Source organism: Acidovorax sp., from assembly GCF_027492855.1.
GTDB lineage: Bacteria > Pseudomonadota > Gammaproteobacteria > Burkholderiales > Burkholderiaceae_C > Acidovorax.
In genome coordinates, this window is sequence record NZ_JAPUDY010000093.1 from 1 (window position 1) to 43,603 (window position 43,603).

40 protein-coding genes are annotated in these 43,603 nt (G+C 64.3%); 20 read left to right on the plus strand and 20 right to left on the minus strand.

The window, feature by feature from the left end; translation table 11 throughout:
* From Q0105_RS17820 to Q0105_RS17880, 13 genes are all read left to right on the plus strand, one after another.
* A partial coding sequence (locus tag Q0105_RS17820; RefSeq protein ID WP_298213541.1) for a helicase HerA-like domain-containing protein occupies nucleotides 1-1,115 on the plus strand: 1,115 nt, incomplete at its 5' end.
* A gap of 136 nt (nucleotides 1,116-1,251) precedes the next feature.
* The gene (locus tag Q0105_RS17825; protein ID WP_298213543.1) at nucleotides 1,252-2,055 is read left to right on the plus strand and encodes a hypothetical protein; all 804 of its coding nucleotides are present in this window, start codon (nucleotides 1,252-1,254) and stop codon (nucleotides 2,053-2,055) included.
* Between the two features lie 122 nt (nucleotides 2,056-2,177).
* On the plus strand, nucleotides 2,178-3,023 hold the full coding sequence (locus Q0105_RS17830) for an enoyl-CoA hydratase-related protein (RefSeq protein WP_298213545.1): 846 nt from the start codon (nucleotides 2,178-2,180) through the stop codon (nucleotides 3,021-3,023).
* A 165-nt stretch (nucleotides 3,024-3,188) separates the two neighbouring features.
* Complete coding sequence (locus Q0105_RS17835; RefSeq protein WP_298213547.1) at nucleotides 3,189-4,163, plus strand: threo-3-hydroxy-L-aspartate ammonia-lyase; 975 nt, start codon at nucleotides 3,189-3,191, stop codon at nucleotides 4,161-4,163.
* Between the two features lie 40 nt (nucleotides 4,164-4,203).
* Nucleotides 4,204-4,836, plus strand: a complete 633-nt coding sequence (gene upp / locus Q0105_RS17840) for a uracil phosphoribosyltransferase (protein WP_298213549.1) — start codon at nucleotides 4,204-4,206, stop codon at nucleotides 4,834-4,836.
* 243 nt (nucleotides 4,837-5,079) lie between these two features.
* Nucleotides 5,080-6,090, plus strand: a complete 1,011-nt coding sequence (locus tag Q0105_RS17845; RefSeq protein WP_298213552.1) for a BMP family protein — start codon at nucleotides 5,080-5,082, stop codon at nucleotides 6,088-6,090.
* A gap of 105 nt (nucleotides 6,091-6,195) precedes the next feature.
* On the plus strand, nucleotides 6,196-7,161 hold the full coding sequence (locus Q0105_RS17850; protein ID WP_298213554.1) for a 5'-methylthioadenosine/S-adenosylhomocysteine nucleosidase: 966 nt from the start codon (nucleotides 6,196-6,198) through the stop codon (nucleotides 7,159-7,161).
* Nucleotides 7,162-8,715: an ABC transporter ATP-binding protein gene (locus Q0105_RS17855; RefSeq protein WP_298213556.1), complete on the plus strand. Its 1,554-nt coding sequence runs from the start codon at nucleotides 7,162-7,164 to the stop codon at nucleotides 8,713-8,715.
* A 28-nt stretch (nucleotides 8,716-8,743) separates the two neighbouring features.
* The gene (locus Q0105_RS17860) at nucleotides 8,744-9,805 is read left to right on the plus strand and encodes an ABC transporter permease (RefSeq protein ID WP_298213558.1); all 1,062 of its coding nucleotides are present in this window, start codon (nucleotides 8,744-8,746) and stop codon (nucleotides 9,803-9,805) included.
* Nucleotides 9,806-9,809: 4 nt separating this feature from the next.
* Entirely contained in the window at nucleotides 9,810-10,697 is an 888-nt protein-coding gene (locus tag Q0105_RS17865) for a GIY-YIG nuclease family protein (RefSeq protein ID WP_298213559.1), read from the plus strand.
* Between the two features lie 94 nt (nucleotides 10,698-10,791).
* Nucleotides 10,792-11,715, plus strand: a complete 924-nt coding sequence (locus tag Q0105_RS17870; protein ID WP_298213561.1) for an ABC transporter permease — start codon at nucleotides 10,792-10,794, stop codon at nucleotides 11,713-11,715.
* Entirely contained in the window at nucleotides 11,716-12,342 is a 627-nt protein-coding gene (locus Q0105_RS17875) for a DUF4230 domain-containing protein (protein WP_298213563.1), read from the plus strand. It abuts the gene before it with no gap.
* Nucleotides 12,343-12,364: 22 nt separating this feature from the next.
* Nucleotides 12,365-13,633: an amidohydrolase family protein gene (locus Q0105_RS17880; protein WP_298213565.1), complete on the plus strand. Its 1,269-nt coding sequence runs from the start codon at nucleotides 12,365-12,367 to the stop codon at nucleotides 13,631-13,633.
* A gap of 116 nt (nucleotides 13,634-13,749) precedes the next feature.
* Here the strand turns inward: Q0105_RS17880 and Q0105_RS17885 are convergent, their stop codons facing one another.
* The 5 genes from Q0105_RS17885 to Q0105_RS17905 form a co-directional block, all read right to left on the minus strand.
* On the minus strand, nucleotides 13,750-15,009 hold the full coding sequence (locus tag Q0105_RS17885) for a hypothetical protein (RefSeq protein WP_298213567.1): 1,260 nt from the start codon (nucleotides 15,007-15,009) through the stop codon (nucleotides 13,750-13,752).
* Nucleotides 15,009-15,770 (minus strand): hypothetical protein, encoded by a 762-nt coding sequence (locus Q0105_RS17890; RefSeq protein ID WP_298213569.1) that lies wholly within the window; start codon nucleotides 15,768-15,770, stop codon nucleotides 15,009-15,011. Before Q0105_RS17890 ends, Q0105_RS17885 begins: the two co-directional genes overlap by 1 nt.
* Nucleotides 15,771-15,772: 2 nt before the next feature.
* Nucleotides 15,773-16,348, minus strand: a complete 576-nt coding sequence (locus tag Q0105_RS17895) for a hypothetical protein (protein ID WP_298213571.1) — start codon at nucleotides 16,346-16,348, stop codon at nucleotides 15,773-15,775.
* Nucleotides 16,345-16,644, minus strand: coding sequence for a DnaJ domain-containing protein (locus Q0105_RS17900; protein ID WP_298213573.1), 300 nt, complete (start codon nucleotides 16,642-16,644; stop codon nucleotides 16,345-16,347). Before Q0105_RS17900 ends, Q0105_RS17895 begins: the two co-directional genes overlap by 4 nt.
* A 70-nt stretch (nucleotides 16,645-16,714) precedes the next feature.
* Entirely contained in the window at nucleotides 16,715-17,428 is a 714-nt protein-coding gene (locus Q0105_RS17905; RefSeq protein ID WP_298213575.1) for a YebC/PmpR family DNA-binding transcriptional regulator, read from the minus strand.
* A 259-nt stretch (nucleotides 17,429-17,687) separates the two neighbouring features.
* Here Q0105_RS17905 and Q0105_RS17910 point away from each other — a divergent pair, with 259 nt between their 5' ends.
* On the plus strand, nucleotides 17,688-18,917 hold the full coding sequence (locus Q0105_RS17910; RefSeq protein ID WP_298213577.1) for a spore maturation protein: 1,230 nt from the start codon (nucleotides 17,688-17,690) through the stop codon (nucleotides 18,915-18,917).
* A 79-nt stretch (nucleotides 18,918-18,996) separates the two neighbouring features.
* On the opposite strand, the gene Q0105_RS17915 is transcribed toward Q0105_RS17910, so the two are convergent.
* The 3 genes from Q0105_RS17915 to Q0105_RS17925 all read right to left on the minus strand — a co-directional run bounded on the left by Q0105_RS17915 (nucleotide 18,997) and on the right by Q0105_RS17925 (nucleotide 21,237).
* On the minus strand, nucleotides 18,997-19,869 hold the full coding sequence (locus Q0105_RS17915; RefSeq protein ID WP_298213619.1) for a ZIP family metal transporter: 873 nt from the start codon (nucleotides 19,867-19,869) through the stop codon (nucleotides 18,997-18,999).
* A 163-nt stretch (nucleotides 19,870-20,032) separates the two neighbouring features.
* Complete coding sequence (locus Q0105_RS17920; protein WP_298213580.1) at nucleotides 20,033-20,656, minus strand: superoxide dismutase; 624 nt, start codon at nucleotides 20,654-20,656, stop codon at nucleotides 20,033-20,035.
* A 77-nt stretch (nucleotides 20,657-20,733) separates the two neighbouring features.
* Nucleotides 20,734-21,237 carry a hypothetical protein gene (locus tag Q0105_RS17925; protein ID WP_298213582.1) on the minus strand — a complete coding sequence of 168 codons (504 nt, stop codon included), beginning with the start codon at nucleotides 21,235-21,237 and terminating at the stop codon, nucleotides 20,734-20,736.
* 428 nt (nucleotides 21,238-21,665) lie between these two features.
* On the opposite strand from Q0105_RS17925, the gene Q0105_RS17930 reads away from it, so the two are divergent.
* The 3 genes from Q0105_RS17930 to Q0105_RS17940 all read left to right on the plus strand — a co-directional run bounded on the left by Q0105_RS17930 (nucleotide 21,666) and on the right by Q0105_RS17940 (nucleotide 23,163).
* The gene (locus Q0105_RS17930) at nucleotides 21,666-22,223 is read left to right on the plus strand and encodes an NADPH-dependent FMN reductase (protein ID WP_298213584.1); all 558 of its coding nucleotides are present in this window, start codon (nucleotides 21,666-21,668) and stop codon (nucleotides 22,221-22,223) included.
* Between the two features lie 88 nt (nucleotides 22,224-22,311).
* Nucleotides 22,312-22,743, plus strand: a complete 432-nt coding sequence (locus tag Q0105_RS17935; protein WP_298213585.1) for a GNAT family N-acetyltransferase — start codon at nucleotides 22,312-22,314, stop codon at nucleotides 22,741-22,743.
* Nucleotides 22,744-22,833: 90 nt separating this feature from the next.
* Entirely contained in the window at nucleotides 22,834-23,163 is a 330-nt protein-coding gene (locus tag Q0105_RS17940; RefSeq protein ID WP_298213587.1) for a hypothetical protein, read from the plus strand.
* Between the two features lie 120 nt (nucleotides 23,164-23,283).
* On the opposite strand, the gene Q0105_RS17945 is transcribed toward Q0105_RS17940, so the two are convergent.
* Genes Q0105_RS17945 through sbcB form a run of 3 tightly spaced genes read right to left on the minus strand, consistent with a single transcriptional unit; the run spans nucleotide 23,284 to nucleotide 27,377 of the window.
* Entirely contained in the window at nucleotides 23,284-24,627 is a 1,344-nt protein-coding gene (locus Q0105_RS17945) for a protein kinase (protein WP_298213589.1), read from the minus strand.
* A 28-nt stretch (nucleotides 24,628-24,655) separates the two neighbouring features.
* Nucleotides 24,656-25,903 (minus strand): cystathionine gamma-synthase family protein, encoded by a 1,248-nt coding sequence (locus Q0105_RS17950; protein ID WP_298213591.1) that lies wholly within the window; start codon nucleotides 25,901-25,903, stop codon nucleotides 24,656-24,658.
* Between the two features lie 31 nt (nucleotides 25,904-25,934).
* Entirely contained in the window at nucleotides 25,935-27,377 is a 1,443-nt protein-coding gene (gene sbcB / locus Q0105_RS17955) for an exodeoxyribonuclease I (RefSeq protein ID WP_298213593.1), read from the minus strand.
* Between the two features lie 191 nt (nucleotides 27,378-27,568).
* On the opposite strand from sbcB, the gene Q0105_RS17960 reads away from it, so the two are divergent.
* Nucleotides 27,569-28,906: a lytic murein transglycosylase gene (locus tag Q0105_RS17960; protein ID WP_298213595.1), complete on the plus strand. Its 1,338-nt coding sequence runs from the start codon at nucleotides 27,569-27,571 to the stop codon at nucleotides 28,904-28,906.
* A gap of 72 nt (nucleotides 28,907-28,978) precedes the next feature.
* On the opposite strand, the gene clpA is transcribed toward Q0105_RS17960, so the two are convergent.
* The 3 genes from clpA to dnaE all read right to left on the minus strand — a co-directional run bounded on the left by clpA (nucleotide 28,979) and on the right by dnaE (nucleotide 35,389).
* On the minus strand, nucleotides 28,979-31,327 hold the full coding sequence (clpA, locus tag Q0105_RS17965) for an ATP-dependent Clp protease ATP-binding subunit ClpA (protein WP_298213597.1): 2,349 nt from the start codon (nucleotides 31,325-31,327) through the stop codon (nucleotides 28,979-28,981).
* 57 nt (nucleotides 31,328-31,384) lie between these two features.
* Complete coding sequence (clpS, locus tag Q0105_RS17970) at nucleotides 31,385-31,753, minus strand: ATP-dependent Clp protease adapter ClpS (protein ID WP_298213598.1); 369 nt, start codon at nucleotides 31,751-31,753, stop codon at nucleotides 31,385-31,387.
* 96 nt (nucleotides 31,754-31,849) lie between these two features.
* The gene (gene dnaE / locus Q0105_RS17975; RefSeq protein ID WP_298213599.1) at nucleotides 31,850-35,389 is read right to left on the minus strand and encodes a DNA polymerase III subunit alpha; all 3,540 of its coding nucleotides are present in this window, start codon (nucleotides 35,387-35,389) and stop codon (nucleotides 31,850-31,852) included.
* Nucleotides 35,390-35,559: 170 nt separating this feature from the next.
* Here dnaE and Q0105_RS17980 point away from each other — a divergent pair, with 170 nt between their 5' ends.
* Nucleotides 35,560-36,357, plus strand: a complete 798-nt coding sequence (locus Q0105_RS17980) for an outer membrane protein assembly factor BamD (RefSeq protein ID WP_298213602.1) — start codon at nucleotides 35,560-35,562, stop codon at nucleotides 36,355-36,357.
* On the opposite strand, the gene Q0105_RS17985 is transcribed toward Q0105_RS17980, so the two are convergent.
* Nucleotides 36,320-38,386, minus strand: coding sequence for an ATP-dependent DNA helicase (locus Q0105_RS17985; RefSeq protein WP_298213604.1), 2,067 nt, complete (start codon nucleotides 38,384-38,386; stop codon nucleotides 36,320-36,322). The two genes, Q0105_RS17980 and Q0105_RS17985, sit on opposite strands and share 38 nt — an antisense overlap.
* The gene (locus tag Q0105_RS17990; RefSeq protein WP_298213606.1) at nucleotides 38,386-38,589 is read right to left on the minus strand and encodes a YdcH family protein; all 204 of its coding nucleotides are present in this window, start codon (nucleotides 38,587-38,589) and stop codon (nucleotides 38,386-38,388) included. The genes Q0105_RS17985 and Q0105_RS17990 overlap by 1 nt, the downstream gene beginning before the upstream one ends.
* 108 nt (nucleotides 38,590-38,697) lie before the next feature.
* Between Q0105_RS17990 and Q0105_RS17995 the strand changes: the two genes are divergently transcribed.
* Entirely contained in the window at nucleotides 38,698-39,504 is an 807-nt protein-coding gene (locus Q0105_RS17995) for a protein phosphatase 2C domain-containing protein (RefSeq protein ID WP_298213608.1), read from the plus strand.
* Nucleotides 39,505-39,609: 105 nt separating this feature from the next.
* On the opposite strand, the gene Q0105_RS18000 is transcribed toward Q0105_RS17995, so the two are convergent.
* The 4 genes from Q0105_RS18000 to Q0105_RS18015 all read right to left on the minus strand — a co-directional run.
* Nucleotides 39,610-40,266, minus strand: a complete 657-nt coding sequence (locus tag Q0105_RS18000) for a hypothetical protein (RefSeq protein ID WP_298213610.1) — start codon at nucleotides 40,264-40,266, stop codon at nucleotides 39,610-39,612.
* Entirely contained in the window at nucleotides 40,263-41,360 is a 1,098-nt protein-coding gene (gene zapE, locus Q0105_RS18005; RefSeq protein ID WP_298213612.1) for a cell division protein ZapE, read from the minus strand. Before zapE ends, Q0105_RS18000 begins: the two co-directional genes overlap by 4 nt.
* Nucleotides 41,361-41,444: 84 nt before the next feature.
* On the minus strand, nucleotides 41,445-42,872 hold the full coding sequence (gene lpdA / locus Q0105_RS18010) for a dihydrolipoyl dehydrogenase (protein WP_298213614.1): 1,428 nt from the start codon (nucleotides 42,870-42,872) through the stop codon (nucleotides 41,445-41,447).
* A gap of 90 nt (nucleotides 42,873-42,962) precedes the next feature.
* On the minus strand, nucleotides 42,963-43,603 hold a 641-nt coding region (locus tag Q0105_RS18015), incomplete at its 5' end, for a 2-oxo acid dehydrogenase subunit E2 (protein WP_298213617.1).

The window sequence follows — 43,603 nt, forward strand, 5'->3', positions numbered from 1 at the left end:
CCGACGACAACGGCATGCTGCTGCTGGACCTGAAGGACCTGCGCGCCATGCTGCAGTACGTGGGCGACAACGCCAAGGAGTTCACCACCGAATACGGCAACGTGAGCGCCGCCAGCGTGGGCGCCATCCAGCGCGGGCTGCTGCAGATCGAGCAACAGGGCGGCAACGAGTTCTTTGGCGAGCCGATGCTCAACATCCAGGACTTCATGCAGACGGTGGACGGCCAGGGTGTGGTCAACATCCTGGCGGCCGACAAGCTCATGAATTCGCCGCGCCTGTATGCCACCTTTTTGCTGTGGATGCTGTCCGAGCTGTTCGAGCAACTCCCCGAAATCGGCGATCCCGAGCAACCCAAGCTGGTCTTCTTTTTCGACGAGGCCCACCTCTTGTTCAACGAGGCGCCCAAGGTGCTCATCGAGCGCATCGAGCTGGTGGTGCGCCTGGTGCGCTCCAAGGGCGTGGGTGTGTATTTCGTCACGCAGAACCCGCTCGACATCCCCGACAGCGTGCTGGCCCAGTTGGGCAACCGCGTGCAGCACGCGCTGCGCGCCTTCACCCCGCGCGACCAGAAGGCCGTGAAGGCCACGGCCACCACCATGCGGCAAAAGCCGGGCCTCGATATCGAGACCGCCATCACCGAACTGGCCGTGGGCGAGGCGCTGGTGAGCTTTCTGGACGCCAAGGGCCGCCCCAGCGTGACCGAGCGCGTGTTCGTGCTGCCACCGGGCAGCCAGCTCGGCCCCATCACGCCGCAGCAGCGCCAGGCGCTGATGGCCAACTCGCTGGTGGCAGGCGTGTACGAAAAAACCGTGGACCGCGAATCCGCCTACGAAAAACTCAAGGGCCGTGCCGCCGAGGCCAGCGAACAGGCCAGCGCCACACCTGCGGGCAATGGAAAGGCCGCCAATGGCGCGGCGGCTGAAGAAGGCGGCGGCCTGCTGGGCGGGCTCAACGACGTGTTGTTCGGCACCACCGGCCCGCGCGGCGGCAAACGCGACGGCCTGGCCCAGACCATGGCCAAGTCCGCCGTGCGCACCATGGGCACCTCGCTGGGCAAGGAGATCCTGCGCGGCGTGCTGGGCGGCATCTTTGGGGGCAGCGGCAAGCGGCGCTGACCGCGGCCCAGCGCCGCTGCATGTCACTCTTTTTGACTGTTGTTGTACCGGCGCCAATGTCACGCGGATGTCACGCATTCGTCACATTGGCGCCGTGCAATGGCAAAACACCACAACAACAATAAAAGGAGGGACGATGCAACGAATCGAACACGCCCTGGTGCGCTGGGGCAACAAGGTGACCCCAACGGCCATTTTTCTTTGGGTGCTGGCTTTCGTCGGGGCGTTTGCTGGCGCATGGCGGCTGAACTGGACCTGGGGGGTCTACGTGTTCATCACCATGGTGATGGTGGCACTGCTCGCCCGCTGGACCACCGCCTTGCGCGAGCGCACCATCCGCGAAGCCCCCCTGCCCCGCTTTCTGCAGCGCAAACTGCGCGAAACCTACCCACACCTGAGCGCCCGCGACTGCGAACTGGTAGAGCGCGGTCTGCGCCAGTTTTTCATGGCCTGCCTGCGCAGCAACACACGGTTCGTGGCCATGCCCTCCAAGGCGGTCGATGCGCTGTGGCATGAGTTCATCCTGCACACCCAGGCCTACAAAACCTGGTGCCACAACGCCCTGGGTTTCTTTCTGCACCACACCCCGGCCGAGGCCCTGGGCAAAAAGGCCCGCCACAACGACGGCCTGCGCCGCTGCTGGTACTGGGCCTGCAAGGAGGAATCCATCGACCCCAAGGCCCCCAGTCGCCTGCCCCTGCTGTTTGCGCTGGACGCCAAATTCGCCATCGCGGGTGGCTTCACCTACGTGCCCGACTGCTCGGACATCGCCCGCAAGAGCGACGCGGGCGGCAGCGGCGGCGACAGCTACTGCGGCACCAGCTTTTCGGACGGCGGCCACAGCGGCAGCTCGGGCGACTTCGGCGGCGCCGAAAGCTCGGATGGAGGCAGCGACGGTGGTGGGGACGGCGGCGGTTGTGGCGGTGGTGGTGGGGATTGAGCCGCAATCGCTCCTGTTTTCATAGCTGCTAGCGCTTGATATATAGGCGCTAGAGGCCAAAAACACCCAAAGTCACCCAGGCGACGATCCGCCGCGCGCCAACAGGGCTACAGTGACAGCCCATGAACACCACCCTCAACTGCTTTTCGCTCAGCATCACCCACCACGTGGCCCACCTGGTGCTGAACCGCCCCGAGGCGATGAACACCATGCACCCCACCTTCTGGCGCGAGCTGGACGAGGTGCTGGCAGTGTTGAACAAGAGCGGCGAGGCGCGCGCCCTGGTCGTCAGCAGCACCGGCAAACATTTCAGCGCGGGCATGGCGCTTGAAACCTTTGGCGGCGCCATCGCCATGGACGACCAAAGCCCCGAGGGCCGCGCCGCCATCTTCGACCTGCTCACCGACATGCAGGCCACTTTCACCCGCATCGAAAGCCTGCGCATCCCGGTCATCATGGCCATCCAGGGCGGCTGCATCGGCGGCGCGGTAGACATGGTCACCGCCGCCTGCGTGCGCTACGCCACGGCTGATGCGTTCTTCTGCATCCAGGAAATCAACATCGGCATGGTGGCCGACGTGGGCACCCTGCAGCGCCTGCCCAAGCTCATTCCGCTGGGCGTGGTGAAAGAGCTGGCCTACACCGGCCGCCGCCTGAGCGCGCAAAAAGCCCTGGGCTACGGCCTGGTCAACGAGGTGTTCGACACACCCGAAGCCATGGTGGCCGCCGCCCTGCAGTGCGCACAAGAGATCGCCAGCAAGCCGCCCGTGGCCATTTGGGGCACCAAACAGGCCGTGAACTACGCCCGCGACCACAGCGTAGAAGACAGCCTGCGCCAGATGGGCTGGCTGCAAGGCACCATCTGGAGCAACCGGCATGTGATGGAGTCGGTCACGGCGATGAAACAAAAGCGCGCGAGCGAGTTCCCGGCGCTCACGCCGCTGCAACGGTTCAGCGAACTGGGCTGAGCAGCCTCGGCCCCACCTGGCAGCACATCAAAATCCATAGCTACTCAGGCACACAGGACAAGCGCTGGCAGGTACTTTTGCTTGAAATGACAAGGCGAAGGGCTATCATCTAGCCAACAAGGGGACGGGCCATCGCCCAGCCCCAGCCACAAGGACACCACCGCCATGACCTTGCCCAGCCTGACGCCCCCCACCTACGACGATGTGGCCGCCGCCGCGCACCGGCTCAAGGGCATAGCGCACCGCACGCCCGTGCTGCGCTCCAGCACCGCCGACACACTGCTAGGCGCGCAACTGTTCTTCAAGTGCGAGAACCTGCAGCGCACCGGTGCTTTCAAATTCCGGGGCGCGTTCAACACCCTGGCCCAGTTCTCCGACGAGCAGCGCGAGCGCGGCGTGCTCGCGTTTTCGGCGGGCAACCATGCACAGGCCATCGCGCTGTCGGCCCGGCTGCTGGACATGCCCGCCGTCATCGTGATGCCCGAGGATGCCCCCGCCTCCAAAATGGCCGCCACCCGCGACTACGGCGCCCAGGTCGTCACCTACAACCGCTACACCGAAGACCGCGAAGCCATCAGCCACCACCTGGCGCTAGAGCGCGGCATGACCCTGGTGCCACCCTACGACCACCCGCAGGTCATCGCCGGGCAAGGCACGGCTGCCCGTGAGCTTTTTGAAGACGTACCCGACCTGGACTACCTCTTCGTCTGCGTGGGCGGCGGCGGCTTGCTGGCGGGCAGCCTGCTCGCCGCCGAAGCCCTGGCGCCGCACTGCCGCGTAGTGGGCGTGGAACCCGCAGAGGGCAACGACGGCCAGCAATCGGTGCGCGCCGGGCACGTGGTGCAGATCCCCACGCCCCACACCATTGCCGACGGCGCCCAGACCCAGGCACTGGGCCAGCTCACCTTCCCCATCATCCAGCGCCTGGCCGACGACATGGTCACCGCCACCGACGAACAACTGGTCGAAGCCCTGCGCTTTTTTGCCGGGCGCATGAAGCTGGTGGTGGAGCCCACCGGCGCGCTGGCCTTTGCGGGTGCGCAGCACGGCAGCGTGGACGTGCACGGCAAGCGCGTGGGCATCCTCATCAGCGGCGGCAATGTGGATTTGGCGCGCTATGCGCGGTTTCTGGCAGATTAGACTCAGCGCGCCTTTCAAAAAGAAATCACAAGACACAGCCATGAACAACAACGTCACCGTCATCACCCACCCCCTCGTCCAGCACAAGCTCACGCTGATGCGCAAGAAGGACGCCAGCACCAACAGCTTTCGCCGCCTGCTGGGCGAGCTCTCGACGCTGATGGCCTATGAAGTAACGCGCGACATGCCGCTGCAAGACGTAGAGATCGAGACCCCGCTGGAGACCATGACCGGCAAGATGATCGACGGCAAAAAACTGGTGCTCGCATCCATCCTGCGCGCAGGCAATGGATTCCTTGAAGGCATGCTCAACGTGGTGCCCGGCGCCCGCGTGGGCCACATCGGCCTGTACCGCGACCCGGCCACGCTGCAGCCCGTGGAGTACTACTTCAAGATGCCCGCCGAAATGCAAGAGCGCGACATCATCGTGGTAGACCCCATGCTCGCCACCGGCAACTCGGCCGCCGCATGCGTGGACCGCCTGAAAAAGCTCAACCCCCGCTCCATCAAGTTCGTGTGCCTGCTGGCCGCACCCGAAGGCATTGCCACCATGCAAAAGGCCCATCCCGACGTGCCCATCTTCACCGCAGCCATCGACCGCGAACTGAGCGACCACGGCTACATCCTGCCCGGCCTGGGCGATGCGGGCGACCGCATTTTTGGCACCAAATAAGTGCCCTGACCGCCGGGCAAACACTGGCCGCCCAAGAGCGGCTGGAGCCAGCCCGCCGGGCCCTTCGCCCCAGGGCAGCCAGCGACCTATTCAGGGTAAATCTTTTACCACTTGGTCTAATTTTCTGGCAGACTGCAAAAAAATAAGCGCCTCTTCTTCTGGCGCGGTACTTGCTTATCCCCCACGCCGACATACCGGCTCCATTCCCTCGTACCCGACTGAACCGACTGAAGGAACCACCCCATGAGCTCTCGCCGCGTCTTCACTGGCCGTCTGCTGTCCACCTCCCTGGCCCTGTCCGCCCTCATCGGCCTGGCCCCCAGCGCCGCCTTCGCGCAGACCAAGCTCAAGGTCGCAGCGATCTACACCGTGCCCTTCGAGCAGCAGTGGGTCAGCCGCATCCACAAGGCCCTGAAAGCCGCTGAGGCACGTGGCGAGATCGAATACAAAGCCAGTGAAAACGTGAGCAACGCCGACTATGAGCGCGTGATGCGCGAGTACGCCACCGGTGGCAACCAGCTCATCGTGGGCGAGGCCTTTGCGGTAGAAGCCGCCGCCCGCAAGGTGGCCAAGGATTTCCCCAAGACCTCTTTCCTGCTCGGCTCTTCGGGCAAGCCGCAGGCGCCCAACTTCAGCGTGTTCGACAACTACATCCAGGAGCCCGCGTACCTGTCCGGCATGATCGCGGGGGGTATGACCAAATCCAACAAGATCGGCATGGTGGGCGGCTTCCCCATCCCCGAGGTCAACCGCCTGATGCATGCCTTCATGGCGGGCGCCAAAGAAACCAACCCCAAGGTCGAGTTCACCATCACCTTCATCAACAGCTGGTTTGACCCACCCAAGGCCAAGGAAGCCACTTTTGCCATGATCGACAAGGGTGCCGACGTGCTCTACGCCGAGCGTTTTGGCGTGAGCGACGCCGCCAAGGAAAAAGGCAAGCTCGCCATCGGCAACGTGATCAACACGCAGGCCCAGTACCCCGACACCGTGGTCGCATCGGCCCTGTGGCACATGGAGCCCAGCATCGACCGCGCGCTCAAGCTGGTGAAAGATGGCAAGTTCACGCCCGAGGACTACGGCCCGTACTCGATGATGAAACACAAGGGCTCCGAGCTCGCTCCGCTGGGCACGTTCGAGAAAAAGGTGCCTGCCGACATCATGGCCAAGGTCAAGGCCAAGGAAGCCGATATCTTGGCGGGCAAGTTCACCGTGAAGGTGGACGACAGCCAGCCCAAGTCCACGGCCAAGTAAACACCCGATGCGGCGGGCGCCCTGCCCGCCCTCTCTTTACTTTCTTGTGTAAACAGGCCACCCCTGCAATGCGGTGGCCTGTTTCCCCATTTTTCCGAGGCTCCCATGCACGCCACCCGCAAGCCCCGCTCCTTCCTGCTCACCCGGTGCACGCGCCTGCTGGGCGCCGTGACCCTGGCCGCCGTGGTGGCGGGCTGTGCCGCCACCGCCCCCGGCAAGACAGCCGTGCGGCTGGATGAGACGCCCCGCATCGCCGTCATCTCCGCTTTTGCGCCTGAACTGACGGTGCTGCTGCCCCAAGTGCAGCATCCGGTGAAGCACCGCATCAACGGCGTGGAGTTCACCACCGGCACGCTTGAAGGCAAGCCCGTGGTCGTTTTCCTCTCGGGCATCAGCATGACCAACGCGGCCATGAACACCCAGCTGGTGCTGGACCGCTTCAACGTGAGCCATGTCGTCTTCAGCGGCATTGCTGGCGGCGTGAACCCCGGCTTGCACGTCGGCGACGTGACGGTGCCCGCACAGTGGGGCCAGTACATGGAATGGCTGATGGCCCGCGAAGACAAGCCCGGCCAGTACAGCGCCCCCGCCTGGATGAAAAGCGAGCTGACGATGCCCGCCTTTGGCATGATGCACCCGCGCCCGGTGGAGGTGCGCTCGGCCGCCCAGACCGGCACCACCAAAAAATTCTGGTTCGCGGCTGACCCCCAAATGCTGGCCGTGGCCCGCAGCCTGAAAAACGTGGGCCTTGCGCATTGCCACACCAACACCTGCCTCCAGCACCGCCCGCAACTTGTGGTGGGCGGCAACGGCGTGTCGGGCCAGGCGTTCGTGGACAACAAGGCCTTCCGCGAATACGCGTTCAAAACCTTCGAGGCCAACGTGCTCGACATGGAAACCGCCGCTACCGCCATGGTGGCGCACAGCAACGGTGTGCCCTACATCGCCTTTCGCTCGCTGAGCGACCTGGCCGGGGGCGGCGACGGCGAAAACGAGATGGGCACCTTCATGGGCCTGGCGGCAGCCAACTCGGCCAAGGTGCTGCAGGCCTTCTTGGTGGCCTGGAAGTAGATGACACAAGACACCGCCCCCGTCCTGCGCCTGTCGGGCATCACCAAGCGCTTCGGCAAGCTGCTCGCCAACGACGCCATCAGCCTGACCCTGGCGCGCGGCGAGGTGCTGGCCCTGCTGGGCGAAAACGGCGCGGGCAAGTCCACGCTGATGTCCATTCTGTTCGGGCACTACGTGGCCGACGAAGGAAACATCGAGGTCTTCGGCCAGCCCCTGCCGCCCGGCCAGCCACGCGCAGCGCTGGCGGCGGGTATTGGCATGGTGCACCAGCATTTCACGCTGGCCGACAACCTCACGGTGCTGGACAACGTGCTCTTGGGCAGCGAGCCGTTGTGGCAACCGTTCTCGCGCCGGGGCGATGCGCGCACCAAGCTGCTGGCCGTGTCGCAGCAGTTTGGCCTGCCCGTGAGCCCGGATGCGCGCGTGGGCAGCCTGTCGGTGGGCGAGCGCCAGCGGGTCGAGATATTGAAGGCCCTGTACCGGGGCGCACGTATCCTCATCCTGGACGAGCCCACCGCCGTACTCACCCCGCAGGAGAGCGAGGCCCTGTTCGACACCCTGGCGCAGATGGTGGAGCAGGGCCTGTCCATCATCTTCATCAGCCACAAACTCGCTGAAGTGCTGCGCGTATCGCACCGCGTGGCCGTGCTGCGCCAGGGCAAGCTGGTGGCCGAGGCGCCCGCACAAGGCACTACACAAGGACAACTGGCGCAGTGGATGGTGGGCCACGCCATCGAGCCCCCCGCGCGGCGCCCTGCCCGGCTGGTGGGCTCACCCGTCTGCACGCTGCACCAGGTCAGCACCGCCCCCACCCACCGCGACCGGCTGCACAACGTCTCGCTCACCCTCCACGCGGGCGAGATCGTGGCCATTGCGGGCGTGAGCGGCAACGGCCAGGTGGCGCTGGCCGATGTGTTGTGTGGCGTGCGCGCCGCTGCCGCAGGCCAGGTCACGCTGCGCGGCGCGCCCCTGAAGGCCTGCCCCGCGTGGCTGGTCAACCAGGGCGTGGCCCGCATCCCCGAAGACCGCCACGCCGTGGGCGTGGTGGGCGACCTGCCGGTGTGGGAAAACGCCGTGTCCGAACGCCTGCGCAGCCACTGGTTTGCGCACCCGTGGTGGCGCGCCTTCTGGGTCAAACGCGGCGCAGCCCGCCAGCATGCCCAGCACGTGGCCGCCACTTTTGACGTGCGCGGCGGCGGGCCCGACGCCCCTGCGCGGTCGCTGTCGGGCGGCAACATGCAAAAACTCATCCTGGGCCGGGCGCTGCTGCCGCCGCAGGATGAATCAGGCAGTGCGCCCGCGCCCGTCCTGATCGTGGCCCACCAACCCACCTGGGGGCTGGACATCGGCGCCGTGATGTTTGTGCAGCAGCAGCTCATCAACGCCCGCGACGGCGGCGCGGCGGTGCTGCTGATCTCGGACGACCTCGACGAAGTGCTGGCGCTGGGCGACCGCGTGGCGGTGATGCACGAGGGGCATTTGAGTGAGGCGCGGCCAGCGGAGGGCTGGACGCGCGAGGCGATTGGCCTCGCCATGGCGGGCGCAGCACATTGAGCGACCACGACACCAAGAACAAACCACCATGCGCCTCGAAAAACGCAACCACACCTCCCCCGCCGCCTATCTGCTGGCGCCCGTGGGCGCCGTGGTGTTCACGCTGCTGATCAGCGGCCTTTTGGTGCTGTGGGCCGGGGCGCCGGTGGGGCAGACCTATACGTTGCTGCTGCAAGGCGCGTTCGGCTCGGTGTTTGCGCTGACCGAAACCCTCACCCGCGCCACACCGCTGATCCTGACCGGGCTGGCGGCGGCCGTGGCCTTTCGGGCGCGGCTGTTCAACATTGGGGCCGAGGGGCAGCTTTACGCCGGAGCGCTGGCCGCCGTGGCCGTGGGCGGCATGCATGGCGGAGCGGGGCTGGAATGGTCGCCGTACCTGCTCTTCCCGCTCATGATGCTGGCCGCAGCCCTGGCCGGGGCCGCGCTGCTGCTGGGCCCGGCGCTGATGAAGGCACGGCTGGGGGTGGACGAGGTGGTCACCACGCTGCTGCTCAACTTCATCATGCTGCTCTTGGTGTCGGCCCTGCTCGACGGACCGATGAAAGACCCGCTCTCCATGGGCTGGCCGCAGAGCGTGGCGCTGCAAGGCGACATGGAGCTGTCCAAGCTGGTGCCGCAGACGCGCCTGCACACGGGCCTGCTGTGGGCCGTGTCGCTGGCGGTCATCCTGTGGGCGCTGCTGGCGCGCACGGTGCCGGGGTTCGACATCCGCGCGGCGGGCGCCAATGCGCGCGCCGCGGCGTTTGCTGGTGTGCCCATCACCCGCACCGTGGTGCTGGTGGCGCTGCTGTCGGGCGGGCTGGCAGGGTTGGCCGGAGCCATTGAAGTGGCGGGCCGCACCAGCTATGTCACGCTCGACATGTCGCCCGGCTACGGCTACAGCGGCATCGTGATCGCCATGCTGGCGGGGTTACACCCGCTGGGCGTGATTGCGGCGGCCACCTTTGTGGCAGGCGTGCTGGTGGGTGCCGACAGCATGAGCCGAGCGGTGGGCGTGCCCACCTACATTGCCGACGTGATCGTGGCGACCTCGCTGATTGCGGTGCTGGTGGCGGGGCTGCTGACGCAGTACCGGGTGCGGTGGAGGTGAGGCAGTGAGCCAATCCACCAGCTCGGATGGTCACATTTACATATTGACCTCACCTCACTGCCCATATATCAAAATTGGAGGCACTCAACATGCGCCACTCAAACGTATTCGGGAAGTGAATGCGAGCGAACCTTACAAGAGCCTCGGACCATGGACATTGCATGATTTCCGGCAAGTAACTAATTGGCGCCGCATCGAATATCAGATTCACTACACATTTCGCGATCGACTTATTTCATCGATAGCAGGGCAAAAGGAGTTATTCAGCGTTTCTGCGCCAGATGCCTCTCAATTTCTGGAACAACTGGACGCATCCGTTCTTATCAAAAAGCCTGTCATGGACCGCATGTTCCAGGACAAGGAGTTTGCCAACTACCTGGCACTTCTCTTCCAAACGACGGCCATCTTGAATTGGCTGGACTTTCAAGGCGCATGGACGTTCACCCTGTTTCCTTCCACGGGAAACGGGAGGTACTACACACTGAACATAGGTCGGCATGAGGTTGCTTTTGCTACGCTGCCACGCGGAACTGAACCCTCATTTCACATGATCTACATGGACGAACTGGTGAAAGACTTCAAAGAAGTGTCTTCATGGATCAAGGATAGAAGCGGCTTCTTTAAACACCGAAGCTATGCATCCAGCTTGCACCACTCCACTGCCGTTTTCTTCAGCGGTAACTTTGACGATGCCAAAGAATTTCTGAGCCTTACCGGTGTACGACGCGCCATTCTTGCGTACTGGAACGAGGCTCTGATCCAACTTCAAGAGAGAAACAGTTCCAGTCTGTTTGCCAGATTTCACCACTGGAATGCCATAGCGGAGCTAAATCACAGGCTTCGCAGCAGTCGCGCGGCCACCACGCCAAATGATGTGAAAGCACTTCTCTGATGAAAATTGGCATTCATTCAAATTACCCTCTAGCGCTTATCCATCAATCGCAAACAGCTATAAAAATAGAAGCACCTAACACCGAGACAGCCCCATGACCGAACTGCTCGACATCCTCGCCAACCCTGCGTTCTGGATTGCCACCCTGCGCGTGGCCACGCCGCTCATTCTGGGCACGCTGGGGGTGCTGCTGTGCGAGCGCGCGGGCGTGCTCAACCTGGGTATCGAAGGGATCATGGTGGCGGGTGCCTTTACCGGCTGGCTGGCGGTGTATGCGGGCTACGGGCTGTGGACGGGGGTGCTGGTGGCGGCGCTCACCGGGGCGGTGTTTGGGCTGCTGCATGCGTGGCTCACGGTGGGGCTGGCGCTGTCGCAGCATGTGTCGGGCCTGGGCATCACCCTCCTGGCCACGGCGCTCAGCTACTACGGCTACCGGGTGGGCTTCCCCAAGGTGAACACGCCGCCCACCATCGAGCCGTTTGCGCCGATGGAGTGGCTGCCCATCCCCATCCTCTCGGAGCAAACCCCGCTCACGCTGCTGGCCCTGCTGCTGGTGCCGCTTTTGGCCTGGGTGCTGCTGCGCACACCGCTGGGCTTGGCGGTGCGCATGGTGGGTGAGAACCCCCAGGCGGCCGAGGGCCAGGGCATCTCGGTGGCGGCCACACGCACGGGCGCCATCGTGGCAGGCTCGGCGCTGATGGGGGTGGCGGGCTCGTTCCTTACGCTGTCGGCGTTCAACGCCTTCTTCTTCAACATGGTGAACGGACGTGGCTGGATCTGCGTGGCGTTGGTGGTTTTTGCCTCGTGGCGACCCGGCAAGGCACTGCTGGGCGCACTGCTGTTTGCGTTTTTCGACGCGCTGCAGTTGCGGCTGCAGCAGGCGGGCGATGCCTGGCTGCCGTACCAGGTGTATTTGATGCTGCCGTACCTGCTGTCCATCCTGGCGCTGGTGCTGGTGGCACGCAAGGCGGCGTATCCTCAGGCACTGATGAAGCCCTATCGCAAGGGAGAACGCTGAATGCCATCGCTCAAGCCCCTGGTTGCCGCAGCCCTCGTGGGCGCAACCTTGGGCGCAGCGGGCCTGTGGGTCGCTTTGCACCAGCCTGCCCCATCACCGCCACCGCCCGCGCTATTGGCGCTGGAGGGCATGGGGCACCTGGTGTCGGTCAAAGTGCGCTATGCCAATGTGATCGAGTTCACGCAGCAGCTCACACAAGGCATTCCATGGACACAGTGGGAGTTGCGGCTCGGTGGCACGCAGGTGCTGCTGGTGGCCAAGGGCGACTGCCTGGTGGGCAGCGACATGCGCCAGGCCCGCTACGAAGCGGTGGACCCCGCCGCCCGCACCGCCACGCTGCTGCTCCCCCCGCCCGCCGTGGTGTCCGCCCGCGTGCACCACGGCCCGCGCGACCAGGGCGGCTCCTACTTCTATGCCGTGCAGGGCACGGGCATCGAGCCGCTGATCCCCGGTTCCGCCAACCGCACGCAGGCCATCGACACGGCCCTGCAGCGGGCGCAGCAAGACATGGAGCGCGCCTGCCAATCCGCCAGCACCCTCGCCACGGCCAAAGAAAACGCCGAAGCCGTGCTCAAGCCGCTGTTCGCGGCCACCGGCTGGGCGGTGCAGGTTCGCTGGCAGCCCTGAATACCATCACACAGCCCCCCACATGCTTGACCTGCTCATCCACAACGCCACCTTGCCCGACGGGCGCACCAACGTCTCGATTGCCGTGCAGGACGGCCGCATCACCGAGGTGACCGAAGGCCTGCAAGCCCCCGCGCATGAGACCGTGGACGCAGGCGGCCTGCTGGTCAGTCCGCCGTTTGTCGATGCGCATTTCCACATGGACTCGACCCTGAGCTACGGCCAGCCGCGCGTGAACGAAAGCGGCACGCTGCTTGAAGGCATTGCGCTGTGGGGCGAGCTCAAGCCCCACCTCACGCACGAAGCCATCGTAGAGCGCGCCCTGCAGTACTGTGACTGGGCCGTGGCGCGCGGCCTGCTGGCCATCCGCAGCCATGTGGATACCAGCCACCCCAGCCTGCTGCCGGTGCAGGCCTTGCTCGATGTGAAAAAACGTGTGGCGCCCTATCTGGATTTACAACTGGTGGCGTTTCCGCAAGACGGCGTTTTGCGCGCCCCCGGCGGGCTCGACAACCTGAAACGCGCACTGGCCCTGGGCGTGGACGTGATCGGCGGCATCCCCCACTTCGAGCGCACCATGGCCCAGGGGGCCGAGAGCGTGAAGATCCTGTGCGAGCTGGCGGCAAACCAAGGCAAGCGCGTGGACATGCACTGCGACGAATCCGACGACCCGCACTCGCGCCATGTCGAAACCCTGGCGTTTGAAACCCAGCGCCTGGGCCTGCATGGTCGCGTGACGGGCTCGCACCTCACCTCCATGCACAGCATGGACAACTACTACGTGAGCAAACTCATCGCGCTGATGGCCGAGGCCGACCTGGGCGTGGTGGCCAACCCGCTCATCAACATCACGCTGCAGGGCCGCCACGACACCTACCCCAAACGCCGGGGCATGACCCGCGTGCCCGAGCTGATGGCTGCGGGCCTCACGGTGGCGTTTGGCCACGACTGCGTGCTCGACCCCTGGTACAGCGGCGGCAGCGCCGACATGCTGGAGGCCGCGCACATGGGCCTGCATGTGGGCCAGATGACCAGCCAGGCCGCCATGCGCCAGTGTTTTGATGCGGTGACGATCAACCCCGCACGCCTGCTGGGGCTGGAAGACTACGGACTGGCGCCCGGCGCCCATGCCGACTTCGTGCTGCTGCACGCGCGCAACCCGGTCGATGCAATTCGCCTGCGCGCAGCGCGCCTGGGCGTATGGCGGCGCGGCAAGCTGCTGGCACGCCAGCCTGCACCCGAGGCGCAACTGCACCTGCCGGGGCGGCCAGAGCAGGTCAGTTTTTTATAGAAAAAAGGCTCTAGCGCTAATTTAGCAAGCGCTACAAGCTATCAATTGGATAGCAAATCAATTCGCAATGCGCCAGAGTGAGCCGCAAATACTTGCGCGGCGTTTGCAGTCGGGGCTCACTCCACGACGTTGCATTCCCTGCGCAGCAGGGCCAGCGCGTCATGCATCTGGTAGTCCATGTCGCTGGTCAGCGTCTTTTCGGCGTCCTGCACGAACCCGGCCCACAGCGCAAGGTAGTCCTGCTGGTAGGCGCCGGGGGCATGAGCCTGAATGAAATCACTGGCTAGCGCGGGCTGCAGGCCGGTCTTGCGGATCTTGCGCACCAAGCTGGCGGCGGTCTTCTCGGTCAACAGCGTTTTCTTGGGTGCACCCGCGGCCAGGCACAAAAACAGCGTGAGCAGCGAGTGCTCGTCGTCGTTGCCTGCAGTGGTCTTGGTCCAGGTCTTGCTGGCGGGCTGCGGGGGCTCGCCTTCGTCCTGCTCCAGCCCATCCAGGCTGCGGTGGTAGCTGTCCACCTCGGCCAAGGGGTCGTCCAGCAGAAAATAACGCGCACGAAAAACGCCCGTGGGGCGCAACAGCGTGCGCAGGGACACCGTGGCATCGAGCAGCTTGGGCAGATCGGCCAGCACGGTGGTGCACTGGGCGAGCATGGCGGCGCGCAGGTCCGTGGGCACACCGGCAGGCAGCCGCAGTTGTGCGGGCACAGCCAGCTTTTTCTTGCGCAAGGTGGTGAGCAGTTTCTCGAACGCGGCGGCATGGGGCCATTCGCCCAGCGCCATGGCCTTGGGGGCCAGGGCCTGCATGAGCAGGCCGGTGCGGATCACGGCCTCGGCGTCGGCGCCTGCGGCCTCCAGTTCATCGGCATCCAGGTCGTACTGCTCGGCCAGCCACTGGGCGGCGTTCAGGGCCTGGGCCACATGGGTGCGGCGCGCCAGTTCGGCCCGGTAGTCGGCATGGCTACGCAGCGACCACACCGCCAGCAGCGGGGTCTCGGCGTCGGCATAACCTGCCATACCGAAATTGCTGCTCTCAGGCATGGCGATCAAGCGCTTGAGCATGTCGGAGCCGCCCTTGGAACGCGACAGAAAGGAGTTGTCGCGCAGCGAAATGGCCGCTTTCGTCAGATCGCCCTCGGTAGAGTCCAACAGGTACAGGCTGATGAGGTTGACCATGCGGTCACGGGCTTTTTCCAGCTCGGGCCGCAGGAATTCGCTACCGAAGTAGCGCGCAATCTGCACCATGCCCTTGGGCGCATCGGCGTTGATGGCCGCGAGCCGCTCCGCATCGATGATGCCGTGCTGCACGCCGTGCACCAGCGCCTTTTCAAAGAAAGGACGGGCGTCATGCAGCTGCAGTGCCGAGCTTTGGGATGTCATCAGATCGCAGATTCTTCGTCGGAGGCGCGCGCGGCCGGCGTGGCCTTGCCACGGTCGGTCTCGCTGGTTTCGAACTTGCCGTCGTCTTCTTCCGCAGGCTCATCGCCCTCTTCCAGCCCCAGGTCAAAAGCGCGGGCCTTGGCGCGCAGCACCAGCAGCATTTCGATGAACAAGTCGCGGCATTCATAACGCAGCAGCCAGGCCATCTGCATCCAGTCGCGGTCGGCCACTTCGTCCTGGTCCACGCGGGGCTGCACGTAGCCGGAGGCCAGCAGCTCGTCGTCGGTGAGCGTGGGGCCGTAGTCTTCCACCGCGTCGAAGGTGCCGGTGCGGGCAAAGGCTTCGATGCGGCTCCACTTCTCGGCGAAGTAATTGGCCAGCGCCTCGCTGCCGCCCTCCAGGTCGCCGATGGCGGTGAGGAACTCCACCGGGTCGGCATCGTCGCGGAAGACGACGGCGTTGACCATGTTGCGCAGGTGGGTGTGGGTGAGGTCCTTGTACTGCTTTTCCAGCACCATGGCGCGGGCGAACTGCTCGGGCGTGACCAGCAGATTGACCACCGATGCCTTGGAGTCGTCGTACTCGCGCATCACGGCCAGGATGTCTTTGGGTGCAAGCTGGTCCAACACCACCATCAGGGCGTTGTCGCCGTCGGTGTCGGCCAGTTCGGCCAGCGCCGATTCGGCGCCCACGATGTCGCCCGCAGCGATGAGGCTGGTGGTTTTGGTGATGAGGGCGAGGTGGGTGTTGCTGCTGCTCATGGTCATTCCTTGCGGTCGAAACCGGCGTCGGCCAGCCAGTTGGAGCTGGCTTCTTCGCGGGTGCGGCTGTTGTGCGGATCGACGGCATCGTCAGCGCTCATTGCGTTGTAGTCGTCGTCATGCTCGGCGGCGTCTTCGCCGTCGTGCTCCGCGTCGCCATCCGCATGCGTGGCCGATGCGGGCGCCATGCGCGCGTGCTGCTGCAGGTATTCGAGCCCCGCCGCCACGGCCATGAAGCGCGCGCCCTGGGGCTCGCTCAGCACGGTCTGCGCCAGGCTCTGCGCCCAGGGCTCCAGCGCGATGGCGTGGGTCAGGCTGTGCCAGTCGGGCAGGTCGTCCGCAGAAAGGCCCAGCAGGTGCTCGACCGCTGCGGGCTTGGTGAAGCGAAAGCCCCGATGAAAGACCACCGCCACCATCTCGGGGGCCAGCTCCATCATCTGCACCAGAAAGGCGATCTCGTTGCGCTTTTCCGCCAGGCGCTTGCGCAAGACGTCGTTGCCTTCAGAGTCGGAGACCAGATCGTCCAGCTCGGCCTGGTAGGCGGAGCGCAGGTCATGAAAGTAGGGAGAAAGTTTCACAGAGGCGATGAGGAAGAAGAAAAAATGCGCGCGGAATAAGCCTGCCAGATCTCTTGCGCGGTCTGCAGCGGGTCGTCCAGCAGGTTGCGGCGGCGGTTGTCGTCGTAGGCCTGGCGGGCCACATCGTCGGACAGCACCTCGTAGGCCTTTTGCACGGCCTGGAAGTGCCGCGCCGCGTCAGGGGCGTCGTTGCGGTCCGGGTGGTAGAAGGAGGCCTTCTGGCGAAAAGCCTTCTTGATGTCGGCCAGCGACGCATTGGCCGCCAGCCCGAGGGCGGCGTAGTGGTCTGCAGTCATGAAAAAGTGGGTCGTGTAAAAGCCGGGAGACGGTGGCACCGGCAGCGGAGCCCGTGCCAGCGAAAGCGCATCAGCCCCCCAGGCTCACAAACACGTTCTGCACGTCGTCGTTGCCGTCGATGGCGGCCAGGAAGCTCTCGACCTCTTCGAGCTGCTCGGCCGTGAGGTTGGCGGGGTTAACGGGGTTCTTGGGCTTGTAGCCGAGCTTGACCGACAACACGTTGAAGCCATGGGCGGGCAGCGCGCGGCTGACCAGGTCGAGGTCGGTGGGGTCGGTCCAGAAGGTGGTGGTGCCTTCTTCGTCGCCCGCTTCAAAGTCCTGCGCACCGGCTTCGATCGCGGCCAGCTCGGGGTCGGCATCGGCCTGGGCGGGTTCGGCTTCGATCATGCCGACATGGTTGAAATCCCATGCCACCGAGCCCGAGGTGCCCAACTGGCCCTTGCGGAACAACACGCGCATTTCGGGCGCCGTGCGATTGACGTTGTCGGTCAGGCATTCGACCATCACGGCCACCTGGTGCGGCGCAAAGCCTTCGTAGATCACGCGCTCGTAGTTGATGGCATCGGCCCCGGTGCCCGAGCCCTTCTTGATGGCGCGCTCCAGCGTGTCCTTGGGCATGGAGGCCTTGCGGGCCTGCTCGACGACCAGGCGCAGGCGCGAGTTGCTGGCCGGGTCGGCGCCGCCGCGTGCGGCCACGGTGATTTCCTTGACCAGCTTGCCAAACAACTTGCCCTTGGCATCGGCAACCAGTGCCTTGCCCTTTGCTTTCCACTGCGCGCCCATGTTGGATCTCTTTTCTTTGGTGGTGTTGCGGCGCGCCAGGGCGCCTGGTGGTGGGAACCGGTTCGCGGCCTTGCAGGGGCCGCCAACCGGTTCAATGGCCTGTCAAGGTGCTCAAAAAGCCCCCGTGAAGGCGAACCCTATAGGATACCACTGGCCGTTTCGTTGCCTGCCCGCCACGGCGAAAGCCGTGCGAAGGCGGCGGGGAGGGTAACCTCGGCGGCATGGCAACCCGATCACCCTTTCGCCCGCAGGCCCACTGATGCTCAACACCCTGTGGCTGGGTTTCTTCCTCACGGCGGCGGTGGCTGCGCTGGCCCAATGGCTGCTGGGTGGCAACGCCCAGATTTTTGCCGCCATGGTCGAAGCGCTGTTTGCCATGGCCAAACTGTCGGTCGAGGTGATGGTGCTGCTGTTTGGAACGCTCACGCTGTGGCTGGGCTTTTTGCGCATTGCCGAAAAAGCGGGCATCGTGGATGCGCTGGCCCGCTGGCTGGCACCGCTGTTCAAGCGCCTCATGCCCGAAGTGCCCGGCGGCCACCCTGCCCTGGGCCTGATGACGCTGAACTTTGCCGCCAACGCGCTGGGGCTGGACAACGCGGCCACGCCCATGGGGCTGAAGGCCATGAAGGCGCTGCAGGAGCTGAACCCGCACCCCGACACCGCCACCAACGCGCAAATCCTGTTTTTGGTGCTCAACGCCTCGTCGCTCACGCTGCTGCCCGTGACGATTTTCATGTACCGCATGCAGCAAGGTGCGCCCGACCCAACCTTGGTCTTCCTGCCCATCCTGCTGGCTACGTCGGCATCGACCCTGGTGGGCCTGCTCAGCGTGGCCGTGGTGCAGCGCCTGCCGCTTTGGAGCCCCGTGGTGCTGGCCTACCTGCTGCCGGTGGCGCTGGTGCTGGGCGGTTTCATGGCGCTGCTGACCACACTCAGCGCTGCTGCGCTGGCGCAGTTGTCGTCCCTGCTGGGCAACCTTACGCTGTTTGCGCTGGTGGTGTTGTTCGTGTCCGTCGGCGCCTGGCGCAAGGTGCCGGTGTATGAAGCCTTCATCGAGGGCGCCCGCGAAGGCTTTGACGTGGCCAAGGGCCTGCTGCCCTACCTGGTGGCCATGTTGTGCGCCGTGGGTGTGTTCCGCGCGTCGGGGGCCCTGGGCTACGTGCTGGACGGCGTTCGCTGGTGTGTGGAGCTGCTGGGGGCCGACACCCGGTTTGTCGATGCGCTGCCTACCGCGCTGGTCAAACCGTTTTCAGGCAGCGCTGCGCGCGCCATGCTGATCGAGACCATGCAAGCCCAGGGCGTGGACAGCTTTGCGGCCCTGGCCGCCGCCACCATCCAGGGCAGCACCGAAACCACCTTCTACGTGCTGGCCGTGTACTTCGGCGCGGTGGGCATCCAGCGCGCGCGCCATGCGGTGGGCTGCGCGCTGCTGGCGGAACTGGCGGGGGTGGTGGCTGCGATTGCGGTGTGCTACCAGTTCTTTGGATAGCGGCAAAAATTTTTAGCTAAAACGACCTCTAGCGCTTTATCAATAAGCGAAAGCAGCTATTAAATTTATAGCAACCAACTCACCCCAACGCCGTATCCAGCAGCATCATGATCACGAACCCCACCATCAACCCGCCGGTGGCCCAGGCTTCGTGGCCCTTGCGGTGCGACTCGGGGATGATCTCGTGGCTGATCACGAACAGCATGGCACCGGCCGCAAACCCCAGGCCCCAGGGCAGCAGGCTGGCCGAATAACTGACCACCGCCGCCCCCAGCACAGCCCCCACGGGCTCGACCAGGCCCGAGGCCATGCCCAGGCCCACCGCCAGCGAGCGCCGGTAGCCCGCAGCCAGTAGCGCCATGGCAACCACCAGGCCCTCGGGCACATCCTGGATCGCGATCCCCGTGGTCAGCGCACTCGCGCGCAGGGCATCGCCACCCGCATACGCCACACCGATGGCCAGCCCCTCGGGCAGGTTGTGCAAGGCAATCGCAAACACGAACAGCCAGGTACGCCGCAGGGTGCGCGATGATTGGCCGCCCTCCACGCCCTTGATGAAATGCTCATGCGGCAACCACCGCTCCATCAAAAGCAACACGAGCGCACCCAGCAAAATAGCCCCGCCCACCGCACCACCCGCCGCCCAGGCATTCGCCCCCGCCTGCCGTGCCGCATGAAGACCGGGGATGATCAGCGAGAACGAACAGGCGGCCAGCATCACACCCGCGCCAAAGCCGAACAAGGTGTCTTGCGTGCGCTCGGACAAGCGCTGGGAGAAAAGCACAGGCACCGTGCCCAGCGCCGTCGCCAACGCGGCCACCGCACCGCCCCACAGGGCGTCGAGCACCACGGGTTGACCGGATATCCATTGCCAAGCCTGAACCACTGCGGCCAGAAAACCCCACAGCACAATACAAAGCCCACCCCACTGGCGCCAGCGCAGGGCGCGGATGGCGGCGCCAGCAGGACGCGCGGTGGGGGGCGATGAGGCCTCGCCATCTGATGAAGAACCAGAAAGCGACGCGGGCGGCGTGATCGGTGTTTGCATGGTGGCTACAGCAGAGCAGATCAGGAAAGGGGTTCAACAAGAGTGGCAGTTGCCGCACGCAGGCGCATCACCCCCGCGCCAGGGCGTAGCGGCGGGCCACCTCGGCCCAGTCGATAACGTTGTAGAACGCTGCGATGTATTCAGGGCGGCGGTTCTGGTATTGCAGGTAATAGGCGTGCTCCCACACATCCAGCCCCAGGATGGGCGTGTGGCCCGACATCACACCCGCCATCAGGGGGCTGTCCTGGTTGCCGGTGCTCTCCACCACCAGGCGCCCCGCAGGGTTGACGCACAGCCAGGCCCAGCCGCTGCCAAAACGGGTGAGCGCGGCTTTGGTGAAGGCCTCCTTGAACGCGGCAAAACCGCCCAGGTCGGTATCAACGGCCCGTGCCAGGTCACCCTGCGGTTGACCACCGCCCTGGGGCGACATCACGCTCCAGAACAGGCTGTGGTTGGCATGGCCGCCACCGTTGTTGCGCACGGGGCCCTGCAAGTGCTCGGGCAGCAGCACCAGCCGCGCCACCAGTTCGTCGACGGGCAGACCGGCATGGGGCGTGCCCTCCAACGCGGCGTTCAGGTTGTTGATGTAGGCCTGGTGGTGTTTGGCGTGGTGGATCTCCATCGTGCGTGCGTCGATGTGCGGCTCCAGCGCGTCGTAGGCATAGGGCAAGGCGGGCAACGTGTAAGGCATGGCTTATTGATTTGGCAAGGATTGAGATGAGAAAAAATAGGCTCACGACGCGCCTTGGACACGTCAGCGAAGGGCAATCAGTGGCGCAGTTGGGTAGGTTGCAGGGACTGCGAAAAGGGCAAGGCCAGGGCCTCGGCGATGGCAGGGTGCGGACCATGGCTGCGCAGATGGTCCTGCAGTGCCGACAGGATTTCTCGCCGGTGCCGCCAGGCCGCCTGGCGCAACGCGATGCCACGGCGACCGTCGGTCAACAGGCCTTGCAGCAACGCATGGGCCTGGCACAGCAGGCGCGCACAGGCATCGATTTCAGCCGCTTGCGCCTGCAAATCGGCCACGTTCAGGTGGGAGACAACAACCGCCGCAATGCAATCGTCCTCCCGCCCCGGCGGCGGGGACTGCTCCAGCACGCGCAAGGACAACGCCAAGGCCTGCTGCTGATAAGCCAACGCCATCGCCGCCTGCCCCATCCGCTCCGCAGCCTGGGCGCGCCGCATCGTGCGCTCCCACAGCGGCAAGGTGGCGGGAACGGGGGCGGAACTATCGAAAGGGGTATGGGGGCTCGTGTGTGTGCCCAGGTCCATGGCAAAACTCCTTGAGGAGCCTTTTGCGGTGGACTGGATGTGGCGTACTCAGGCAATCAAATGATAACCATTTGCATTTATGTTGTCCAACGGGTTGAGGTGGCTTGCGACCGAGGCTTGGTGGATCGACGTGGAGGCGCTGAAACTGCAGGGGCCTACAATGATCTTGTGCGCGACCTGGAACGTGTCCCTGGGGAGCCAAGGCCCCGCCCGACCGCAAGCGATAGCATGCGGTCGCAATGGGAACGGGTGAACTCAATCGAAACAAGGAGCAGTGCTGCGTAGCAGCTCTTCAAGCTGGGGTCAGAGCTCTCCATCCAACTCTCAAGAAATGATCTCGGAATGAACTCGCACAACAGCACGGTGTGCTCTAACATTTCGCGCCAGCGGACGGCTTCGCCACCCGCCGAACTTATCTGTTGGGCATCATGAGAGTCTTGGGTATATCCGGCAGCCTGCGTGTGGCGTCAATCAATTCCGCGCTGCTGCGCGCGGCGGTGCGTTTGGCCCCGCCTGAGGTCGCTCTAACCATTTTTCCGGGTGTGGGCGAGTTACCCCTTTTCAATCCCGATCTTGAAGCGCGGCTGCCACCGGAGGTGCTAGCCTTGCACGCAGCGGTCGCAACATCGGACGCACTGCTGTTTGCGAGCCCCGAATACGCCCACGGCGTCACCGGTTCAATCAAGAACACACTCGATTGGCTGGTAAGTTTCGAACCATTTGTGCACAAGCCCGTGGCGGTAGTCAATGCATCCCCGCGAGCGCATCACGCCGATGCAGCGCTTCGAGAAACACTTAAGACAATGTCTGCGGTCATCGTTGAGCCTGCTTCCATCAGCATTCCACTTCTCGGCACCGGACTCACCGAGGAGGCAATGACTTGCGATCCCAGGATCTCTTCCATCATCAAGAGTTTGCTTGTCGCACTACATGAAGCCGTGGCACGAGGGCCGCTCGATCAGGGGCCCGCATCGCCACTCCCGTAGTACGAGAATGACGCCCAATCCTTCCTTCAAGCGAACGTGCCTGCGGCACGCCGTTGAAGTCAAACGCTAGGTTTCGCAGGGAGCGCTCGTGAAGCTTGTTTGGTCTGATTCGATTAAAAACCTCGACTGGAATGAACTCGCGGCGCTCTATCGTGCCGCCCCACTCGGGAACAAGGACCCGTCAGCCTTGCAGGTTGCCTTCACCAACAGCATGTTCAGGTGTTTCGCTCGTGAAAACGGCGTTCTCGTGGGTGTTGGCAGGGCTCTTGCCGACGGCACCGACTGCTCGTACATCTGCGACATCGCGGTCATGCCAACCCATCAGGGCACAGGCCTGGGTAAGGAAATTGTCGCCAAGTTGGTCAAATTGTCTGCCGGCCACAAGAAGATCATTCTCTACGCCGTCCCTGGCAAGGAGCCGTTCTACAAGAAGTTCGGCTTTCAGCGCATGCGCACGGCCATGGCGATCTTCGAGAATCAACCCCTGGCGGCCGAGCAAGGCTACATCGATGAAACCTAACCCTACCGCAACGGCGAGCGGCCGTGGTTTACTTTGCAGGCATTGGCCACGCCGTTGCATACCTCTCATGTCAAACGATAAACATCAAGAATGGAAACCTCCACGGTTCAAGCAGCCAAGCTGGCAATCGTTGCAGCCACCGGCTTGTCCAAAGATGCCTTGCACGTTTATGTCGGGCTCACCGTCTTCCTGATCGTCGCAGCAATCAGCAAGAAGTCCGTATCTTCATGGCGTCCCTGGCTGGCAGTGCTCTTGGTCGCCACGTTTGGAGAACTCGTAGACATGCGAGATGACCTCTTGAGCTTGGGCTATTGGCGCTGGTCAGCCAGCTTGCGCGACATTGTCAACACAGCCTTCTGGCCAACCGTCTTGCTTGTCCTGGCCCGGGCCACGGGTGTCCTGGCTCCGAGGGAAAAGTGAGGCTTTCTTTCTAAAAATCAAAGGCTTTGGTGCTATCAGACTGGGGCCTAACCCCTGCGTCGAACGTCAACCATCGGCTCTCACTAGCCGCCAACGGCAGCGCCTGTCAAAGCCACCTCCTCAATCTCCAGCACCCTCCTGCATCCCCCCTCCCGGCGCAGCCACCAGCTCCCATTCGGCCAGTTGCTCGTTGGTGGCAATCAGCCGCCCCACCAGCAGCTTGATAAAGGCCTTGTCAAAACGCGACTGCAGGTCTTCCGACGCTTCGCGCAGCGCGGGGTTGCGTACCTTGAGCACCAGCACTTCCGTCTCGGCCACGGCGGTGGCGGTGCGTTTTTTGTTTTCGGGGCGCAGGTAGGTCATTTCGCCCAAAGTGACGCCGGGGCCCAGGGTGCTGAGGCTCCAGCCTTGGCGGCTGACGGCCACCTGGCCTTCGATGAGGATGCAGAACGAGTCGCCGGGGGTGTTTTCGCGCATCAGCACGGTGCCCTGCTCCAGTCGGCGCCAACTGCCCAGGCGCATCAGCTCCCACAGTGCCACATCGTGAAAGTCGGCAAAAAACGGCAGCGCGCGCAGGCGGGCAAAACGTTCGGCCTCGGTGTCTTGCGAACGTTGGCGGGGCAGGCTCTGGTGGGCGGTCAGCAGCGCCTGCGCAAAATCGTTCCAGGTGGCAAAACGGTCGGCGGGCTGCTTGGCCAGGGCGCGCAGCAGCACCTCGTCCACATGCGGCGGCAGCGAGGCGCGCAGCAGGCTCGGTGGCGTGGGCGCCTCGTTGCTGATCTTGTAGAGGGTGGCGAAGTCGGTGTCGCCATCGAAGGGGCGACGACCGGTGAGCAGCTCGTACACCACCACGGCCAGCGAGAACATGTCGCTGTGGTGCGTGAGGTCTTGCTCGCGCACTTGTTCGGGCGACATGTACGACGGCGACCCCACCAGGCCCGACAACTGGGTGGCGTCGCTGCGCAGCGAGAGGGCTGCGCCAAAATCGGTCAGCTTCACATCCCCGTCACGCGCCAGCATGAGGTTGGCGGGTTTGATGTCGCGGTGGACCAGGCCTTCGCGGCAGGCGTAGTCGAGGGCGTTGCAGCATTTGAAGGCGATGTCCAGCACCTGGGGCACGGGCAGCAATGCATCGGGCGTGGCAAAGGCCGACAGGGGCTGGCCGTCCACGTATTCGAGCACCAGGTACGGCGGCAGGGCCTCTTCGTCGGCATCGAGCAGGCTTACGATGTTGGGGTGGCGCAGGCGGCCCGACAACGCGGCCTCGTTGCGCAGCAGCTTGCGGTAGCGCTCGGCCTGGTCCGGCTGCTTGAGCAGGTAGGCGTGCGTCTGCTTGATGGCCACCTTGCGGCCCCGAAAGCCGTCAAGGCCCAAGTACACAATGCCACTCGCCCCTCGGCCCAGTTCGCGCTCGATGCGGTACTTGCCAATGCTGGCGGGCGGTGCAAAGGTGGCGGTGGTCATGGCGAAGCTCCCTGATAGGGGTTTGCGGTCAGGCGCCAGCAAGCGCCTGTTCAAAGTCTGCCAGCAGGTCTTCCACCTCTTCCAGGCCCACCGACAGGCGGATCATGCTGTCGGCCATGCCCATGGCGGCGCGCACGGCGGGGCCTGCCTCCCAGAAGATGGTGTGCGCCACCGGGATGATGAGCGTGCGCGTGTCCGCCAGGCCTGTGGCTTTGATGGGCAGTTGCAGGCGGTTGCACACGGCCAGGCATTGGTCTGGGTCGCGCAGCTCGAACGACAGAAGCCAAGAGCCCGCCTTGAGGTGCTTGCGCGCAAACGCGTGCTGCGGGTGCGAGGGCAGCATGGGGTAGAGCACGCGCGAGACGGCGGGGTGCGCTTCGAGCCACTGCGCCAGCGCCAGGGCCGTGGCGCTGGTGCGGTCCATGCGCAAGGCCAGGGTTTCGGCGCCCAGGGCCAGTTGGTGGGCGGCGTGGGACGACAACGTGCCCCCCATATCGCGCAGGCCCTTTTTGCGCACCTGCTGCAGGCCCCAGCCCTTGGCGTCGCCCTTGCGGTAAGCAGCAAAGATGTTGGGATAGCCGGACCAGTCGAACAGGCCCGTGTCGGTGATGGCGCCGCCCAGCGCCTCACCATGTCCGCCGATGCTCTTGGTGAGCGAGTTGACCACCAGGCCCGCGCCCACCGTGGCGGCGCGGAACAGGTAGGGCGATGCCACGGTGTTGTCCACCACATAGAGCGGGCCGTGTTGCTTGCACAGGGTGCCGATGCCTTCCAGATCAGGGATCTGGGTGCCGGGGTTGGCAATGGTTTCGACAAACACCATGCGGGTGTTGGGGCGCAGGGCGGCGGCCACGTTGGCGGCGTCGGTCACGTCCACCGTGGTCACTTCAATGCCCAAGTCGGCCAACGTACCCAGCACGCTGTTGGTGTTGCCAAACACGTATTGGCTGGCCACCAGGTGGTCACCCGCCTTCAGCAGGGTCAAAAACACAGCACAGATGCCCGCCATGCCGGTAGAGAACACGATGGAGCCGTGGCCGCGCTCCATCTGCGTGATCTTGGACTCCAGCGCCGCCGTGGTGGGCGTGCCCTGGCGTGCGTAGTTGAAGCCGCCTTTGGCTGTGCCCTGAAAGACGGCGATCAGGTCTTCGACCTTCTCGTAGCCGTATTGCACCGAGGTGTGAATGGGCTGGTGGATGGCGCCCTGCTCGGCGCCGCCCAGGCGGTCGGCATGCACGATCTGGGTGGTGAAGCTTTGATTCTGCGATGTCGTCATAAAAATCTGCGATGGGGTGTCTGAATGCGGCTCAGCGTTCTGGAGCAACGTGTTCAGCGTAATCGTACAAGGCGCCCAGGATGTCCTGCGCACGGTCGTCAGCGGTTTCAGACATTTCGTCGATCTCGGTAAAAAGCTGCTCCACCGTGCGCGCCCCGCCCTGCCCGTCAAACAGGCAGGCGGCGCGGTGCGCCTCCCAGCGCTGCTGCTCCTCAGGCGACAGCGATTGCGGAAAATTGCGCGCCCGGTAGCGCCAGAACAGCTCCGCCAGGCGCGGATCATCAAAGTTCGCCCGCGCCTTGGCCAGTTTGTCGCCGCTTTGGGTGCGCAGGTCGTTCAGCAGGCGGCGGTCGTTGTTGCCGACAAAACCGCCGTACAGATCCTGGTCCACGTCCGGGGCGGGCTCTTGCGGGCGGGCGAACACTGCGGGCCAGATGCCGCTCATGTCGGGCAGCGCGCGCGCCACCTCGGCATGCTGCGCGGCCTGGGCCAGATCGATGCCCCAGCGCTGTGCCAGCGCGGGCGTGAGCGTGTTCACGTTGCCCACCACCATGGGCGACTTGTTCAGGTGGATGGACTTGATGGGCAGGCGCGCCACGCCCTCGGGCAGGTCGGCGGCGCGGGTGAACATGCGCAGGCGAATGTCCTCCACGTTCAGCGTGGCCAGCTCGCGCGGATCGTGCGCCAGGTCCCAGGCGATCAGCTCGTTCTTGTTGGTGGGGTGGCTGGCCAGCGGCCACATCACGGCCAGGCAGCCGCGCTCGGCCGGGAACATGCCCGACATATGCAAGAACGGCCGCGCCGTGATGGCAGTGGCAGGCAGGCGCAGCTCGGCGGCCACGCGGTCTTTTTTGTGCAGCGAGAACGCAAAGTCGAACAACTTGGTGTTGTGCTGGCGAATCAGGCGCGCCAGCGCAATCGTGGCGCGCACGTCCGACAGCGCATCGTGCGCGGCCTCGTGCAGCAGGCCGTTGGCTTTGGAGAGGTGTTCGAGCTTGAAGCTGGGCGTGCCGTCTTCCTTTTTGGGCCACTGGATTCCGTCAGGGCGCAGTGCGTAGGTCATGCGCACCACGTCCAGCAGATCCCACCGGCCACACTGGTTCTGCCACTCGCGCGCATAAGGGTCGATGAGGTTGCGCCAAAACATGAAGCGCGTGATCTCGTCGTCGAACCGGATGGTGTTGTAGCCCACGCCAACGGTGCCGGGCTGCGCGAACTCGGCCTCTATGCGCGCGGCAAACTGGTGCTCGGGTACGCCCTTTTCCAGGCACAGCTGCGGGGTGATGCCGGTGATGAGGCACGAGACCGGGTCGGGCAAATAGTCGTTGGCGGGCTGGCAGTAGAACATCAGCGGCTCGCCGATCTCGTTGAGCTCGGCATCCGTGCGGATGGCGGCGAACTGCGCGGGGCGGTCGCGGCGCGTGTTGGCGCCAAAGGTTTCGTAGTCGTGCCAGAGGAAGGTATGGGGGGACATGGCGGTCAGGGCGCTGGGCGCAAGCGGTAAAGCGGTAGCAAGGCGCTCACTGTAACCGGATTTATAGTGTTTTAGCCGCCTAGCGCAGGTACATCAAGCGCGACCAGCTATCAATTCAGTAGTAACACAGTCTTGCACTTGGGCATGGCCGCGTCACACGGAAAGCCTGTGGGAGCACACGACAATGGCGCATGCAGACAACCGCCACCGCCCTCCATTCCTCTTCGCCACGCGCACCCCGCCCGTGGTGGACATCCATCGCCATCGCCGCCACCGTTGCCGCAGCAGGCTGTACCTCCGCGCCGCCTTCGGCCACCGGCCCGGCCACGGCCCCGGCAGCACCTGCCGTGGTCCCCACCACGCCCGCCCCAGCCACTGCTACAGCGGAACAAACGGGTTTTGCAGCCTGGCTGGCCGCCTTCGCACCCCAGGCCCTGGCCTCCGGCATTCGCCCCGACACCGTGCGCAACGTGCTCGGCCAGGCTCAACTGCAGCCACGGGTGGTGGAGCTGGACCGCGACCAGCCCGAATTCACGCGCACGCCCTGGGCGTATCTGGACACCGCCGTGTCCGCGCAGCGCATTGCACAAGGCCAGGCCAAGCTGGCCGAACATCAAGGCACGCTGCAGGCAGCCGCCACACGCTATGGCGTCCCAGCGCCCGTCATCACCGCCATCTGGGGCATGGAGAGCAACTACGGCAGCAATTTCGGCAGCTTCCGCACCGTGGATGCGCTGGCCACCCTCGCCTACGAAGGCCGCCGCCGCGACTGGGCGCGCGCCGAGCTGCTGGCCGCGCTGCGCATCATCGACCGGGGAGACATCGCCCCCGACGCCATGATCGGCTCCTGGGCCGGGGCCATGGGCCACACGCAGTTTTTGCCCTCGGTGTTTCTCGCCCACGCGGTGGATGCGGACGGCGACGGGCGCCGCGACATCTGGGGCAGCATCCCGGACGTGGCTGCATCCACCGCCCGGTTTCTGGCCGACGCTGGCTGGCAAACGCAGGAACCCTGGGGCGCCGAAGTGCGCTTGCCGCAGGGCTTTGACCATGCGCGTGCCGAACTGAACGTGCGCCAGAGCGCCGCGCAGTGGGCCGCAGAAGGCGTTCGCACCGTCGATGGCAAACCGCTGCCCACCCTGGTATCGGCCGCCGTGCTGGAGCCAGCGGGCGCACGCGGCCCGGCGTTTTTGGTGGGGCAGAACTTTCGCACCATCCTGCGCTACAACAATTCCACCAGCTACGCGCTGGCCGTGGCACTGCTCGCCCAGCGCCTGGAGGGCGGCCCCGGCGTGGTGGCCGACTGGCCGCGCGACCTGCAACCCTTGTCGCGCGAACAGACGCGCCAATTGCAAACAAGCTTGAACACACGCGGTTTCGACACCGGCACCCCCGACGGCGTGCTGGGCCCCGCCACACGCGCCGGGCTGCGGCGCTACCAACAAAGCCTGGGCTTGGTGGCCGACGGCTACCCTACCCTGGACTTGCTGCAGGGTTTGCAGGCAACGGCACCGACATCGGCCAAGTAGCCCACCAGCGCTCGCCAAAAGAAAAGCCGACCCCGAGGGGTCGGCTTTGGTCAGACGCGGGAAACCGCCAGATCAGTCCGCAGTGGCCTCTTCAGGCTCGGTAGGCTCCGACTTGGCCGAGCGCTCCTTCTTGGGCAGCGGCTGGATGTCGAGCAGCACCTCGGGGGTTTCCACACCCTTGTCGTCGGTCTTGACTTCGATGTCCACCGTGAGGCGCCCACCTTCTGTGAGGCGGCCAAACAGCAGCTCGTCGGCCAGCGCACGGCGAATGGTGTCCTGGATCAGGCGCTGCATCGGACGTGCGCCCATCAGCGGATCGAAGCCCTTCTTGGCCAGGTGCTTGCGCAGCGTGTCGGTGAAGGTGACCTCCACCTTCTTCTCGGCCAGTTGCGTCTCAAGCTGCAGCAGGAACTTGTCCACCACGCGCAGGATGATCTGCTCGTCGAGCGCCTTGAAGTTGACGATGGCGTCCAGCCGGTTGCGGAACTCGGGCGTGAACAGGCGCTTGATGTCGCCCATCTCGTCGCCCGCCTGGCGCGGGTTGGTGAAGCCAATGGTCGCCTTGTTCATGGTCTCGGCGCCAGCGTTCGTGGTCATGATGATGAGCACGTTGCGGAAGTCGGCCTTGCGGCCGTTGTTGTCCGTCAGCGTGCCATGGTCCATCACCTGCAGCAGCACGTTGAAGATGTCCGGGTGCGCCTTCTCGATTTCGTCGAGCAGCAGCACCGCGTGTGGCTTCTTCGTGATGGCTTCGGTGAGCAAGCCGCCCTGGTCGAAACCAACATACCCCGGAGGCGCGCCGATGAGGCGGCTCACGGCGTGGCGCTCCATGTACTCCGACATGTCGAAGCGGATCAGCTCGATGCCCATGATGTAGGCCAGCTGTTTGGCCGCTTCGGTCTTGCCGACACCCGTGGGGCCGCTGAACAGGAACGAGCCAATCGGCTTGTCGCCCTTGCCCAGACCCGAGCGCGCCATCTTGACCGACGAAGCCAGCACTTCGAGTGCCTTGTCCTGGCCGAACACCACGCTCTTCAAGTCGCGCTCCAGCGTCTGCAGCTTGCCGCGGTCGTCGTTGGACACATTGGCGGGCGGAATGCGCGCGATCTTGGCCACGATCTCTTCGATCTCGGCCTTGCCGATGGTCTTCTTGCGCTTGCTGGGCACCATGATGCGCTGCGCAGCACCGGCCTCATCGATCACGTCGATGGCCTTGTCGGGCAGGTGGCGGTCGTTGATGTACTTGGCGCTGAGCTCAGCCGCAGCCTGCAGGGCGGCCGCAGCGTATTTCACGCTGTGGTGCTCTTCAAAGCGCGACTTCAGCCCCTTCAAGATGTCAATGGTTTCGGCCACGGTAGGCTCGACCACATCCACCTTCTGGAAGCGGCGCGACAGCGCGGCGTCTTTTTCGAAGATGCCACGGTATTCAGTGAACGTGGTCGCGCCGATGCACTTGAGCTGGCCGCTGGAGAGCGCTGGCTTCAAGAGATTGGATGCATCGAGCGTGCCGCCAGAGGCTGCACCCGCACCGATCAGCGTGTGGATCTCGTCGATGAACAAAATGGCGTTGGGCTTGTCCTTGAGCGACTTGAGCACGCCCTTCAGGCGCTGCTCAAAATCACCCCGGTACTTGGTGCCCGCCAGCAACGCACCCATGTCGAGCGAGTACACCACCGCCTCGGCCAGGATCTCGGGCACGTCGTTTTGCGTGATGCGCCAGGCCAGGCCCTCGGCAATGGCTGTTTTGCCCACGCCCGCTTCGCCCACCAGCAGCGGGTTGTTCTTGCGGCGGCGGCACAGGATCTGGATGGTGCGCTCGACCTCGTAGTGGCGGCCGATCAGCGGGTCGATCTTGCCGTCCTTGGCCGCCTGGTTCAGGTTCTGGGTGAACTGCTCCAGCGGAGAGGCTTTCTCGTTGCGCTCGCCGCCACCGCTCTCTTCGCCCTCGGCCTGGTTCTCGGCCTTGGCGGGCTCGGGCGGTTCGCCCTTCTTGATGCCATGGGCGATGAAGTTGACCACGTCCAGGCGCGTCACACCCTGCTGGTGCAGGTAGTACACGGCGTGCGAGTCCTTTTCGCCAAAGATGGCCACGAGCACGTTGGCGCCCGTCACCTCTTTTTTGCCGTTGCCGGTGGACTGCACGTGCATGATGGCGCGCTGGATCACACGCTGGAAGCCCAGCGTGGGCTGCGTGTCCACCTCGTCGGTGCCTGCGACCTGTGGCGTGTTGTCTTTGATGAAGTTCGACAGCGATGAACGCAGATCATCGATGTTGGCCGAACATGCGCGCAGCACCTCCGCTGCGCTGGGGTTGTCGAGCAATGCAAGCAGCAGATGCTCCACGGTGATGAACTCGTGGCGCTGCTGACGGGCCTCAACAAAGGCCATGTGCAAGCTGACTTCCAGTTCCTGGGCAATCATGTGAACTCCTTTGTGCTTGCGGGATAGGATTTACTGTAAATCGGGATCAAAGACCTGTTATTCAACAGGCTCACTGACACATTGCAACGGATGCCCCGCTTTGAGGGCGGCATCCAGCACTTGTTCCACCTTGGTGGCCGCAACGTCGCGGGAGTACACCCCGCAGACGCCTTTGCCGTCCAGATGGATCTTCAACATGATTTGTGTGGCCTGTTCACGGTCTTTGCTGAAAAACTCCTGCAGCACCACGATGACGAACTCCATGGGCGTGTAGTCGTCATTGAGCATGACCACCTGGTGCATTGGGGGCGGCTGGGTCTTCTGGGTGCGTCTTTCGAGCACGACCGAACCGCCATCATCCCGCGCTGGCCGTGTCACGGGCGGCGCGGTGGGGGGTGAGGGTGGTTTTGTTGCCATGAAAATCATTCTAGCGACCCGCGCGGGGGGCTGCCGCCAAAGAAGTTGGTTGTTGTCTCGGCTTTTTCAAGCCTTGGCGCTACAGACTTTATCGCCCGCCCCGCCTTACTCGTAAATGACGTTCGCCGCCCCTGGGCCCGCCTGCGCCGACCAGGCCGCCAGCGCAGCGTCCGAGGGGAAAAAGCGTGCGCTTTCACCCAGTTGCAGTTCCGCCACCGCCGCCGCGTCTTCGGCCGTGCAGCGCACACCCATGCGCACCCGCAGGCCATGCACCAGCTCGCCCTCGGCGACTTCCTCGCGGCGCGCGGGAAACTCCTGCACCAAACGCGGAACATCGGGCACTTTGTCCCCCACCATCACATGCAGGTACTTGCCAAACCGGCAACGCGCGCCCGCCAAATCCCACACCTGCTGCACCTTCACACGCAGGCCGCCACTGAAATGGTCGAGCTGCAGGCGTCCCATCATCACCACAAACTCATCTTCCTTGAGCTGGTTTCTGTAGGTGTTGAGCAAAGCCTCGTCGGCAGACGCCTCGATGACAGCGGATTTGTCATCGAGCTTGAACAGGCCAAGCCTGCCCCGCTGCCCGTTGATGACCCGGAAATCGCTGATGATGCCCGCCAACACCTGGGGCTCGCGGCTGTCCAGCAGCTCATCGATCTGGGTGCGCACAAAGCGGCGCACCTCGGTGGCCACCTCATCGAACAGGTGGCCCGACAGGTAAAAACCCACCGCCGTTTTCTCCAGTGTGAGCCGCTCCTTGATGCCCCACGGCACTGCCTCCACCAGTTCCGGCTCTTGCGTACTGGAGCCATGGGCATCGTCGCCCATCATGTCGAACAAGCCGCCCTGGTTCACATTGGCCAGAGTGGCCGCTGCGAAGTCAAAAGCACGGTCGATGGATGCCACCATCGCCGCCCGGTTCAGATGGATCGAATCGAAGGCACCGGCCTTGATCAAGGCCTCCACCGTGCGCTTGTTCATGCGCGCCTTGTCCACACGCAGGCAAAAATCGAACAGGCTCTTGAACGGCCCAGTGGTAGAGCCGTTCGGCCCCTCGCCCCGCCCTTCGCGCGCCGCCACCATGGCTTCGATGGCCTGTTGGCCCGTGCCCTTCACGGCGCCCAGGCCGTAGCGGATGATTTTGTCCGTCACGGGCTCGAACCGGTACATGCCCCGGTTCACATCCGGCGGTTCAAAAGTCATGCCAAAGTGCTTGACCGCGTCCTCGTACAACACCTTGAGCTTGTCGGTGTCGTCCATTTCCACCGTCATGTTGGCGCAGAAGAACTCGGCCGTGAAATGCACCTTGAGCCAGCCCGTGTGGTAGGCCAGCAGCGAGTACGCGGCTGCGTGCGACTTGTTGAAGCCGTAGCCCGCGAACTTCTCCATCAGGTCGAACACCTCGTCGGCCTTGTTCTGGTCGATGCCATGGGTCGCAAGGGCACCGGCGCGGAACTTTTCGCGGTGCTCGGCCATTTCTTCGGCCTTTTTCTTGCCCATGGCCCGGCGCAGCAGGTCGGCGCCGCCCAGGCTGTAGCCGCCCAGAATCTGCGCGGTCTGCATCACCTGTTCCTGGTAGACCATGATCCCGTACGTTTCGCTGAGCATGTCAGCGACGGCAGGGTGCGGGTACTCCACCACCTCCTTGCCGTGCTTGCGGTTCACGAAGCTGGGGATCAGGTCCATAGGCCCTGGGCGGTACAGCGCGTTCAGGGCGATCAGGTCTTCCAGGCGGCTGGGCTTGGCTTCCTTGAGCATGCCTTGCATGCCCCGGCTTTCAAACTGGAACACGGCCTCGGTCAGCCCGTCTTGAAAGAGCCTGTAGGTCTTGCCATCGTCCAGCGGCACGGTTTCGAACGCAAAATTCTCCTGGCCCTTGTGGCGCTTGATGATGAACTCGCGCGCGATCTCCAGGATGGTCAAAGTAGCCAAACCCAAGAAGTCGAACTTCACGAGGCCAATGGCCTCCACGTCGTCCTTGTCGTACTGGCTCACGGCCGATTCGCTGCCGGGCTGCTGGTACAACGGGCAAAAATCGGTGAGCTTGCCGGGCGCGATCAACACGCCCCCTGCATGCATGCCGATGTTGCGCGTCATGCCTTCCAGCTTCTGCGCCATCTCGATGACGGTTTTGACGTCTTCTTCCTTGCGCACGCGCTCGTAGAGCATGGGCTCCAGCTCCAGCGCGTAGTTGTTCTTGTCGCCCTCTTTTTTTACCTCGGGCGGGTAAGCCAAGGTGTAGGACTGGCCGGGCTTGCCCGGCACCAGCTTGGAGATGCCGTCGCAGAACGTGTAGCTCATGTCCATCACCCGGCCCACGTCGCGGATGGCGGCCTTGGCAGCCATGGTGCCGAAGGTGGCGATCTGGCTCACGGCGTTCTTGCCGTACTTGTCCTTCACGTAGTCGATCACGCGGTCGCGGTTGCCTTGGCAGAAGTCAATGTCGAAGTCGGGCATCGACACCCGCTCGGGGTTCAGAAAACGTTCGAACAGCAGGTTGTATTCCAGCGGGTCCAGGTCGGTGATCTTGAGCGCATAAGCCACCAACGACCCCGCCCCAGACCCCCGACCCGGCCCCACCGGGCAGCCATTGTTCTTGGCCCACTGAATGAAGTCCCCCACGATGAGGAAGTAGCCCGGAAACCCCATCTTGAGGATGGTGCCGATCTCGAACTCCAGCCGCTCCACATAGCGCGGGCGCTGCTTATCCCGCTCGGCCTCTTTGGGATACAAGAGCTTCAGCCGTTCTTCCAGCCCCTCAAACGAAGCGAGGCGGAAATACTCGTCCATCGGCATGCCGTTGGGGGTCGGAAAATCCGGCAACTGCGGTTTGCCCAGCACCAGGGTGAGGTTGCAGCGCTGGGCAATCTCCACCGTGTTGGCGATGGCCGAGGGCACATCGGCAAACAGGGCCTGCATCTCGGCAGACGATTTGAAATACTGGTCGCGGGTGAACTTGCGCACCCGGCGCGGGTTGGCCAGGATCTCGCCCTCGGCAATACAGATGCGGGCCTCATGGGCCTCATAGTCGTCTGCCGTGGCAAATTGAACCGGGTGCGTGGCCACCACAGGCAGGTTCAGGCGCGCAGCCAGTTGCGCGGCTGCCGCCACGTGGCTTTCATCGTCGGCGCGGCCCGCGCGTTGCAACTCCATGTAAAAACGGTGCGGAAAAATCCCCGCCAGGCGCAATGCGAGGTCGGCAGCGCCTGCCTCATCGCCTTTGAGCAAGGCCTGCCCCACCGGGCCCGCCTGGGCGCCCGAGAGGGCAATCAGGCCTTCAGACAGCTCCTGCAGCCAGTCCCAGGTGCACAGCGCCAGGTTCTTGACGATGTTGCGAGTCCAGGCGCGGGCCAGCAGCTCCGACAGATTGAGGTAGCCCTGGCGGCTTTGCACCAGAACGACCATTCGCGACGGTGCTCCTCCCCCGTCGCTTTCCAGATAGATTTCAGCACCCAGAATGGGCTTGACGCCCTTGCCTCGGGCCTCCTTGTAGAACTTGATCGCGCCAAAGAGGTTGTTGAGGTCGGTGATGGCCAGCGCGGGCTGCCCATCCTTGGCGGCCGCCTTGGCCACCTCATCGATTCGGTTGGTACCGTCCACGACGGAAAATTCGGTGTGCAGGCGCAAGTGAACAAACATATCCAGCCATTGTAGAAAGCCCCGCGCCCGTCGCACCTAAACCTGGCCGCGCAACGCAGTTTGGCGACGACGGCCACCGGTACAATGCCTTTTCTCTGCCCAAGGTGCCCCCGTAGAGCCGCGGAAGCCCCGTGCGCACCTGTTTCCTTCTTTGCTGAAAGCTGCTTGCGATGCTGCGTGCCCCACTGCCCCTCGTTTCCGCCCTGCTGCTTGCGGGCCTGCTGGCTGGTTGCTCCAGCGCGCCCGAAGACAAAACGGCAAACTGGAGCCCCAACCGCATCCACTCCGAAGCCAAGGACGAAATGAACAGCGGCGCCTACGACAAGGCCGTGCCGCTGCTCGAAAAGCTCGAAGGCCGCGCAGCCGGAACGCCGCTGGCGCAGCAAGCCCAGATCGACAAGGCCTACGCACACTACAAGGCGGGCGAAAAAGCCCAGGCCATTGCCACGCTCGACCGCTTCATGAAGCTGCACCCCGCCAGCCCCGCGCTCGACTACGCGCTCTACCTCAAGGGCCTGGTGAACTTCAACGACAACCTGGGCCTGTTCTCGTTCATTTCGCGCCAGGATTTGTCTGAGCGCGACCAGAAAGCCGCCAAGGACTCGTTCGAGGCCTTCAGCGAGCTGGCCACCCGCTTTCCCGATTCGCGCTACGCGCAGGACTCGCGCCAGCGCATGACCTACATCGTCAACTCGCTCGCACAATACGAAGTGCATGTGGCGCGCTACTACTTCCAGCGGGGTGCGTATGTGGCCGCTATTGGCCGCGCTCAAGTGGCCGTGGCCGACTATCAGGGTGTTCCAGCCCTGGAAGAAGCGCTGTACATCCTCATCCAGTCCTACGACGCCCTGGGCATGACCCAACTGCGCGACGATACGCGCCGCGTCATGGAAAAATCCTACCCACAAAGCGCCTACATGAACGGCGGCCTCAAGGGCAAGTCGGATCCGTGGTGGAAGGTCTGGTAAGCAGCGCCTGCAAGGCCTCGCTAAACGCCTCCTCTGACTCGAGCCGCCGCATCGGCGGCAGCGCGGCCAGCAAACGCTTGCCGTAGCCCATGGTGGCAAGCCGGGTGTCGCCCACCACCAAAATCCCCCGGTCCGACTCCCGCCGGATCAACCGCCCTGCTCCCTGCTTGAGGGCCACCGCTGCCTCGGGCAGTGCATAGGCCTTGAAGGCCTTGCCCCCGGCTTTTTCGATGCGCTGCGTGCGCGCTTCGACCAAAGGGTCGCCCGGCGGCGGAAAAGGCAGCTTGTCGATGACCACGAGCTGCAGCGCATCTCCCGGCACATCAAAGCCTTCCCAGAAGGTGGCGGAAGCCACCAGCACGCAGCCCCTCTGGCCGTGTTCAGCCCCTTCACGAAAACGCTCCATCAGCCGTCGCTTAGGCCACTCACCCTGCACCAGCACCTCCAGCGTCCCTGTCGCATCAAACCGGGCCTTGAGCGCATCGCCAATGGCCCGCAAAGCCTTGAGCGTGGTGGTGAGCACCAGTGTGCGCCCGCCAAGCATCTCTGCAGCATCTCCCACCCATTGCGCCAACATGCGGCTGTGCGACGGGTCCGCAGGCGAAGGCAGGTGGCGCGGCACGTACAACGCAGCCTGCGTGGGGTAGTCAAAGGGGCTGGCCACCCGCAATATCTCCGCATCCTGCAGCCCGGCGCGCTCCGTGAACCAGGTCAGCCGCTCATCGTCGCCCAGGGTGGCCGAGGTGAAGATCCAGGCCCGGCCTGGGCCGGTGGGGGGGGCGTCGGGCCAACCATCGTCACCCTCCTGCGAGGATTCGGCGGACGACACCAGCAAACGCGTGCGCATGGCCTCAGCGATGTCCAGCGGGGATTCGATCATGCGCAGCTGCGTGCCCACATCCACCCAGCGCACCACATCGGGGTCGCCAGGACCTGAGAACCGGGCCAGGCGCGCCAGCAGTTCGGAGCCCCGCTCGTACAGGCGCACAAAGTCCGGAGCGATCTCGCTGACCGTGTCGAGCGCCTCCTGGGCCTGCACGCAGGCCAGCGCCACGCCGCGCACAGCGCTGCGCCAGTCGCCGTCCGGCACACCCTCTGGGGTGTCGTCCGTCCAGCGCAGCTTGGCGCCGCCCACCGAAGTCCCAGCCATGCCTGCCGCCAGGCGCAGATCCCGCGCGGACATTTCCACCAGGCGAGACAGCCCCACCCAGTCTGCAAGGCCCCTGGCATGCTGCAGGCCCGCAGCCAGCAAGTCCCTGCTGAAGTCCATCACCTGCCCGGTGGATAGCTGCGTACCCAGAAACTGCACCCCGGTCTCGTTGATCTGGTGCGCTTCGTCGAACACCACCACACGCACCGTGGGCAACAGCTCGGCCATGCCCGACTCGCGCACCGCTACGTCGGCAAAAAAGAGATGGTGGTTGATGACCACGATATCGGCCGCCAACGCCTCACGCCGCGCGCGGTGCACATGGCATTCGCGGAACCGGGGGCATTGCGAGCCCAGGCAGTTCTCGCGGGTGGATGTGACCAGGGGAATCACGGGCGAACGGTCGTCCAGCCCGGTCAGCTCCGCCAGGTCACCCGACTGGGTGTGGCGCGACCAGTCTTCCACCTTGGCCAGCACGCGCGCCACGCCCCGGTCCTGCGCCAGCAGGTCCTGGCGCGCCTGCTCCATGCGGTAAAGGCACAGGTAGCTGGCCCGCCCTTTGAGCAGCGCCATGCGCACGGGCAGGCCCAGCGTCTGGACAAGCCGGGGCAGATCGCGCGCGAAAAGCTGGTCTTGCAGTGCCTTGGTGGCGGTGGACAAGAGCACCCGCTCGCCACTCAGCAGGGCGGGAACCAGGTAGGAGAAGGTCTTGCCGACCCCGGTGCCCGCTTCCACCACCAGGGCGCCGCCCTCTTCGATGGTGCGCGCCACGGCCATCGCCATCTGGGTTTGCCCCTCGCGGGGCTGAAAATGCGCATCGGCCCGCGCCAGCACACCGCCGGGGGCAAATACCTCCGGCACCATGTCCAGCAGTGCCATCAGGCGGGCTCTTGTGGCTGCAGCTCGCGCTCCAGCCGGTCCATGGCATCGCGCAGCGCCAGCCGACGCTTCTTCAGGCGGCGCAGCGTCAGCTCGTCAGGCACCACATCGGGGGCGCACCGGTCAATCAGCGCATCAAGGTCCGCATGCTCCATGCGCAACTCGATCAGCTGTCTGTGGGGGGAGTGGAGACTGGGGTTCAAGGCAGGGGCGGCGCTGGCATGGCGAAAATGCCACACGCGGGCGGATAATACGCGCTTGGCCCGTTTTCTACGACGAGCGTTTGCGCGCACGCCCCCACAATCACCAGCATGACCAAAGCGTTTCGCCTTATAGCGTCCACCGGCATCCACAAGGGTGACCGTGAATACCAGCAAGACCAGGTCGCCCTGATCGCCCACGAGCGGCACAACGGCTGCGTGCTGGGCGTAGTGGCCGACGGCATGGGAGGCCGCAGCGGCGGGCGCAAGGCTTCCGACCAGGTCATGATGACGGCACGCCAGTTGTTCGAGCGCTACTCGCCCGACACCGACGATCCAGTGTCCATGCTCAAGAACATGGTCGAAGAGGCCCACATCGTCATCCGGTTGACGGCCATTTCGGCGGAACAAGAGCCCCACAGCACGATTGCGGCCTTTCTGATCAACCCACGGGGCGATTGCCACTGGGTGCATGCGGGCGACTCGCGCATCTACCACTTCCAGGGCTCGCGCATGGTGTTTCGCACCAACGACCACTCCTACGTTCAGGCGCTGGTGGACCGGGGCGAGTTGACCGAGGCCGAGGCCAACAACCACCCGCACTCCAACATCCTGGTTGGCTGCCTGGGCACCGAGAGCGATCCCCCCATCACCACCCACATCATTCCGCAACTGCAGCCAGGTGATGTGCTGCTCGCTTGCAGCGATGGCGTGTGGCACTACTTCTCGCCCACCGAGCTGGCCTCGGTGGTGGACTCGTTGTCTCCCAGGGAGGCTACGGAGTTTCTGATCGAAAAGGCCCGCACCCGGGCGCGCGGCGGCGGCGACAACCTGTCGTTGGCCATCGTGAAGATCGAGGCCCTGGCAGAAGACAAAAAGGTGGCACGCCTTGTTCCCATCGACGCCAGCCGTGCCTGATTGCCCGCCAGATCGCGGCATTGCACTGACTCACAACACCTGAGCATCGCGCTCAAGGCTCATCACCGCGCGCTACGACAAAGCCCCCTGCTCTGCAGCAGCCCATCAACGCGTGGGCAGCGGCGCGGCGGGCTTGCGGCCTTGTTCGGCGGCATCGGCTTGAGATTTCTCGACCCGCGCGCGGCGCTCTTCTGCCACCTTGAGGGTCTCAGCATGGCGGGCACGCGCCTTGGCGGCGCGGTCTGCGCTGGCGGCAGCCCGCTGGGCATGCTCGCTGTCTTGCTGTTGTATGCGACTGCGCTGCTGCTGCGCGCGCTGTTCGGCCTCATGGCCCCGCTGCGCCTTGGCGGCCTGGGGGTCGACCGGCGCCTTGCGCAGTGAGGGATCGGCGCCTTTACCGGCGGGCGGCACGGGTTTATTCCGTTCTTCAATGGAGCGCAGACGCTCGGCCGCCTTCTCGCGGCGTTCGGCGTCGTTCAGCTCCACCTCTTGCGTACGCAGGCGGTCCGTGGCTCCGCGCACGCGGGCGCGAACCTCGCGCAGACAATCTTCCACTGCAAAACGCTGATAGCAAGCCGCCTCGTCCTTCTGGCGCCCGGCCGCCAAAACCTCGCGCTCGTGGCGAATGCGCTCGTGCTCTGCCTTGCGGTGGGCTGCGGCAGCCGCCAATTCGGTGTCTTGTGGCGTTGCCGTGGCCCACACTGAGGCCAGAGGCAGCAACAGCAACGCCCCGAGCAAGGTCGTGCGCAAAATTTGAATCATGTCAGACCCGTATCCACGGTGCGGCGCTCCAGCGCCAGGAATTCCTTGGACTGCATCTCGTTGAGACGCGAGACCGTGCGCGGAAACTCGTGCGCCAATGGCCCTTCGGTGTAGAGCTGCTCTGGCGGCACAGCGGCCGACATGATGAGCTTGACACGCCGGTCGTACAGCACGTCCACCAGCCAGGTGAAGCGCCGCGCGGGCGATGCCATGCTCACCGGCATGTAAGGCACGTCCGAAAGCAGCACCGTGTGGAACTGCGTGGCAATCTCCAGGTAGTCGTTCTGCGAACGTGGGCCGCCACACAGTGTTTTGAAGTCGAACCACACCACCCCACCCGCCTTGCGCCGGGCGCGGATCTCGCGCTGCTCGATGTGCAGCACCGGGTCTTCGTCGTGTACCTCGGCCAACTGGTCGAACGCTGTGTTCATCGCCGCGTCGGCCTCCGGGCCGAGGGGTGTGTGGTACAGCTTGACCTGCTCCAGCGTGCGGCGACGGTAGTCGGTGCCGTTGTCCACGTTGATGACTTCGAGCTTGCGCTTGAGCAGCTCAATGGCCGGCAGGATGCGGTCGCGGTGCAGGCCGTTCGGATACAACTCGTCCGGCTGGAAGTTGGACGTGGTCACAAAACCTACGCCGTTGTCGAACAGCGCTACCAGCAGGCGGTGCAGGATCATCGCGTCAGTGATGTCCGCCACGTGAAACTCGTCAAAACAGATGAGCTTGTAACGCTTAGCAATACGCTCGCCCAATACATCGAGCGGGTTCTGCGTGCCCTGCAGGCCAACCAGCTCACGATGCACCTCGCGCATGAACTCGTGGAAATGCAGGCGCACCTTGCGCTTCAAGGGCACAGCGTTAAAAAAGCACTCCATCAGGAAGCTCTTGCCACGGCCCACGCCACCATACATGTACACGCCGCGCGGCACATCGGGGCGGTTGATCAGCTTCTTGATCGCGTTGGAGCGCTGGGCCTTGTAGGCGGCCCATTCATCGGCACAGCGCTGCAAGGCATCCACGGCCCGCAATTGGGCCGGGTCGCTTTGGTAGCCTTTGGCGGCCAGCTCGGCCAGATACGCCTGTTTGACAGTCACGGGATGGGCACCACTCTGATACTATGAATTTGATAGCTGCCAGCGCTTGATTATCAAGCGCTAGAGCCTGTTTTCATTCAAAGTTCAGAAGTTGAGGGTGCGCTTGTCCACAGCCAGGGCTGCTTCCTTGGTGGCTTCGGAGAGCGACGGGTGCGCATGGCAGATGCGTGCGATGTCTTCGCTGCTGGCCTTGAACTCCATGGCCACCACGGCTTCGGAGATCAGCTCGCTGGCCATCGGGCCCACGATGTGCACGCCCAGGATTTCGTCGGTCTCTGCGTCGGCCAGCATCTTGACCATGCCGGTGGTGTCGCCCAGCGCGCGCGCGCGGCCGTTGGCCAGGAAGGGGAAGCTGCCTGCCTTGTACTTCACGCCATCGGCCTTGAGCTGCTGCTCGGTGCGGCCCACCCAGGCGATCTCGGGGCTGGTGTAGATGACCCAAGGCACGGTGTTGAAGTTGACGTGACCGTGCTGGCCAGCGATGCGCTCGGCCACGGCAACACCCTCTTCCTCAGCCTTGTGCGCCAGCATGGGGCCGCGCACCACGTCGCCCACCGCCCACACGCCAGGCAGGTTCGTCCGGCAATCGGCATCAACCACGATGGCGCCGCGCTCGTCCAGGGCCAGGCCCACGGCTTCGGTATTCAGGCCGATGGTGTTGGGCACACGGCCGATGGAGACGATCAGCTTGTCCACGTCCAGCGCCTGGGCTTCGCCCTTGGCGTTGGTATAGGCAATGTTCACGCCCTTCTTGCCGGTCTTGATCTCGCCGACCTTCACGCCCAGCTCGATCTTCAAGCCCTGCTTGTCGAAGGCCTTCTTGGCCTCCTTGGCGATCTGCTCGTCCACCGCGCCCAGGAAGGTTGGCAGACCTTCGAGGATGGTGACTTCAGCGCCCAGGCGGCGCCACACAGAGCCCATTTCCAGGCCGATCACGCCCGAGCCGATCAGGCCGAGCTTCTTGGGCACAGCGCCCACACGCAGCGCGCCGTCGTTGGACAGCACCAGCTCTTCGTCGAACGGTGTGCCGGGCAGCGCACGGGCGTTGGAGCCGGTGGCGATAATGATTTGCTTGCCCGTGATCGACTCTTCGGCGGCGCCCGCCACCTTGATCTCGTAGCCGCCTTCGGCAGCCTTTACGAACGAACCGCGGCCATGGAAAAAGCTGACCTTGTTCTTCTTGAACAGGTACAGGATGCCGTCGTTGTTCTGCTTCACGACGGTGTCCTTGCGGGCAATCATCTTGGCCACGTCCATCTTGACGCCCGTGGCGGTGATGCCGTGCTCGGCGAAGTGCTTGTTGGCATGCTCGAAGTGTTCGGACGACTGCAGCAGCGCCTTGGACGGAATGCAACCCACATTGGTGCAGGTGCCTCCAGGTGCGGGGCCGCCCTTGTCGTTCTTCCACTCATCGATACAGGCCACGTTGAAGCCCAGTTGGGCAGCGCGGATGGCGGCAATGTAGCCACCGGGGCCACCGCCGATGACGATCACATCAAATTGTTTGCTCATGTCGGTCTCACTCAATCATTCATTGGCAAAAAGACCCACCGGCGGGCGCGGCCAGTGGCCGGCCACGCGGGTGGGTCGATTCAGGGTCTATCAGATGTCAAAAAGAAGGCGCGATGGATCTTCCAGCGCATCCTTCATCGCCACCAGGCCCAACACGGCTTCGCGGCCGTCGATGATGCGGTGGTCGTAGGACATGGCCAAGTAGTTCATCGGGCGCACCACAACCTGGCCGTTTTCAACCATGGCACGGTCCTTGGTGGCGTGCACGCCCAGGATGGCCGACTGCGGTGGGTTGATGATGGGGGTGGACATCATCGAGCCGAAGGTGCCGCCATTGCTGATGGAGAAGGTGCCGCCGGTCATTTCTTCAATGCCCAGCTTGCCTTCGGCCGCCTTCTTGCCGAATTCGGCGATCTTCTTTTCGATATCGGCAAAGCTCATCTGGTCTGCATTGCGCAGAATGGGCACCACCAGACCACGGGGCGAGCCCACGGCGATACCGATGTCGAAATAGCCGTGATAGACGATGTCGTTGCCGTCCACCGAAGCGTTGAGTACGGGATACTTCTTCAGGGCATGCACGGCGGCCTTCACGAAGAAGGACATGAAGCCCAGCTTGGTGCCGTGCTCTTTGGTGAAGGCATCCTGGAACTTCTTGCGCAGGTCCATCACCGGGGCCATGTTCACTTCGTTGAACGTGGTCAGGATGGCGTTGGTCGATTGCGACTGCA

What these genes read in the sequence shown, in the direction of transcription:
- Q0105_RS17855 (WP_298213556.1), top strand. Translation starts at nt 7,162, where the DNA reads ATGACACAAGACACCGCCCCCGTCCTGCGCCTGTCGGGCATCACCAAG.
- Q0105_RS18000 (WP_298213610.1), bottom strand. Translation starts at nt 40,266, where the DNA reads ATGATTCAAATTTTGCGCACGACCTTGCTCGGGGCGTTGCTGTTGCTG.
- Q0105_RS17910 (WP_298213577.1), top strand. Translation starts at nt 17,688, where the DNA reads ATGCTCAACACCCTGTGGCTGGGTTTCTTCCTCACGGCGGCGGTGGCT.
- Q0105_RS17885 (WP_298213567.1), bottom strand. Translation starts at nt 15,009, where the DNA reads ATGACATCCCAAAGCTCGGCACTGCAGCTGCATGACGCCCGTCCTTTC.
- Q0105_RS17920 (WP_298213580.1), bottom strand. Translation starts at nt 20,656, where the DNA reads ATGCCTTACACGTTGCCCGCCTTGCCCTATGCCTACGACGCGCTGGAG.
- clpA (WP_298213597.1), bottom strand. Translation starts at nt 31,327, where the DNA reads ATGATTGCCCAGGAACTGGAAGTCAGCTTGCACATGGCCTTTGTTGAG.
- Q0105_RS17945 (WP_298213589.1), bottom strand. Translation starts at nt 24,627, where the DNA reads ATGACCACCGCCACCTTTGCACCGCCCGCCAGCATTGGCAAGTACCGC.
- Q0105_RS17950 (WP_298213591.1), bottom strand. Translation starts at nt 25,903, where the DNA reads ATGACGACATCGCAGAATCAAAGCTTCACCACCCAGATCGTGCATGCC.
- Q0105_RS17860 (WP_298213558.1), top strand. Translation starts at nt 8,744, where the DNA reads ATGCGCCTCGAAAAACGCAACCACACCTCCCCCGCCGCCTATCTGCTG.
- Q0105_RS17960 (WP_298213595.1), top strand. Translation starts at nt 27,569, where the DNA reads ATGCAGACAACCGCCACCGCCCTCCATTCCTCTTCGCCACGCGCACCC.
- sbcB (WP_298213593.1), bottom strand. Translation starts at nt 27,377, where the DNA reads ATGTCCCCCCATACCTTCCTCTGGCACGACTACGAAACCTTTGGCGCC.
- Q0105_RS17980 (WP_298213602.1), top strand. Translation starts at nt 35,560, where the DNA reads ATGCTGCGTGCCCCACTGCCCCTCGTTTCCGCCCTGCTGCTTGCGGGC.
- Q0105_RS17845 (WP_298213552.1), top strand. Translation starts at nt 5,080, where the DNA reads ATGAGCTCTCGCCGCGTCTTCACTGGCCGTCTGCTGTCCACCTCCCTG.
- Q0105_RS17835 (WP_298213547.1), top strand. Translation starts at nt 3,189, where the DNA reads ATGACCTTGCCCAGCCTGACGCCCCCCACCTACGACGATGTGGCCGCC.
- Q0105_RS17830 (WP_298213545.1), top strand. Translation starts at nt 2,178, where the DNA reads ATGAACACCACCCTCAACTGCTTTTCGCTCAGCATCACCCACCACGTG.
- Q0105_RS17930 (WP_298213584.1), top strand. Translation starts at nt 21,666, where the DNA reads ATGAGAGTCTTGGGTATATCCGGCAGCCTGCGTGTGGCGTCAATCAAT.
- Q0105_RS17900 (WP_298213573.1), bottom strand. Translation starts at nt 16,644, where the DNA reads ATGACTGCAGACCACTACGCCGCCCTCGGGCTGGCGGCCAATGCGTCG.
- clpS (WP_298213598.1), bottom strand. Translation starts at nt 31,753, where the DNA reads ATGATTTTCATGGCAACAAAACCACCCTCACCCCCCACCGCGCCGCCC.
- Q0105_RS17870 (WP_298213561.1), top strand. Translation starts at nt 10,792, where the DNA reads ATGACCGAACTGCTCGACATCCTCGCCAACCCTGCGTTCTGGATTGCC.
- Q0105_RS17880 (WP_298213565.1), top strand. Translation starts at nt 12,365, where the DNA reads ATGCTTGACCTGCTCATCCACAACGCCACCTTGCCCGACGGGCGCACC.
- upp (WP_298213549.1), top strand. Translation starts at nt 4,204, where the DNA reads ATGAACAACAACGTCACCGTCATCACCCACCCCCTCGTCCAGCACAAG.
- Q0105_RS17985 (WP_298213604.1), bottom strand. Translation starts at nt 38,386, where the DNA reads ATGGCACTGCTGGACATGGTGCCGGAGGTATTTGCCCCCGGCGGTGTG.
- Q0105_RS17995 (WP_298213608.1), top strand. Translation starts at nt 38,698, where the DNA reads ATGACCAAAGCGTTTCGCCTTATAGCGTCCACCGGCATCCACAAGGGT.
- Q0105_RS17825 (WP_298213543.1), top strand. Translation starts at nt 1,252, where the DNA reads ATGCAACGAATCGAACACGCCCTGGTGCGCTGGGGCAACAAGGTGACC.
- Q0105_RS17890 (WP_298213569.1), bottom strand. Translation starts at nt 15,770, where the DNA reads ATGAGCAGCAGCAACACCCACCTCGCCCTCATCACCAAAACCACCAGC.
- Q0105_RS17875 (WP_298213563.1), top strand. Translation starts at nt 11,716, where the DNA reads ATGCCATCGCTCAAGCCCCTGGTTGCCGCAGCCCTCGTGGGCGCAACC.
- Q0105_RS17940 (WP_298213587.1), top strand. Translation starts at nt 22,834, where the DNA reads ATGGAAACCTCCACGGTTCAAGCAGCCAAGCTGGCAATCGTTGCAGCC.
- dnaE (WP_298213599.1), bottom strand. Translation starts at nt 35,389, where the DNA reads ATGTTTGTTCACTTGCGCCTGCACACCGAATTTTCCGTCGTGGACGGT.
- Q0105_RS17905 (WP_298213575.1), bottom strand. Translation starts at nt 17,428, where the DNA reads ATGGGCGCGCAGTGGAAAGCAAAGGGCAAGGCACTGGTTGCCGATGCC.
- Q0105_RS17925 (WP_298213582.1), bottom strand. Translation starts at nt 21,237, where the DNA reads ATGGACCTGGGCACACACACGAGCCCCCATACCCCTTTCGATAGTTCC.
- lpdA (WP_298213614.1), bottom strand. Translation starts at nt 42,872, where the DNA reads ATGAGCAAACAATTTGATGTGATCGTCATCGGCGGTGGCCCCGGTGGC.
- Q0105_RS17850 (WP_298213554.1), top strand. Translation starts at nt 6,196, where the DNA reads ATGCACGCCACCCGCAAGCCCCGCTCCTTCCTGCTCACCCGGTGCACG.